Origin of the sequence: uncultured Pelagibacterium sp. (genome assembly GCF_963972885.1) — a bacterium.
GTDB classification, from domain to species: Bacteria; Pseudomonadota; Alphaproteobacteria; order Rhizobiales; family Devosiaceae; genus Pelagibacterium; species Pelagibacterium nitratireducens.
In genome coordinates, this window is the sequence record NZ_CAXAXY010000003.1 from 1 (window position 1) to 55,034 (window position 55,034).

At 61.7% G+C, this 55,034-nt stretch carries 61 protein-coding genes and 2 tRNA genes (1 of these 63 running past the window's edge); 43 read left to right on the forward strand and 20 right to left on the reverse strand.

What is annotated here, in order from left to right:
* The coding region (locus tag AACZ55_RS00815; RefSeq protein ID WP_339641991.1) for a thiamine pyrophosphate-dependent enzyme at positions 1-662 on the forward strand (662 nt) is incomplete at its 5' end.
* 315 nt (positions 663-977) lie between these two features.
* On the opposite strand, the gene AACZ55_RS00820 is transcribed toward AACZ55_RS00815, so the two are convergent.
* Positions 978-1,053: transfer RNA gene (locus AACZ55_RS00820), tRNA-Ala, on the reverse strand.
* Between the two features lie 54 nt (positions 1,054-1,107).
* Positions 1,108-1,743, reverse strand: coding sequence for a hypothetical protein (locus tag AACZ55_RS00825; RefSeq protein WP_339641994.1), 636 nt, complete (start codon positions 1,741-1,743; stop codon positions 1,108-1,110).
* A gap of 396 nt (positions 1,744-2,139) precedes the next feature.
* On the opposite strand from AACZ55_RS00825, the gene AACZ55_RS00830 reads away from it, so the two are divergent.
* The 3 genes from AACZ55_RS00830 (at position 2,140) to AACZ55_RS00840 (ending at position 5,411) form a co-directional block, all read left to right on the forward strand.
* Complete coding sequence (locus AACZ55_RS00830; protein WP_339641997.1) at positions 2,140-3,342, forward strand: porin; 1,203 nt, start codon at positions 2,140-2,142, stop codon at positions 3,340-3,342.
* Positions 3,343-3,542: 200 nt separating this feature from the next.
* On the forward strand, positions 3,543-4,742 hold the full coding sequence (locus AACZ55_RS00835; protein ID WP_339642000.1) for an OmpA family protein: 1,200 nt from the start codon (positions 3,543-3,545) through the stop codon (positions 4,740-4,742).
* Between the two features lie 240 nt (positions 4,743-4,982).
* Positions 4,983-5,411 (forward strand): hypothetical protein, encoded by a 429-nt coding sequence (locus AACZ55_RS00840; protein WP_339642003.1) that lies wholly within the window; start codon positions 4,983-4,985, stop codon positions 5,409-5,411.
* 24 nt (positions 5,412-5,435) lie between these two features.
* Here the strand turns inward: AACZ55_RS00840 and AACZ55_RS00845 are convergent, their stop codons facing one another.
* A complete protein-coding gene (locus AACZ55_RS00845; RefSeq protein WP_339642005.1) occupies positions 5,436-6,395 on the reverse strand; it encodes an alpha/beta hydrolase in 960 nt (319 codons plus the stop codon).
* 378 nt (positions 6,396-6,773) lie between these two features.
* On the opposite strand from AACZ55_RS00845, the gene dapA reads away from it, so the two are divergent.
* Positions 6,774-7,652: a 4-hydroxy-tetrahydrodipicolinate synthase gene (dapA, locus tag AACZ55_RS00850; RefSeq protein ID WP_339642008.1), complete on the forward strand. Its 879-nt coding sequence runs from the start codon at positions 6,774-6,776 to the stop codon at positions 7,650-7,652.
* Between the two features lie 10 nt (positions 7,653-7,662).
* Positions 7,663-8,142 (forward strand): SsrA-binding protein SmpB, encoded by a 480-nt coding sequence (smpB, locus tag AACZ55_RS00855; protein WP_338607094.1) that lies wholly within the window; start codon positions 7,663-7,665, stop codon positions 8,140-8,142.
* Positions 8,143-8,349: 207 nt separating this feature from the next.
* Here the strand turns inward: smpB and AACZ55_RS00860 are convergent, their stop codons facing one another.
* Together AACZ55_RS00860 and AACZ55_RS00865 are read right to left on the reverse strand one after the other, a co-directional pair.
* Positions 8,350-9,030: a uracil-DNA glycosylase gene (locus tag AACZ55_RS00860; RefSeq protein WP_339642012.1), complete on the reverse strand. Its 681-nt coding sequence runs from the start codon at positions 9,028-9,030 to the stop codon at positions 8,350-8,352.
* Entirely contained in the window at positions 9,017-9,583 is a 567-nt protein-coding gene (locus tag AACZ55_RS00865; RefSeq protein WP_339642015.1) for an NYN domain-containing protein, read from the reverse strand. The genes AACZ55_RS00860 and AACZ55_RS00865 overlap by 14 nt, the downstream gene beginning before the upstream one ends.
* Before the next feature lie 190 nt (positions 9,584-9,773).
* Between AACZ55_RS00865 and rpoZ the strand changes: the two genes are divergently transcribed.
* From rpoZ to parC, 10 genes are all read left to right on the forward strand, one after another.
* Entirely contained in the window at positions 9,774-10,142 is a 369-nt protein-coding gene (gene rpoZ / locus AACZ55_RS00870; RefSeq protein ID WP_338607091.1) for a DNA-directed RNA polymerase subunit omega, read from the forward strand.
* Between the two features lie 100 nt (positions 10,143-10,242).
* Entirely contained in the window at positions 10,243-12,534 is a 2,292-nt protein-coding gene (locus tag AACZ55_RS00875) for a bifunctional (p)ppGpp synthetase/guanosine-3',5'-bis(diphosphate) 3'-pyrophosphohydrolase (protein WP_339642019.1), read from the forward strand.
* Positions 12,531-13,115: an orotate phosphoribosyltransferase gene (gene pyrE, locus AACZ55_RS00880; RefSeq protein ID WP_339642022.1), complete on the forward strand. Its 585-nt coding sequence runs from the start codon at positions 12,531-12,533 to the stop codon at positions 13,113-13,115. Before AACZ55_RS00875 ends, pyrE begins: the two co-directional genes overlap by 4 nt.
* Complete coding sequence (gene acpS, locus AACZ55_RS00885) at positions 13,112-13,531, forward strand: holo-ACP synthase (protein WP_339642025.1); 420 nt, start codon at positions 13,112-13,114, stop codon at positions 13,529-13,531. Before pyrE ends, acpS begins: the two co-directional genes overlap by 4 nt.
* 35 nt (positions 13,532-13,566) lie before the next feature.
* Complete coding sequence (lepB, locus tag AACZ55_RS00890; protein ID WP_339642168.1) at positions 13,567-14,325, forward strand: signal peptidase I; 759 nt, start codon at positions 13,567-13,569, stop codon at positions 14,323-14,325.
* Complete coding sequence (gene rnc / locus AACZ55_RS00895; protein ID WP_338607087.1) at positions 14,322-15,029, forward strand: ribonuclease III; 708 nt, start codon at positions 14,322-14,324, stop codon at positions 15,027-15,029. The genes lepB and rnc overlap by 4 nt, the downstream gene beginning before the upstream one ends.
* Entirely contained in the window at positions 15,026-15,937 is a 912-nt protein-coding gene (gene era / locus AACZ55_RS00900) for a GTPase Era (protein ID WP_339642029.1), read from the forward strand. The genes rnc and era overlap by 4 nt, the downstream gene beginning before the upstream one ends.
* Positions 15,938-16,158: 221 nt before the next feature.
* On the forward strand, positions 16,159-16,872 hold the full coding sequence (recO, locus tag AACZ55_RS00905; RefSeq protein ID WP_339642032.1) for a DNA repair protein RecO: 714 nt from the start codon (positions 16,159-16,161) through the stop codon (positions 16,870-16,872).
* Positions 16,873-16,973: 101 nt separating this feature from the next.
* Entirely contained in the window at positions 16,974-17,303 is a 330-nt protein-coding gene (locus AACZ55_RS00910; protein WP_338607084.1) for a hypothetical protein, read from the forward strand.
* Between the two features lie 148 nt (positions 17,304-17,451).
* On the forward strand, positions 17,452-19,704 hold the full coding sequence (gene parC, locus AACZ55_RS00915; protein ID WP_339642036.1) for a DNA topoisomerase IV subunit A: 2,253 nt from the start codon (positions 17,452-17,454) through the stop codon (positions 19,702-19,704).
* Between the two features lie 217 nt (positions 19,705-19,921).
* On the opposite strand, the gene AACZ55_RS00920 is transcribed toward parC, so the two are convergent.
* The 5 genes from AACZ55_RS00920 to AACZ55_RS00940 all read right to left on the reverse strand — a co-directional run bounded on the left by AACZ55_RS00920 (position 19,922) and on the right by AACZ55_RS00940 (position 23,921).
* Complete coding sequence (locus AACZ55_RS00920; protein WP_339642038.1) at positions 19,922-20,944, reverse strand: endonuclease/exonuclease/phosphatase family protein; 1,023 nt, start codon at positions 20,942-20,944, stop codon at positions 19,922-19,924.
* Complete coding sequence (locus tag AACZ55_RS00925) at positions 20,945-21,703, reverse strand: arginyltransferase (RefSeq protein WP_339642041.1); 759 nt, start codon at positions 21,701-21,703, stop codon at positions 20,945-20,947.
* Positions 21,704-21,920: 217 nt separating this feature from the next.
* Positions 21,921-22,448 (reverse strand): RDD family protein, encoded by a 528-nt coding sequence (locus AACZ55_RS00930; RefSeq protein WP_339642044.1) that lies wholly within the window; start codon positions 22,446-22,448, stop codon positions 21,921-21,923.
* A 78-nt stretch (positions 22,449-22,526) separates the two neighbouring features.
* A complete protein-coding gene (locus AACZ55_RS00935) occupies positions 22,527-23,219 on the reverse strand; it encodes an SDR family NAD(P)-dependent oxidoreductase (RefSeq protein WP_339642047.1) in 693 nt (230 codons plus the stop codon).
* A gap of 57 nt (positions 23,220-23,276) precedes the next feature.
* Complete coding sequence (locus AACZ55_RS00940) at positions 23,277-23,921, reverse strand: cation transporter (RefSeq protein WP_339642050.1); 645 nt, start codon at positions 23,919-23,921, stop codon at positions 23,277-23,279.
* Positions 23,922-23,988: 67 nt separating this feature from the next.
* On the opposite strand from AACZ55_RS00940, the gene AACZ55_RS00945 reads away from it, so the two are divergent.
* A complete protein-coding gene (locus AACZ55_RS00945; RefSeq protein WP_339642052.1) occupies positions 23,989-24,393 on the forward strand; it encodes a helix-turn-helix domain-containing protein in 405 nt (134 codons plus the stop codon).
* A 226-nt stretch (positions 24,394-24,619) separates the two neighbouring features.
* Positions 24,620-25,456, forward strand: coding sequence for an alpha/beta hydrolase (locus AACZ55_RS00950; RefSeq protein ID WP_339642054.1), 837 nt, complete (start codon positions 24,620-24,622; stop codon positions 25,454-25,456).
* Between the two features lie 76 nt (positions 25,457-25,532).
* On the opposite strand, the gene hemB is transcribed toward AACZ55_RS00950, so the two are convergent.
* Complete coding sequence (gene hemB / locus AACZ55_RS00955) at positions 25,533-26,540, reverse strand: porphobilinogen synthase (RefSeq protein ID WP_339642057.1); 1,008 nt, start codon at positions 26,538-26,540, stop codon at positions 25,533-25,535.
* Positions 26,541-26,685: 145 nt separating this feature from the next.
* Here hemB and AACZ55_RS00960 point away from each other — a divergent pair, with 145 nt between their 5' ends.
* From AACZ55_RS00960 to AACZ55_RS01010, 11 genes are all read left to right on the forward strand, one after another.
* Positions 26,686-27,075: a hypothetical protein gene (locus AACZ55_RS00960; protein ID WP_338607074.1), complete on the forward strand. Its 390-nt coding sequence runs from the start codon at positions 26,686-26,688 to the stop codon at positions 27,073-27,075.
* Between the two features lie 260 nt (positions 27,076-27,335).
* A complete protein-coding gene (locus tag AACZ55_RS00965) occupies positions 27,336-27,836 on the forward strand; it encodes a winged helix DNA-binding protein (RefSeq protein ID WP_338607073.1) in 501 nt (166 codons plus the stop codon).
* A 251-nt stretch (positions 27,837-28,087) separates the two neighbouring features.
* Positions 28,088-29,353, forward strand: coding sequence for a L,D-transpeptidase family protein (locus AACZ55_RS00970; RefSeq protein WP_338607072.1), 1,266 nt, complete (start codon positions 28,088-28,090; stop codon positions 29,351-29,353).
* A gap of 25 nt (positions 29,354-29,378) precedes the next feature.
* Positions 29,379-29,573 (forward strand): serine hydroxymethyltransferase, encoded by a 195-nt coding sequence (locus tag AACZ55_RS00975; protein WP_339642062.1) that lies wholly within the window; start codon positions 29,379-29,381, stop codon positions 29,571-29,573.
* Between the two features lie 96 nt (positions 29,574-29,669).
* On the forward strand, positions 29,670-30,968 hold the full coding sequence (gene glyA, locus AACZ55_RS00980; RefSeq protein ID WP_339642065.1) for a serine hydroxymethyltransferase: 1,299 nt from the start codon (positions 29,670-29,672) through the stop codon (positions 30,966-30,968).
* 4 nt (positions 30,969-30,972) lie between these two features.
* Positions 30,973-31,443, forward strand: a complete 471-nt coding sequence (gene nrdR / locus AACZ55_RS00985; protein WP_339642067.1) for a transcriptional regulator NrdR — start codon at positions 30,973-30,975, stop codon at positions 31,441-31,443.
* A gap of 82 nt (positions 31,444-31,525) precedes the next feature.
* Positions 31,526-32,698 carry a bifunctional diaminohydroxyphosphoribosylaminopyrimidine deaminase/5-amino-6-(5-phosphoribosylamino)uracil reductase RibD gene (gene ribD / locus AACZ55_RS00990; protein WP_339642070.1) on the forward strand — a complete coding sequence of 391 codons (1,173 nt, stop codon included), beginning with the start codon at positions 31,526-31,528 and terminating at the stop codon, positions 32,696-32,698.
* Positions 32,640-33,245, forward strand: coding sequence for a riboflavin synthase (locus AACZ55_RS00995; RefSeq protein ID WP_339642072.1), 606 nt, complete (start codon positions 32,640-32,642; stop codon positions 33,243-33,245). Before ribD ends, AACZ55_RS00995 begins: the two co-directional genes overlap by 59 nt.
* 62 nt (positions 33,246-33,307) lie before the next feature.
* A complete protein-coding gene (gene ribH / locus AACZ55_RS01000) occupies positions 33,308-33,790 on the forward strand; it encodes a 6,7-dimethyl-8-ribityllumazine synthase (protein WP_339642171.1) in 483 nt (160 codons plus the stop codon).
* Between the two features lie 3 nt (positions 33,791-33,793).
* A complete protein-coding gene (gene nusB / locus AACZ55_RS01005; RefSeq protein WP_338607066.1) occupies positions 33,794-34,285 on the forward strand; it encodes a transcription antitermination factor NusB in 492 nt (163 codons plus the stop codon).
* A gap of 17 nt (positions 34,286-34,302) precedes the next feature.
* Positions 34,303-35,502 carry an MFS transporter gene (locus AACZ55_RS01010; RefSeq protein WP_339642075.1) on the forward strand — a complete coding sequence of 400 codons (1,200 nt, stop codon included), beginning with the start codon at positions 34,303-34,305 and terminating at the stop codon, positions 35,500-35,502.
* Here AACZ55_RS01010 and bamE read toward each other — a convergent pair.
* Positions 35,494-35,940: an outer membrane protein assembly factor BamE gene (bamE, locus tag AACZ55_RS01015; RefSeq protein WP_338607064.1), complete on the reverse strand. Its 447-nt coding sequence runs from the start codon at positions 35,938-35,940 to the stop codon at positions 35,494-35,496. The genes AACZ55_RS01010 and bamE overlap by 9 nt on opposite strands.
* Positions 35,941-36,092: 152 nt before the next feature.
* Between bamE and AACZ55_RS01020 the strand changes: the two genes are divergently transcribed.
* From AACZ55_RS01020 to AACZ55_RS01065, 10 genes are all read left to right on the forward strand, one after another.
* The gene (locus AACZ55_RS01020; RefSeq protein WP_338607063.1) at positions 36,093-36,620 is read left to right on the forward strand and encodes a ubiquinol-cytochrome C chaperone family protein; all 528 of its coding nucleotides are present in this window, start codon (positions 36,093-36,095) and stop codon (positions 36,618-36,620) included.
* A complete protein-coding gene (locus tag AACZ55_RS01025) occupies positions 36,617-37,156 on the forward strand; it encodes a DUF177 domain-containing protein (protein WP_338607062.1) in 540 nt (179 codons plus the stop codon). The genes AACZ55_RS01020 and AACZ55_RS01025 overlap by 4 nt, the downstream gene beginning before the upstream one ends.
* A gap of 68 nt (positions 37,157-37,224) precedes the next feature.
* Positions 37,225-38,292 (forward strand): phosphate acyltransferase PlsX, encoded by a 1,068-nt coding sequence (gene plsX, locus AACZ55_RS01030; protein ID WP_338607061.1) that lies wholly within the window; start codon positions 37,225-37,227, stop codon positions 38,290-38,292.
* Complete coding sequence (locus AACZ55_RS01035) at positions 38,289-39,266, forward strand: beta-ketoacyl-ACP synthase III (protein ID WP_339642080.1); 978 nt, start codon at positions 38,289-38,291, stop codon at positions 39,264-39,266. The genes plsX and AACZ55_RS01035 overlap by 4 nt, the downstream gene beginning before the upstream one ends.
* An 84-nt stretch (positions 39,267-39,350) precedes the next feature.
* Positions 39,351-39,662: an integration host factor subunit alpha gene (locus AACZ55_RS01040; protein ID WP_014130317.1), complete on the forward strand. Its 312-nt coding sequence runs from the start codon at positions 39,351-39,353 to the stop codon at positions 39,660-39,662.
* A 23-nt stretch (positions 39,663-39,685) separates the two neighbouring features.
* A complete protein-coding gene (locus tag AACZ55_RS01045; RefSeq protein WP_339642083.1) occupies positions 39,686-40,186 on the forward strand; it encodes a MerR family transcriptional regulator in 501 nt (166 codons plus the stop codon).
* A 133-nt stretch (positions 40,187-40,319) separates the two neighbouring features.
* Positions 40,320-41,252 carry a siderophore ABC transporter substrate-binding protein gene (locus AACZ55_RS01050; protein ID WP_338607059.1) on the forward strand — a complete coding sequence of 311 codons (933 nt, stop codon included), beginning with the start codon at positions 40,320-40,322 and terminating at the stop codon, positions 41,250-41,252.
* Between the two features lie 81 nt (positions 41,253-41,333).
* Positions 41,334-42,296: an ABC transporter permease gene (locus AACZ55_RS01055; RefSeq protein WP_338607058.1), complete on the forward strand. Its 963-nt coding sequence runs from the start codon at positions 41,334-41,336 to the stop codon at positions 42,294-42,296.
* A gap of 10 nt (positions 42,297-42,306) precedes the next feature.
* Positions 42,307-43,269, forward strand: a complete 963-nt coding sequence (locus tag AACZ55_RS01060) for an iron chelate uptake ABC transporter family permease subunit (RefSeq protein WP_339642174.1) — start codon at positions 42,307-42,309, stop codon at positions 43,267-43,269.
* Positions 43,266-44,024 (forward strand): ABC transporter ATP-binding protein, encoded by a 759-nt coding sequence (locus AACZ55_RS01065; RefSeq protein ID WP_338607057.1) that lies wholly within the window; start codon positions 43,266-43,268, stop codon positions 44,022-44,024. Before AACZ55_RS01060 ends, AACZ55_RS01065 begins: the two co-directional genes overlap by 4 nt.
* Before the next feature lie 3 nt (positions 44,025-44,027).
* On the opposite strand, the gene AACZ55_RS01070 is transcribed toward AACZ55_RS01065, so the two are convergent.
* From AACZ55_RS01070 to AACZ55_RS01080, 3 genes are all read right to left on the reverse strand, one after another.
* Positions 44,028-45,002, reverse strand: a complete 975-nt coding sequence (locus AACZ55_RS01070) for a phosphotransferase (protein WP_339642087.1) — start codon at positions 45,000-45,002, stop codon at positions 44,028-44,030.
* A 105-nt stretch (positions 45,003-45,107) separates the two neighbouring features.
* Positions 45,108-46,160: an SH3 domain-containing protein gene (locus AACZ55_RS01075; protein ID WP_339642089.1), complete on the reverse strand. Its 1,053-nt coding sequence runs from the start codon at positions 46,158-46,160 to the stop codon at positions 45,108-45,110.
* A gap of 236 nt (positions 46,161-46,396) precedes the next feature.
* Positions 46,397-46,473 (reverse strand) — tRNA-Pro (locus tag AACZ55_RS01080).
* Positions 46,474-46,592: 119 nt separating this feature from the next.
* On the opposite strand from AACZ55_RS01080, the gene AACZ55_RS01085 reads away from it, so the two are divergent.
* Entirely contained in the window at positions 46,593-46,763 is a 171-nt protein-coding gene (locus tag AACZ55_RS01085) for a hypothetical protein (RefSeq protein ID WP_338607054.1), read from the forward strand.
* Here the strand turns inward: AACZ55_RS01085 and AACZ55_RS01090 are convergent.
* The 4 genes from AACZ55_RS01090 to AACZ55_RS01105 all read right to left on the reverse strand — a co-directional run bounded on the left by AACZ55_RS01090 (position 46,760) and on the right by AACZ55_RS01105 (position 51,314).
* Positions 46,760-48,025: an O-antigen ligase family protein gene (locus tag AACZ55_RS01090; RefSeq protein WP_339642091.1), complete on the reverse strand. Its 1,266-nt coding sequence runs from the start codon at positions 48,023-48,025 to the stop codon at positions 46,760-46,762. The genes AACZ55_RS01085 and AACZ55_RS01090 overlap by 4 nt on opposite strands.
* Complete coding sequence (locus AACZ55_RS01095) at positions 48,022-49,539, reverse strand: undecaprenyl-phosphate glucose phosphotransferase (RefSeq protein WP_339642093.1); 1,518 nt, start codon at positions 49,537-49,539, stop codon at positions 48,022-48,024. The genes AACZ55_RS01090 and AACZ55_RS01095 overlap by 4 nt, the downstream gene beginning before the upstream one ends.
* 92 nt (positions 49,540-49,631) lie before the next feature.
* Positions 49,632-50,753 carry a glycosyltransferase family 4 protein gene (locus tag AACZ55_RS01100; RefSeq protein ID WP_339642095.1) on the reverse strand — a complete coding sequence of 374 codons (1,122 nt, stop codon included), beginning with the start codon at positions 50,751-50,753 and terminating at the stop codon, positions 49,632-49,634.
* Positions 50,754-50,756: 3 nt separating this feature from the next.
* Positions 50,757-51,314: a polysaccharide biosynthesis/export family protein gene (locus AACZ55_RS01105; protein WP_339642098.1), complete on the reverse strand. Its 558-nt coding sequence runs from the start codon at positions 51,312-51,314 to the stop codon at positions 50,757-50,759.
* Between the two features lie 139 nt (positions 51,315-51,453).
* Between AACZ55_RS01105 and AACZ55_RS01110 the strand changes: the two genes are divergently transcribed.
* Both AACZ55_RS01110 and AACZ55_RS01115 read left to right on the forward strand, forming a co-directional pair.
* Positions 51,454-53,469, forward strand: a complete 2,016-nt coding sequence (locus tag AACZ55_RS01110; RefSeq protein ID WP_339642100.1) for a GumC family protein — start codon at positions 51,454-51,456, stop codon at positions 53,467-53,469.
* 11 nt (positions 53,470-53,480) lie between these two features.
* A complete protein-coding gene (locus AACZ55_RS01115; protein WP_339642103.1) occupies positions 53,481-54,527 on the forward strand; it encodes a polysaccharide deacetylase family protein in 1,047 nt (348 codons plus the stop codon).
* A 3-nt stretch (positions 54,528-54,530) separates the two neighbouring features.
* On the opposite strand, the gene AACZ55_RS01120 is transcribed toward AACZ55_RS01115, so the two are convergent.
* Complete coding sequence (locus AACZ55_RS01120) at positions 54,531-54,737, reverse strand: DUF2842 domain-containing protein (RefSeq protein WP_338607047.1); 207 nt, start codon at positions 54,735-54,737, stop codon at positions 54,531-54,533.
* A gap of 94 nt (positions 54,738-54,831) precedes the next feature.
* Here AACZ55_RS01120 and AACZ55_RS01125 point away from each other — a divergent pair, with 94 nt between their 5' ends.
* Positions 54,832-55,034, forward strand: partial view of a COX15/CtaA family protein gene (locus AACZ55_RS01125; protein ID WP_339642107.1) — the start only. The gene runs 853 nt beyond the window's last position; only the first 203 of its 1,056 coding nucleotides appear in the window; the start codon lies at positions 54,832-54,834; the stop codon falls past the right edge of the window.

Below are 55,034 nucleotides of genomic sequence, written 5' to 3' on the forward strand. Positions count from 1 at the left end.
CGCCGGCCTGGGCCGGGTCCGGCGAGGCCGCCCATGCGGCCTATGCCCAATGGCAGGTCTGTCCGTCCAATCCCGGCGATATCCAGCTTGGCGCGGTGATGGAATGGCTCGAGGCCAATATGCCGGCTGAAACGATATACACCAATGGCGCGGGCAATTTCTCGGTCTGGCTGCACCGCTTCCATCGCTATCGCCGCCTTGGCACACAACTGGCCCCGACCTCGGGGTCAATGGGCTATGGGTTTCCCGCCGCCATCGCCGCCGCGATCGTCCAGCCCGAAACGCCGGTGGTCTGCTTTGCCGGGGACGGCGATTTCCTGATGAGCGCACAGGATCTCGCCACGGCCATGGCGGCCGGTGCCAAACCGGTCACCATCGTCTTCAACAATGGCATTCTGGGCACCATCCGCATGCACCAGGAAAACCATTACCCGGGGCGCGTTTCGGCCACCGATCTGGTCAACCCCGACTTCGCGGCCTACGCAAAAGCCTTCGGCGCGCACGGCGAAACGGTGCGCACCACCGCTGAGTTTGCCCCGGCAATGGAGCGTGCCCTGGCATCGGGCAAGGCGGCGGTGATCGACCTCAAACTCGATCCAGAGGCGATCACACCCCGAACCACTCTCACCAAGCTGCGACAGGCGGCCCAGGACAAGGCTTGAGGCCTTGGTCCCGTCATGCCGTCGAGCGGCCTTGAGACGGACGGACGAGGCGGAGCCGAGGACCCCGGCGAACGTTTTCGCCGCGCCGTCGCAGGGCCAGTGAAAGCCATAGGGCGGTTTCAGCCCGTCATGGCTTTCGCGGTGCGGCCCGTGAGGCAGAATGTGGACGAGGCGGAGCCGAGGACCCCGGCGAACGTTTTCGCCGCGCCGTCGCAGGCGCAGCGGAGGGCATAGGCGCGGTTTCAGCGCCGTCATGCCCGCAGTGGTGCGCGCCGTGAGACAAAATGGACGCGGTGCGGCCCGTGAGAGAAAAAATGGTGGAGCTGATCGGGATCGAACCGACGACCTCGTCATTGCGAACGACGCGCTCTCCCAACTGAGCTACAGCCCCATTCGGGGATCGGTTTAGCGCAATATCGCGCAGGCTGGAAGGGGTGAATGGCGACTATTGTGTGGGCAGTGCCAGGGCGATCTGGCCCGGCAAGGTCTCCACCGGCTCAAAGCCGAGATTGGCGCAATTGGTGGCAAAAATTTCGGCCCAGGCCGCGCCGCGCTGCTCGATATAGGTGACGCGGTTGGCCTGGCCCTCGATCGTTGCCTGCTCCGCAGCCGTGGTGGCCCGTTCGGCGGCGCGCATGAAATCGTCATCGGCGAAATAGTTGCAGCCCGGAACGTCGATCGACCGCCAGGCGAACAGCGCGATATCGATGACGTCGCGCGCGGTCTGCCGCCCGAAATCCATATAGGGCGTGAGGTCGGGATCGCCGCAGGCTATCGCTGCCGCCTCGGCCCGCATCCGGGCAATGCGGTCCGGCGCGTCCTCGATCGCCTCTGCGGCCGCGGTGGCGATTTCGCCGAGCCGGATCTGGGCGGCCACCTGTTCGAGTGGCGTGAGGTAGACGATGGAATCATCGAAAAGGGCGCACCGCGTGGTGACATCGGTGCTCACGACCAGAGCATCTGCATCGGCCAACATCTGGTCGACGTCCGCCGCGCCACTCTGCGCCGATGCCTGGCCGGCCACCGAGACGGCCAGCAGCACAACGAATGCGCCTGACAACAATGATGTTCGGTCGGACAAGAGAAATCCTGCGATTATACGAAGTGGCGCTTGAAACCCAAGCACATCACCAATGTGGCTGTTTTGCGAAACCGGTTCGTCCCAGTCTGTCGCAGGCGATAGATAAAGGACTCGTAAACAATGATTGCCTCAAGTGTTAACGAGTGGTTTCCGTATGTGTGGACATTTTGCAACATTGGTCCCGCAACCCTCCCGAATGGCCGTTGAACAGGGCGAACGGCTGTTGCGAACCCAACCGGCATCGCTAGAGTGGGTCTTGCGAATCCATGCATGGGATCGTTTGTCGGTCGCAACGCGACGGCAACACACGACACCAACAATAATGTGGTCGCGTTTCGACAAACTGCCGGATAGCCCGGCACAAACAAACTGAATGACTGACTTTGGAGGTCAATTATGAAACTTAAGAGCCTTCTTCTGGGTTCTGCAGCTGTTCTGGCCCTGTCGACGGGTGCCCAGGCTGCTGATCCGATTCCGGCGACTTTCGTGTCGCTCGGCGTCTGCGATGCCTACGGCATCTCGGGCCTGACCATCGAATCCGACGACACCTGCCTGTCGATCTCGGGTGAAGTGGCTTACGAATATATCCTTCAGGAAGACGTTGATCGGGCTGGCTGGTCTATTGAGTCGAATGTCGATTGGGAACTGGCTTTCGAAGCCACCACCCAGACCGATGCCGGCGCTGCAGTTGCGTTCATCTCGCTCGTTGATGATGACAGCCTGACGAGTGGCGTTGCTCCTATTAGGACGCGTTCGGAAGATCCCGTTATCGATCAAGCCTATGTCCAGTTCGGTGACACCACCGTTCTCTCCGCTGGTCTGAAGGATTCGATCTTCGATACCGAAGTTCTCGACCGGACTTATGGTGGCGACGAGCACGGCGATTTCGATTGGGACTTCGATGAAAACGACCTGACGAATGAAGTCGCTCAGGGCGGTCACGTCATCACCATCGAGTCGCTGGTTGCAGATGGGTTCACCGTCATCGCAGGTCTTGAAGACCTGAATGACGCCGGAGCCGGCTCGCCCGGCGACGGCGGCACTGCACTGCTCGGCGTCGAATATGACGGCGGCATGTTCTCAGCTGAAGCTGCCGTTCTCCTTGGCGACCTTTATGGTGCCACTGATCCGGTCAACTTCTACGCTGCTGTTGCTGCAGAGTTCGACTCGTTCGAAGCCCGCGCTAGCGTGATCTTCGATGACACCGGCGATTACATCGCTTCGCTCGGTGCCACGGCAACCCTCGACATGTTCACTCTCGACGCTGATGCCTACTTCCGCGACAACAGCGACTGGGGCATTGCCGGCGAAGGTTCGTTCGACGCCACTGATACCGTTGCCGTATACATCGGCGCCGGCTACCAGGAAGTCGCAGCCGTTGACATCTTCACCGTTTACGGTGGTGTTGACGCTGACGTCACCGAAACCATCACTGCCAACGCTGAACTCGGCTACACCGACAACGGCGGCGCTGACTACATCTATGGCGCTGCTGGTGTGACCTACGCACCGGGCGGCGGTTTCGAAACCAGCCTGAACGTGTTCGCCGACACCGACGACCACTACAAGCTGACCTTCGAAGCTTCCAAAGAGTTCTAAGAACTCTTCGCCTCGAGGCGATTGTTTGGAAAGGCCCGGCGTTTGCCGGGCCTTTTCTTTTGCGTTGAGCGGGAAATGATCGCCTGGACCGGCTTCGTCGGCGGCCAAAATGCTTTACACTGAACGCCGAAATCCCGAGTCGACCGACATTGCCGCGGCACGCGGCGTAAACCTATTGGCTTTGAATGACTTTTCCCCGCTTGCTCTTTTTTGTCCTGCCCGCCGTCATCGTATTGACCCCGATCCAGGCGGCGCATGCGCAGTATCAATCACTCGATGAGACAGCGGAGATTGGGTCCGGCGATGCCTTTGGCTGGGCCGTGCAGATCGATGCCGGCGACATCACGCTGAATGGCAATGTGCCATACCAATCCGTCGCGACGATTCTTTCGGGGCGGGCAGGGATCGACGATGACGGCATGACGATTGCCGACGGCGCGCCGCTGGGATTCCTGCGTGATGCGATGAAAGCCATAGCGGCCAGCGAGATGCTGGAAGACGGATCGATTGCCTATGGCGCGGGGCAATGGACGGTGACGGGCACATTGCGGCCCGATGCGAGTCGCGATGCGCTGATCGAAGCTCTTGGGTCGGCCGGCGACGGTGCGGAATGGGTACTGGCCATCGAAGCGCCGGGAGGTGGCGATGCGGAAGACATCCAGGCCCCCGGACCGATTGGCGAGGATGTCATGGAGTCGGTTGAAGGCCTGCTTGAGGAAAGCGAGCCAGCACGCGAAGATGTAACGGAGATTATCGAAACCGCGGATGCCGAGGCGTCCACGCAATCTACAGCCGATACGGTGCTCGAGCCCGAGGTCGAGGCCGACGATGCGACCGGCGAACAGCCGCTGTCCGACGACATCGTCGATGCCGTCCCCACGGAAGGAACGACCGAACGGCAAGCGCCGGTCGATGAGGACAGCCCACAAGATCAGGCGATCGTCCAGGAACAGCAGGACATTGCTCCCACCGATCCGATCGTTCCGGATGGGGACGCTGCCGCGAATGCGAATCTCGAGGCGGAAGCCACACAGTGCCGTGAGCAGGTTGCCGCGCTCACGCAAGACAACGCAATTTCCTTCGCCTCGGGCCGCACGACCCCGACGATGTCGTCAGAGAGCCTTATTGCCGATATCGCCGCAGTACTGGCCATTTGCCCTGCGCAGCCGGTTTATGTAGAAGGACATACCGACGCCGATGGGCGCGACGAAACCAATCTGGTTTTGTCCCTCAGCCGTGCCGAGGCGGTTGTCGACCGGTTGGTGGCGCAGGGGATCGACCCCCAGCGCCTTTTCGCCGTCGGCTATGGGGCAAGTCTTCCCGTCGCGTCCAACGAAACGGCGGCGGGCAAGGCGCAAAATCGGCGCATCGTCTTCAGCTTCGAAGACATTGCGCAATAGCAATGCCGGATGTGAGCCGCCGCAAAGGCAGGGCTCCGACCGGAAAGAGGGGGGCTTGGGCAGTGAGTGACATAGCATATCTGATCGCCATCAACTGGCCGTTTCTGGTTCTGGCCGTGCTGATCGGCATTGCGACCGGATGGTACGGCGCACCCGAAGAGGGGCGTTGAATGCTTCCAGGAAAAGCTGCAGACTTTTCCGGTCCGGAAGCGCGGCAAACAAGAGTTTGAAAGCAAGTCCATGGATCCCACGCCGCACATCCTTCCCAGCGCGCTGCTGCTGCTCGCCGCCTTTTTCATCGGCTGTCTTGTCGGATATCTGCTCAAGCGGATGTTCGGGCCCAGCCGGCGTGCCGAACCGGTCGCCCAGCCCGATCAAGCTCAAACGCCGGTTGTGCCCGAACGACCCGACCTCGGCGACCCAGCGCTTGGCCTGCTCAATGAACCGATTGGCGGACAACCTGACGATCTCAAGAAAATCAAGGGGATAGGCCCCAAACTTGAATCGGTTCTGCACCACAATGGTGTGTATCATTTCAGCCAGATTGCCGCCTGGAACGCCAAATCCATCGCCATGATGAACGCCCGACTGTCCTTCAAGGGCCGCATCGAGCGGGAAAAATGGGTCTCACAGGCCAAGGCGCTGGCCAAGGCCGCCAGCCGGAAGTGAGCGTGCGCCGTTGGCGCGTCGATGTCAGGCAGACGCGGCCCTGTCGCCGACATCAGGCTCATCTGCCCGGCATATGTCGCGCAAGAATGCCGCCATGGCCTGATGTTCCTCGGCATCTTCGAGAAGGGCAGGCGATCCCTGATCGGATATGACCAGCGTTGCCGCGTCGCGGCGCCGGCGCACCATCTCGTCAAAACTTGCCCGCCGCACCTGATCGGTCAGTTGCGAGCGCACGATCATCAGCGGGACGTGGGAAAGCGTATCGAACAATTGCCATTGCGGTTCGAGAACGTCGTCGAATTCGAACTGTTCGAGCTGGGCGATCAACTGGCTGTCGAAAAGTGAGCGCAGCTTTCCGCGCCCGTCCTCGGCATAAATGCGCTGGGCGAACCCGTCGAGCCGCGCCGCGGACTCGCCCGGATAATCGGTGCTCAGGATCTTGCGCAGCGCAGCCCGGCAAGCCGGCGCCGATCTGAGCGCCGTCAAATGGCGGAAATTGTTGCGCGTGCGCACCAGCCCGCGCGGGTCGGTCACCGGCCCGGCATCGATCAGGATGGTTCCGGCAACGGCCAGGGGACGGCGCGCGGCAATGATCATGGCGACCTGGCCGCCATGGCCTTCGCCGGCCAGAACGGCGCGCGGCACGTCGAGCGCCGCCATCACATCAAGCACGCAATCGGCATCGGCGAGCGTGGAATAGCGCGCACCCTTGCCCATGTACGACGACCGGCCCCGACCGGGCAGATCGATCAGGATGAAGCTAAAGCCGGTACCGGGCAGCCGGTTGATCGCGGCGGGCAGTCCGGCGAAATCGGACATATTGCGCACATAGCCCGGCAGGCAGACGATCGGGACCACATCATCGGAAATCTCGCCATGAACATGCACGGCAATCTGTGTACTGGCACTGCCGCAGGTGATCGTCCTGACCGGAAGGTCGGAAAAAAGCTGTGTTTGGGGCAGGGGAGTTGCGCGCTTGAACATGATGCTTCATACCACGCCCGGCGGCGCAGGCAATCGCGGTGAGCGTGAGGCCGTGGCCCTCCTTGTCGCGCCATGCAAGTGCCATTATGGTGCGCCAGTTCTGGGGTGACAAAACCGTCATCCCGCGCCATCAAGAAACATCCCCTTAGGGATCGAGGGCGATACTGGAGTGCTTCCAGCAAAAGTGGGCACCACTTTTGCGGTTCGGAAGCGCGACAAAACAAAATGTTGGAGTGCTTCCAGCAGAAGTGGGAACCACTTTGGGGTTCGGAAGCGCGACAAAAATGGAAAGTTGAAGCGCTTTCTTGGGAAGCGCGATAATCTCGTTAAAGGCGGCTGCCAGGCGCGCCTACTGTCGAAAATCAAGGACTGTCTCACATGTTTTCCGGGTCGATCACGGCGTTGGTAACGCCGTTCCATAAGGGTGCTGTTGATGAAGACGCCATGGCGCGCTTCGTCAAATGGCAGATCGAGGAAGGCACCAACGGTCTGGTGCCGGTGGGAACCACGGGCGAAAGTCCCACGGTCAGCCACGAGGAACATCGCCGCGTTATCGAGATCGCCATCGAAGTGGCCGACAAGCGCGTTCCCGTCATCGCCGGGGCCGGCTCCAATTCGACGCGTGAAGCCATCCATCTCGCCCAGTTTGCCGAAAAGGCCGGCGCCGATGGCATTCTGACCATCGTGCCCTATTACAACAAGCCCAACCAGGAGGGCCTGTTCCAGCATTTTTCAGCGATTGCAAAGGCGACCAGCCTGCCCGTCATTCTCTATTCGGTGCCCGGCCGCACGGTGGTCGATATCAGCGTCGACACCATGAAGCGCCTGCGCGATGCGTGCCCCAATATCGTCGGCGTCAAGGACGCGACCGCCGACATGAGCAAGGCGACAATGACGCGCGCTGCGCTGGGCTCGGAGTTCGTCATGCTCTCGGGCGAGGACATTACCGCGCTGGGGTACAACGCCCATGGGGGCAGGGGGTGCATTTCGGTCACCTCCAATGTTGCGCCAAGGCTGTGCTCGGCGTTTCAGGCCGCCTGTCAGGCCGGAGATTTCAGCACCGCGCTCACCATTCAGGATCGGCTGGCACCGCTCCACAAGGCACTGTTTATCGAGCCCAACCCGCAGGGCGTCAAATATGCCGCGTCCAGGCTCGGCCTGTTCGGCGACGAAATCCGGCTTCCGCTGGTTCCGGTGACAGAAACCACCCGCGCGGCCATCGACGCCGCACTGGTCCACGCCGGGCTCATCAACTGATCGATAAGTAATGGCACCGAAGAAAGAAAAAGGTTTGCTCGAAACCGGCATGGTGGCCGAAAACCGCCGGGCCCGGTTCGATTATGAGGTTCTCGACACCATCGAGGCCGGCATCGTGCTGCGCGGGACAGAAGTGAAATCCCTCCGTAACGGCAAGGCCCAGATCGCCGAATCCTACGTGTCGCCCGAGGGCGGGGAACTTTGGCTGATCAATGCCAACATTCCCGAATATGTGCAGGCCAACCGCTTCAACCACGACGAAAAGCGCCGCCGCAAGCTTCTGGTCTCGCACCGCGAACTCGACAAGCTCGCCAAGGGCGTCGAGCGGCAGGGCAACACCATCGTGCCGCTCAAACTCTATTTCAACGATCGCGGCATGGCCAAACTGCTGATCGGTCTCGCCAAGGGCCGAAAATCCCACGACAAACGCGACGTCCAGAAGGATCGCGATTGGGCCCGGGATAAACAGCGGATCTTGAAGCAGGGCTGATCTGGCCTCGGACGGTCGGGCCTGCTCGAATGCCGAGTGTACTGGATCCCGGATCAAGTCCGGGATGACCAAGGGGGTAGGGATGCTCCTGTGCCAAACAGAAGCGGCCCCTCGCAGAGCCGCCGCCTTTCCTTGCACCATGTTCCACACGACCGTCATTCCGGCCTTGAGCCGGAATCCAGTACCCCCAGCGCCGGAGGTGGATGCTCAGCCTTCAGCCGTTATCGCAGCCTTCGCCTTGCTCATCGCGTCCTCGAACATCTCGGTCGTCAGCCGCCCGGTATTGGTGTTGTAGCGCGAGCAGTGGAAGCTATCGATCAGCGTGCGTCCGTCGCTCAGCCGGTGCGCGCGGCCGTGGCCGAACGGGAAGGCGGCGCGGCGTTCTCCCAGGGCGCTGAGCAGCGATTCGTGGGCGATGCGGCCAAGGGCAAAGAACGCCTTTGCCTGACGATTGGCCTCGATCGTCGCGATAAGAAACCGTCTGCAGGTGGCGATTTCCGGCCCGGTCGGCTTGTTTTGCGGCGGGACGCAGCGCACGGAATTGACGATCAGCGTATCGACGAGCTGCAGGCTGTCATTGGGATCGGCTTCGAACTCGCCGGTCGCCAGCCCGAATTTCTTGAGCGTTGCATAGAGCAGATCGCCAGCGTAATCGCCGGTAAACGGGCGCCCGGTGCGGTTCGCCCCGCGCAGCCCCGGCGCCAGCCCGACGATCAGCAGGCGGGGGGCGGCATCGCCCCAATTGTCCACCGGCGCGTTGTGCCAATCTGGAAACTGGTGCTGATTGACGTGCCGAAACTCGGCCAGTCGCGGACAGAGCGGACAATCTGGTGGTGGATTGGTCGGGAGCGCCAAGGACAGTCTCGCACAAGAATCAGGGCGAAACATCCTCTCTGGCGACCTGCTGGCGGTCAACCTGCGGGCGGCCCACCGTCTTGATCAGGGTGGCGATTTCGAGAAAGTAGTCGGCCTGGCGCCGCAGATCGTCCGAAATCATCGGCGTGGGCGTGGTCAGCGTCGAAGCGACGGTCACCTTTTTGCCGCGCCGCTGCAATGCGGCGACCAGCGCGGTAAAATCTCCATCGCCTGAAAACAGGACGAGGTGATCGTAATGGGCGGACATCTCGAGCGCATCGATGGCCAACTCGATATCCATATTGCCCTTGATCTTGCGCCGCCCCTGCGCGTCGACAAATTCCTTGGCGGGCTTGGTCACCACCGCGTAGCCATTGTAGTCCAGCCAATCGATCAGCGGCCGGATCGAGGAATATTCCTGATCCTCGACGAGCGCGGTGTAATAGTAAGCGCGCAGCAGGTAGGCCGTGTCCTGAAACTCACCGAGCAACCGCTTGTAGTCGATATCGACACCAAGCGCTCGGGACGTCGCGTAAAGGTTGGCGCCGTCGATGAACAGCACGACCTTTTCCCGGGAATCGAACATATGGACAAAAGCTCCAAACAAAAATCGGTAGAAAAATTGCAATCGTTCACATGGCTCAACGCGGCAAACCCGACAGAAGTTCATTCCGGGCGTCAAATTAAGATGATCGGGCGGGGCAAACCCCCGCTTGTCATCGCCAAGGCCCTCGTGTAAGAGAACGGCAACTCCCCTAAAGCAATGGAGACCGGCTGTGGCACGCGTCACCGTAGAAGATTGCATTGAAAAGATTCCGAACCGCTTCGAGCTGGTTCTTGCGGCCGCCCATCGCGCCCGCATGATCTCCTCGGGCGGCCAGATCACCGTGGATCGCGACAACGACAAGAACCCCGTCGTCGCCCTGCGTGAAATCGGCGATGGCACCATTTCGCCCGACGATCTGCAGGAAGATCTGATCCACTCGCTCCAGAAGTATGTGGAAGTCGACGAGCCGGAAATGGACACCGCGCCGCGCATCGAAACCTCTTCGGACGAAGAAGGTCCGGTGTTCGACACCATTTCCGAAGAAGAGCTGCTCCGCGGCATCGAGTCGCTGGCGCCCCCCGAGCGTCGCGACGATTGATCGGCGCAAGCCTTTCCCTATAGTGTTTGTGAAGGCGTCAGGCTCCGGCCCGGCGCCTTTGCAGTTTGTGAACTTGAATTTGCCTGGAGTACCCCGGCGCATGATGCGTCAGTACGAACTCGTCGAACGCGTTCTGGCCTACAATCCCAATGCCGACGAAGCCCTGCTCAACAAGGCTTACGTTTACGGCATGCAAAAGCATGGCAGCCAGACCCGCGCTTCGGGTGACCCTTACTTCGCCCACCCGCTCGAAGTCGCCGCCATCCTCACCGATCTCAAGCTCGACGATGCCACCATCGCCGTGGCGCTTCTGCACGACACCATCGAGGACACTGACGCCACCCGCGCCGAGATCGACGAGATGTTCGGCACCGAGATCGGTCAGATCGTCGACGGGCTGACCAAGATCGAGCGCCTCAACCTCGTCTCCCGCGAAGAAGCCCAGGCCGAAAACCTGCGCAAGCTGCTGCTGGCCATTTCCCAGGACGTGCGCGTGCTGCTGGTCAAGCTGGCCGATCGCCTGCACAACATGCGCACGCTCGAGTTCATGCCGGTCCACAAGCGCGGCCGCATCGCGCAGGAGACCATGGATATCTATGCCCCGCTCGCCGGACGCATGGGTATGCAGGACATGCGCAACGAGCTTGAGGATCTGGCGTTCAAGTCGCTCTACCCCGAGCACTACAATGCCATCACCTCGCGCCTGTCGCAGATGGAGATTTCCAGCCGCGAGATCGTCGCGGAAATCCGTAGCGAGCTCGAAGAGCATCTGGCCGGGCAGGGGATCAAGGCCAAGGTGTCCTGGCGGCTGAAATCGGCCTGGTCGATCTATTCAAAGATAGAGCGCAAGGCGATTGCCCTCGAACAGCTTTCCGACATGATCGGCTTTAGGGTGATCGTCGACACGATCGACGAATGCTACCGTACGCTCGGCGTCATCCACACGAGCTGGAAGGTCGTGCCGGGCCGGTTCAAGGATTACATTTCGGTCCCCAAGGCCAACGATTACCGCTCGATCCACACCACCATCGTCGGTCCCGGCCGCCAGCGCGTCGAACTGCAGATCCGCACCCAGGAAATGCACGCCATCGCCGAATTCGGCATCGCCGCACACCAGCTCTACAAGGAAGCCATTTCCGGCGACATGCACAGGCTGGAAGAGGAAAGCCAGGCCTATAACTGGCTGCGCTCGACAATTGCCCGGCTCACCGAGGGCGATAACCCCGAAGAGTTCGTCGAACACACAAAGCTCGAACTGTTCCAGGACCAGGTGTTCTGCTTTACCCCGCGCGGACGGCTGATTGCCCTGCCGCGCGGTGCCACGCCGATCGATTTCGCCTATGCCGTGCACACCGATGTCGGCGATACCTGCGTGGGGTGCAAGATCAACGGCACGGTGATGCCGCTCATCACCCAGCTTCATTCGGGTGATGAAGTCGAAATCCTGCGCGATGCGGCCCATACCCCGCCGCCCAATTGGGAAAACATCGCCATGACCGGCAAGGCGCGCTCGGCGGTTCGTCGCGCCGTGCGCCAGGGTGCTTTTGCGCGGGCGATTGCGCTGGGCGAGCAGGTGCTGATGGCGGTGATCGAGCGCGAGTCGCTCGAGCTCAACGAGGACGAGATCGTCGCGCTGGCCAATCGTTTCTCGATCGCTGACCGCAATTCCATGCTCGCCGCCATCGGCGAGGGGCGCATCACGGCCGAGGATCTGGCACGCGAAACCACCGCGCTCAAGGGCAAGCGGCGGCGCAAGGGGCGGCTGGTGCTGCCGGTGGCCAATGACGCCGAGGGATGGTTCGCGCTGCGCAACGCGCAATATTTCAAGTTCCGCATGCCCGGTGGACAGCACACCGCCATCAAGAAATTCGCCACGATGGTCGGGTTCGATTTCAACATGCCCGTCGATATCTCGCGCGAAGGCGTCGTGCCCGGAGACCGCATCATCGGCATCTTCCACCAGTCCGGCCACATGGAAGTCTATCCCATGGAATCCGAGGCACTGGCCGCCTTCCATGACAAGGATGTGGGCTGGATCGACGTGCGCTGGGACATGGCCGGAAAGCCCGAGGCGCGGTTCAAGGTCGTGGTTTCGATGTATTCACAGAACCGCCCCGGATCGCTCGCCCAGATCACCGGCGCCATTGCCGCCTGCGATGCCAATATCTCCAATCTGGCCATGCGGGCGCTTGCCGCCGATTCCCACGAGCTCATCTTCGAGCTCGAAGTGCACGATCTGACGCAGTTGACAGACGTCCTGGCAACGCTCAAACGCACACCGGGCCTGTCGCGGGTCCAGCGCGCCACAATGGTTCAGGCCAATGCCATTTCGGGCATGGAAGGCGCGCTCGAAGCGGGAACCCAAGAGACAATGGAGACCGAACCCCAATGACCCAGGACGAAGTCCTCGATATTTTCCGCTCCTGCGATGCGTTGCTCGAAGGCCATTTCATCCTGTCCTCGGGCCTGCGCTCGCCGGTGTTCCTGCAAAAGAACCGCGTGTTCATGTTTGCCGACAAAGCCGAAAAGCTCTGCAAGGCGCTGGCCGAAAAGATCAGGGCCGAAGGGTTCGGCGACGTCTCACAGATCGTCTCGCCTGCGGTCGGCGGCATCATTCCCGGTTACGAAACCTCGCGCCATCTGGGTGTGCCGGCCATCTTCACCGAGCGCGTCAACGGCGTGTTCGAATTGCGCCGCAGCTTTTCGGTTGCGCCGGGCGAAAAGGTGATCATCGTCGAGGATATCGTTTCGACGGGCCTCTCGATCCGCGAATGCATCGATGCGATCAAGGCACTGGGCGCCGACGTGATCGCGGCGGCCTGTATCGTTGACCGCTCGGGCGGGGAGGCCGATGTCGGCGTGCCGCTGGTGTCGCTGACCCAATACAAGGTGCCCGCCTATTCGCCCGACAACCTGCCGCCCGAATTGGCCGCTATGCCGGCGGTGAAACCGGGGAGCAGGGGCCTGCAATGATTATCGGGCTGGGCAACGACATCTGCGAGATCGCCCATGTCGAGCGCACGCTCGAACGGTTCGGTGAGCGGTTTACCCGGCGTTGCTTTACCGAAATCGAGCGAACCAAATCGGACAGGCGGCGGCTGCGCGCCGCGTCCTACGCCAAACGGTTCGCCGCCAAGGAAGCCTGCGCCAAGGCGCTGGGCACGGGGCTGTCACGCGGTGTTTATTGGCGGGACATGGGCGTGGTCAATCTGCCCAGCGGCAAGCCCACGATGAAGCTGACCGGCGGGGCCGCGGCAATGCTGGCAAGGCTTGTTCCCGCAGGGCACGAACCCCATATCCATGTCTCGATCACCGACGATAACGGCATGGCGCAAGCCTTCGTGATCATCGAGGCGCTCCCGGTTGACCCGGCCCGGCCGCTCCCGTAACAAACTCCCGAGTTTTCCAACCCATGAGCACCCCTATGTCGGACGCCGCCAAGAAGAAAACCGGCAAGGGCGAACTTCGCGAAACCATCGTCATCATCGTTCAGGCGCTGCTGATTGCTCTGGTGTTCCGCACCTTCGCCTTCGAGCCGTTTTCCATCCCCACTGCGTCGATGCAGTCCAATCTGATGATTGGCGACTACATTCTGGCGTCCAAATACAGCTATGGCTATTCGCGCTATTCGCTGCCCTATTCCGAGGTGCCCTGGAACGGGCGCATCCTGGGCAACGCGCCCCCCCAGCGCGGCGATATCGCGGTGATCCGGCCCGTGCCCCAGAGCGAAAACTACGTCAAGCGCGTCATCGGCCTGCCCGGTGACGAAATCCAGATGATCGACGGACGGCTGACCATCAATGGCGAAACCGTGCCGCGTGAAGAGGTCGGCACCACGGTTGACCGCGACAGCACCGGCGTCGATATCCCGGTCACCGAGTATCGTGAAACCCTGCCCAATGGCGTAAGCTACGTCACCCAGGAGATTTCCGACAACGCACAGTTCGACAACACCGGCGTTTATACAGTGCCGCCGGGACATTATTTCATGATGGGCGACAACCGCGACCGTTCGCTCGACTCCCGCTCGCTGTCTTCGGTCGGTTACGTGCCGTTCGAAAATTTCGTGGGCAAGGCCCAATGGCGCTTCTTCTCGATTCAGGACAATATTCCGCCCTGGCAGATCTGGCGCTGGCCGGGCAATGTCCGGTTCGACCGTATGTTCACTTCGGTTTATCAATGAGCTTGAGGGCGCGCGATCGCGAGACGCTCGAGGCAAGGCTGGGCTATGTTTTCAACGACCCCGCCCTGCTGTTGCGCGCCCTGACCCATTCGAGCGCCGTATCGCCCTCAAAGCGCACCGCCGATTCCTATCAGCGCTTCGAGTTCCTTGGCGACAGGGTGCTCGGGCTGGTGGTGGCCGACATGCTGTGCAAGCGGCTGCCCAAGGCCAATGAAGGGGAGCTCTCGCGAACCCTCAATTCGCTGGTTCGCAAGGAAACCTGCGCAAGGGTGGCCCGCAAGCTCGATATGGGCTCATACGTGCGGCTCGGTGAGAGCGAGGCGCGCACCGGCGGCGCCGACAAGGACGCCATTCTGGGCGATGTGTGCGAAGCGGTGATCGGCGCAATTTATGCCGATGGCGGCATCGATCCCGCCTATACCTTCGTTGACCGCATGTTCGGTGATAATCTGGACGTGGCCCAGGCGCGCCGTGCGGACTCCAAGACCGCACTGCAGGAATGGGCGCAGGCCAAGGGGCTCGAGCCGCCCGCCTATGTCGAAACGGCGCGGTCGGGACCCGATCACGCGCCGGTCTTTACCATCTCGGTTTCCGTGCGTGGCTTTGAAGCGATCGCGGCGACCGGCACCTCGAAAAAACTGGCCGAGCATCAGGCGGCCGAAAAGTTCCTGCTGCGCGAAGGCGTGTGGAAGGCCGACCAATGAGTGAAGCTAAAGATATGGCGACCAAATGCGGTTTCGTCGCCCTGGTCGGTGCCCCCAACGCGGGCAAATCGACCCTGCTCAATTCGCTTGTGGGCACCAAGGTGTCCATCGTCACCCACAAGGCCCAGACCACCCGAGCCCAGGTGCGCGGCGTTCTGACCATCGAGGAATCCCAGCTTGTCTTTATCGACACGCCGGGCATTTTCGCGCCCAAGCGCCGGCTCGATCGCGCCATGGTGCAATCGGCCTGGACCGGGGCAGGGGATGCCGACATGGTGGCCCTGATCATCGATGCACAAAAGGGGCTCAACAGCGAATTCGAAGCGCTGCTCGACGGACTCGACAATATCCGCCAGCCCAAGGTTCTGGTGCTCAACAAGATCGACAAGGTCAAGCACGAGGAATTGCTGGGGCTTTCCCAAAAGATCAACGAGAAGGTCAATTTCGAGACCACCTTCATGATCTCGGCCCTGCGCAGACACGGGGTCGGCGATTTCGTGCAATGGTGCCGGGACAAGGCGCCCCTCGAAGAATGGCACTTCCCCGAAGAGCATCTGACCGATCTGACCATGGCGCTGACTGCCGCCGAAGTGACGCGCGAAAAGCTGTTCCTGCGCATCCACGACGAAATTCCCTATCAGGCGACCGTCGAGACCGAGAGCTTCAAGATCCAGAAGGATGGCTCCTACCGCGTCGAGCAGGTGATCTATGTCACCCGCGACACCCACAAGATGATCGTGCTGGGCGCCAAGGGGCAGACCATCAAGACCATCGGCGCCGAAGCGCGCAAGGAACTGATCGAGATGTTCGAAACCGACGTGCATCTGTTCCTGTTCGTCAAAGTCCGCGCCAACTGGGCCGACGATCCCGAACGCTACCGCGAAATGGGGCTCGACTGGACGAAATAGGGCTTGGTCTGACACGGTGGACACCGTGCCCGCCAAATCAACCACCGTCATCCCGGGCCCGACCCGGGATCCAGTAACCGGGAGCGCTTGTGGCTTACGCTGGGCGCTGAGCGTACTGGACCCCGGCTCGGTGGCCGGGGTGACGCTGAGATTTTGGTCGGCGGCCGGGGTTGCCGAGGGTGAGGGGCGTCGAAGGTCGATTTCCGCCATGGAAAATGCGTATGGAATGGTCCTCTGAAGGTCTTATCATCGGCGTCAGGCGGCATGGCGAGTCCGCGCTCATCCTCGAAGCCATGGTGCCCGGTCACGGGCGTTGTCTCGGCCTTGTGCGCGGCGGGCGCTCGCCAAAGCACGCCGCGTTCCTGCAGGCCGGCAACTCAGCCCAGCTGACATGGCGGGCCCGCCTCGAAGACCATCTTGGCACCTTCACCGCCGAAGCGACCCGCCTGCGCGCCGCCGAAATCCTTGCCGACCGTCAAAAGCTCTATCTTCTCCAACTGCTCGCCGACCATCTGCGCCTTTTGCCCGAACGCGATCCGCATGACGAATTGCTGCGCGGTGTCGTTTCGCTGATCGATGACGAACGGGCCGCGATCGATCTCGGCGCCGAACTGGCGCGGTTCGAGATGTACCTTCTCGAAGAGTTGGGCTTCGGGCTGGATCTTCAAACCTGCGCGGTGACCGGCGTGCACGAGAACCTGACCCATGTTTCGCCAAAAACGGGCAGGGCAGTCTGTGCCGAGGCCGCAGCGCCCTATACCGACCGCCTTTTCGCGCTGCCGGCCTTTCTCTCCGGCTCCGCAGATCCCACGTCCGGCGACGTCGCCGCAGCCTTCACGCTCACCGGCTATTTCCTCGACCGCCACGTCTGGGCACCGCGCCAGATCGAGCACCCCTCCACCCGCGACTGGCTGGTGCGGCACCTTACGGAATGACAAGACGCTCGATCGTTGCGGATTGATTCAAAGTCCACTGGCGCGGATCTTGAAGGCAGGCTACCCAAGCCTCGCTGCAACACGCAGCTTTTGAGGACGAAATGAAAAAGACCATCCTTTCAATCCTGGCCGCCACGGCCCTCGTTTCCACGCCGGCGCTTGCCCAGAACGTCGAGTTCACGCTCACCAACGATTCGGGCTACACGCTGACCTATTTTTATGCCTCCCCCTCCAACGAGGAAAACTGGGGCAACGATCTCCTCGAAGAGATCGGCGTTCTCGAATCCGGCTACAACGGCACCGTATTCATCGGCGACGGTTCGGACCAATGCCTTTACGATTTCCGTTTCGAGACCGCAGAAGGCCCTGAACTCGAAGAATTCGAAATCGATATCTGCGAACTCGGCAGCTACACGCTGGTCGCTCAATAATCGAACGCTGCCACCGCGCCGGTCACGCCGGCGCGGATTTCGGTTCGATGCCGGCTGGTTTTCCACAAAAGCCCCACGCAATCCGGCAATTTCGAGCACCTTTGACTATACTGCCCATCTGATTCGCTTGCCCTGAAAAGGATGGCCAATGGCCGATGTTATCGATCCGCCCCGTGATGACAGAAAAAAGGACGGCATAGTCGATCTGAGGAGTGCGCTCGAAGAGCGCTATCTCTCCTATGCCATCTCCACCATCACACAGCGCGCGCTCCCCGATGCCCGCGATGGGCTCAAGCCCGTCCACCGCCGCATCCTGCACGCCATGCGGCTTTTGAAGCTCGACCCGGCCCAGGGCTACAAGAAATCGGCGCGTATCGTCGGTGACGTGATCGGTAAGTTTCACCCCCATGGCGACCAGTCGGTCTATGACGCGCTGGTGCGCATGGCACAGGATTTTTCCGTTCGCTACCCGATGGTCGACGGGCAGGGCAATTTCGGCTCGATCGACGGCGATAGCGCGGCGGCCATGCGCTATACCGAAAGCCGGATGACCGAGGTCGCTCAACGTCTGCTCGAAGCGATCACCGAGGACGCCGTCGAGTTCCGCCCCAATTACGATGGCGAGGACGAAGAGCCCGTTGTCCTGCCGTCCAACTTTCCCAACCTGCTGGCCAACGGCTCGAGCGGCATCGCCGTGGGCATGGCAACCAATATTCCCCCCCACAACGTCGCCGAATTGTGCGACGCCTGCCTGCACATCCTCTCCAATCCCGAAGCGACGGCCAAAGACCTGATCCGCTTCGTTCCCGGTCCCGATTTTCCCACCGGCGGCATTCTCGTGGACGATCCGGCGGCGACCGAACAGGCCTACACCACCGGCCGCGGCGGGTTCCGCGTGCGCGCCAAATGGGAGGTCGAGGACAGCGGGCGGGGCACCTACAACATCGTCATCACCGAAATCCCCTATGGCGTGCAGAAGTCCCGGCTGGTCGAAAAGATCGCAGAACTGCTGCTGGCCCGCCGCCTGCCGCTGCTCAAGGACGTGCGCGACGAAAGCGCCGAGGACATAAGGCTGGTGCTCGAGCCGCGCGCCCGCACCGTCGATTCCGTGTTGCTCATGGAGTCGATGTTCAAGCTGACCGAGCTCGAAAGCCGGTTCTCGCTGAACATGAACGTTTTGGACATGGGCCAGATTCCGCGCGTGATGAATCTTGCGCAGGTGCTCAAGGCGTGGCTCAATCACCGCAAGGACGTGCTGGTCCGCCGCTCGCGCTACCGCCTCGGTCAGATCGAGCACCGCCTCGAAGTGCTGGGCGGCTATCTCGTTGCCTATCTCAACCTCGACGAGGTGATCCGAATCATCCGCGAGGAGGATGAGCCCAAGGCCACGATGATGGCCAAATGGGACCTCTCGGACGTCCAGGCCGACGCCATCCTCAATATGCGCCTGCGCAGCCTGCACAAGCTCGAGGAAATCGAGATCCGTTCCGAGTTCGACAAGCTCAGCGAGGAAAAGACCCACATCGAGACAATTCTGGCGTCCGAGAAAAAGCAGTGGGGCGTCATCACCACCGAGATCGGTGAGCTGAAAAAATCCTACGGTCCCGATACAAAGCTCGGCCGTCGCCGCACCCAGTTCGCCGCCGCGCCCGAGACCGATCTTGCCGACATCGAAACCGCGATGATCGAGCGTGAGCCGATCACCGTGATCCTGTCGCAGAAGGGCTGGATTCGCGCGCTCAAGGGCCACAATAACGATGCCTCGGCCCAGACCTTCAAGTCCGACGACAGGCTCAAGCTGGCGCTGACGTGTGAGACGACCGACAAATTGCTCATGCTGACCACCGGCGGCAAGGTCTATACCCTGGGCGCCGACAGACTGCCCGGCGGGCGCGGCCATGGCGAGCCGGTCCGCATCATGGTCGATATCGAAGAGGGCCAGGATATCGTCGATCTGTTCGTTTACAAGCCCGGCACCAAACGCCTGATCGCTTCCGATATCGGCAACGGTTTCGTCGTCGCCGAGGACGATCTGATCGCCAACACCCGCAAGGGCAAGCAAGTGCTGAACGTCTCGGGCAAGGGCGAGGCCAAGCTTTGCGTGCGCGCCGAGGGCGATACGGTGGCCGTCATCGGCCAGAACCGCAAGCTTTTGGTCTTCCCTGCCGCCCAACTCCCCGAAATGAGCCGCGGCAAGGGCGTCAGGCTCCAGAAATACAAGGATGGCGGCATTTCAGATGCCAAGCTGTTCAATTCCGCCGATGGGCTGACCTGGACCGATTCCTCGGGCCGGAACTATTCGAAATCGATGGAAGAACTGCTCGACTGGATCGGCGACCGCGCCCAGGCCGGCCGTCAGCCCCCCACGGGCTTTCCGCGCAACAACAGGTTTGTGGGGTAGGGGATTGTAATTGTGCCTCACGGCAACCCCAGGCTGTCATCCCGGCCTTGAGCCGGGATCCAGTACACGCGGCACTTGCGGTTCTGCCTTCAGCGACACCCTTGGGGCTCTGAGCCTACTGGGTCCGGGGTCTTTGCCCGGGATGACGGGTGGGTGTGTGTTGGCGCTGCAGATGGACACGCAGCACAGGCCCTTGTGGAGAGGGGCTCGGCTGCTTCTACAACGCCCCCTCACCCTCAACCGAAAAATCCACGATGATCGGCAGGTGGTCGCTGCCGCTCGGTTCGCCGGTGCGCAGGTCGTGGATGGCGATGGCGCCGCGCGTCATCACATGGTCGATGGGCAGGATGGGGAACATCGCCCGCCAGTCGCGCAGATAGTACCAGAGCGTTGGGAAGGTCGGCAGATTGTAGGTGTGGCGCATCATCCCCGCAGCGCTTACGAACCCGCGCAGGGCATAGGACCAGGGCGTCGAGTTGAAATCCCCCACAAGGATCAGCGGCGGCTCGACCGTCGAAAGCGCCTCGCGCAGCGTTGCGAACTGCTCGGCCTGCCGGGTGACGGGGGCCGGCCAGTCATTATGGGTCGTGGCCAGCGAAAAGGCCGGACCGGCCTCGGTCTGGAAACGCACGATGATCCGCGCCGTGCGGTCGGTGCTCATGATCGAGGATGAGCAGGCATCCGCATCGAGCGGCTCGAACGGCAGCCGTGAATAGAGGCCCACAAACGCCCGCTCGCCGCCGGCGCAGTACTGGAAATGGGGATAGCGCTCGGTCAGGAGCGGATGAACCACGCTGCGCAGGCCGGGGCTGTATTCCTGCAGCGCCACGATGTCGGGATCGACCCCGGTGATGTTGGCAACGATCGCTTCCGGTTCCTCATTGCGCCCGAACACGTTGAAGGTCATCAGCCTGTAGGTCTGCTCTGCCTGCGCAACAGTGGTGCGGGTAACAAGGCCGGTGACCAGTTCGGGAATGTAGATGGCGCTCGAAGCCACGAACCCTGTCGCCGCGATACTCAGCGCCAGGGCGCGCAGGGCGCGGAAGCGCACAAAGACCGGACTGGCAACGAGCAGCGCCAGAAGTCCGAAAAACAGAACCGGCTGGATGTGGTTGAACAGATCCATGGCCGGGTAGATAAAGCCCAGCACCGCAACGATCGCCATGCCCGCCACAAGGCAGCACACCAACAGATAGCCTGCGGCAACCAGCGCGGCCAGTATCTTGCCTATGGAGCCCACCTATTCGGGTTCCGCGCCGGTCTCTGGGTCGAGGTCCACCCAGCCGCGCGAGCCGCGCTGCACCTCAAGGGGCTGGAAGGCGGCCTTGTAGGCCATTTTCGGGGAATCCTTGACCCAATATCCCAGATAGAGATAGCCACCGGCGACGCGGGCGCGGGCGATATGGTCGAGAATCATCATGGTGCCCAGGCCCCGCCGCGACAGCGCCGGATCGAAAAAGCTGTAGACCATGGAAAGCCCGTCGGGCAGGGGGTCGGTCAGCGCCACGGCGACAAGCTGGCCCGCCACCCCGTCCGGCCCGTCCTCGGCCAGCCGGTATTCGATGAGCACGGACTGGACGGGCGTGTCCTCGACCATGAACTCATAATCGAGATAGCTCATCTGGGTCATGCCGCCGCCATCGTGCCGCGCATCGAGATAGCGCTTGAACAGCCCGTATTGCTCGGCTGAAACGATGGGCGCCACCATTTCGGCCACGATATCGGAATTTTGCTTGAGATTGCGCCGGTGGCGGGTGGCCGGGAAAAAATCGACTGCGCGCACACGCACCGACTGGCAGGCGTCGCAATCGAGACATGCCGGGCGGTAGATCAGGTTTTGCGAGCGCCGGAACCCGTGATCGGACAACAAATGATGCATCGCCGCGGCGCGCCGGCCGGACAGGTGCGTAAAGAGCTTACGTTCCTGCCTGCCCTCGAGATAGGGGCAGGGCGAAGGGGCTGTCAGAAAGAACTGCGCGCTTTCCGGCGTATGGTCCATGAGGGTACTCGCTTGGCCCGCAGGGGTGTCCGACGCCACTCGATGAGCAGCGGCAAACCGAAAATTTCAAGCCGTTCAACCCTTTTTCAGAAAAACGAACGGCTCGGATTCAATAGTAATCGCACCGAACCCGCTGTGCAACGCGACAAATCTCAAAAGCGGTGCCGGCGGGAGCCGGACACCGCTTTTTGCGGATCGAAAGCGCGATGAAAGAGCCCTATTGGGCGGCGTCGCCCGCACGGGCGTAGGCCTGCCAGTGCCGCACCATGGGCGAGCGACGGACCATCATGGTGCCCAGCACCAGATCGTGCAGCAATTGGCGGCGCGGTGTGAACAGCCCGATCAGAACGATAAACGGGGTCAGGATGGAACACGAAATCCAGAAAAGCACGACATGGATCATCGCCATCCACCCGTCCAGCGTCGTCTCCCGCGTCGGGGTGAGCACGATATCGGTGGCCCGCATGCCCAGCGTGGCCCGAGAAGCCGAACCCAGCGTCACCGCGTAATAGACAACAAAGGTCAACGGAACGATCAGCGGAATGGACAGCCAGGTCAGCCCGAACGTGAAAATGCCCAGAATGCCGGCAACCAGAGTGACGATAAGGATCGCCGCGCCCATGATGACGCAGTCGATCAGAAACGCCATAACCCGACGCGTCAGAATCCCGTCGAACAATTCGGGCGACGTGTTGGGATTGGGAAGGTCGTGGCGCAGCATGCGCCCCAGAAAATCGGTTGCCAACGGTCAGTGCTCCTCAAGTTGAGAATTATGTTGGTACAATCGGCGTCGATGACAAGACCACGGCCACGATTTCCCGGATCAATAGGGCAATCGTTCGCCGGTCCGGTCGAAAAATTGCCCGGACTCCGATGGGGTCAATGTATCGAGGCCCGCAAGGATCGCTCCGGCGGCGTCCTCGGGCTGTTGCACGTCGAGGCCCGACCGGGAGAACGGCCGCGAAAGCGGCGTATCGACGGTTCCCGGATGCATGGCGACCAGAACGGCGTCTCGATGGGTTCGCGCCAATTCGATGGCACAGGTGCGCACGATCTGGTTGAGCGCGGCCTTGGATGCCCGATAGCTGTGCCAGCCCCCCAGCCTGTTGTCAGAAATGCTGCCCACCCTGGCCGAAAGCGCCATGACCACCGAACGCCCCGAACGGGGCAGGAGCGGCAGGACGTGCTTTAGGACAAGGGCCGGGCCGATGGTGTTGACGGCGAACGCCTGCGCAAGCGCCTCGCCGCTCAAGTGCCTGTTGGCCTTTTCGGGCCCGATGGCGCCGTGATGCAGAAAGCCGGTTGCAAGGATCACCAGCCGCAGCACGCCACGGCCGGCAACCGCGTCCATGGCCGATACGATCGAGGCCTCATCGGTGATGTCGATGGCCGGGCTGCTGGACCGCGACAGGCCGGTGACCAGATCGTAGCGTCCCGAGGCGCGAACCTGTTCGACGAGCGCGCGCCCGATCCCGCCTGTCGAACCGATGATGAGGGCTTGCGTGGCTTCGGTCATGGCGTTTTATACGCGCCCGGACGCCAGCCCGATCACCGGCCGTGCTTTCAGCGCGCGCTACTCAGCGGGCCGCACACTGAACGGCCGCAACTCGGCAAGCGCCTGCCGGGTGACCACCGTCGCCCCCTGAAGTGCCAGAATGCCCATGATCGAGGCGACCAGAACGTCCGGCCAGCCCGTGCCGGTCCCGAACACGCCAAGCGCGGCCAGCAGCACGGCGATATTGCTCACCACGTCATTGCGCGTGCAGATCCACGCCGAGCGCATATTGCTGTCACCCTCGCGAAAGCGCCACAGCAGGCCAAAGCTCGCTCCATTGGCCACAAGCGCGCTGAACCCTACGATGCCCATCGTATAGGCATGGGGCGTTGCCCCGGTCACCATGTTCCACCCGGCAACCCCCAGCACCCAAATCCCGAATGCGCCCATGGTCAACGCCTTGGCCAGCGATGCCCGGGCGCGGATGTGCAGGGCGTGCCCCACCACGAAAAGGCTGATGCCGTAATTGGCCGCATCGCCGAGGAAATCGACCGCGTCGGCCTGCAACGATGCCGAGCGCGAGGCGATGCCGGCGCCGATTTCGACAACGAACATCACGGCATTGATCGCCAGCACGGCCCACAGGACGCGGCGATAAATTGTGTCGGCCTGTGCTCTCGCCGCTTGATCCGCATCGTTATGGTTGCAGCACGATCCGCTCATGGGAGCCCCTTTCAATTGATCTCGCGCCGATGCTAAAATCTCCAGCGACTAGAGGAGCAAGCGTGAAATGAAAGATTTCCCGATTGGCGAAGCGGCCCGGCGCAGCGGGGTCAAGGTCCCCACCATCCGCTATTACGAGCAGATTGGCCTGCTGCCCGAGCCGGTCCGCACGGCGGGCAATCGGCGCCTTTACGACGAGGAGAGCGTGCGCCGGCTGTTCTTCATCCTCCATGCCCGCCAGCTCGGCTTCGAGATCGAGGCCATCCGCGCCATGCTGGGCCTGCAGGACAACCCCGACCAATCCTGCGCCCAGGTCGACGCCATCGCCTCGGGCCGCCTTGCCGAAATCGAACTGCGCATTTCGCGGCTGACAGCGCTGAAGGCCGAACTGTCCACCATGCTCGACCAATGCCGGCAGGGCCGGATCGCCCAGTGCCGCGTTATTGAGACACTGTCGGCACCGCCGGGTTAGGGGAGAGGGGCGTGATGGTGGTGATGCGGCCGGTTGTGGAAATAGGAGGCTTGGGGGCGGCATGGACGGGCAGGGCGCGACCGATGCGGTCATTGCGAGACAAATGGCGTGGTTTCTCGTCCGAGGGCAATCAACTGTCGCACTCGGCAGCTAGGACTGAGAGTGTTTCTTGTTGCGACGCGATATAGCACGTTGCAGCATCATCAATTCAACACAGGGCATGACCATGATATTTCTTAAAGCTGCGGGCCTGGGGGTGCTGCTCTTTCTATCGTCGGCTGCGGCCCCTTTATCGAACGAGATTGAAAGCCGAATGATCTCCAATGGCGACCACAGGCTCGCCTTCAACATCATTCCAGGCGCAGATCCGGTAATTGTCCTCGATGCTGGTGGCGGCAACGATTCGTCTTATTGGACGGGCTTTGCGCTCGATCTGGCAGAGCGCACCGGGTCAAAAGTGATTACCTATGATCGGGCCGGCATGGGCGCGAGCGATGAAGTGCCGGGACCTTGGGACCTCGACGCTGCAACCGACGATCTGGAGACTGGGCTCCGCGAGCTTGGGGCGACCCGGGACGTGGTTCTGGTTTCCCACTCGATCGCCGGTGAAATCGCCACATTCCTGACCATTCAGCAGCCGTCCTGGTTCAAGGGTGTCGTCATGGTGGACGCCAATGTGCCTGACTTCTACACCGTTGACATGGTCGCGGCCCTATCCGCTGAATACACTCCAATGATCGCCGAGCTTGAGGATGCCCCGTCTACCCCAGCAAATCGGCAACTGATTGCTGTGGCTCAATCTTTTGAGGAGGTCTCGCGCGCCTTCCACAGGGCAGTTTGGCCAGTTTCGGTCCCGGTCGTCGTCATTGGGGCGGAGGAGACTCCGTTCGGCGAAGCGGGTCCCGTGGCCGATGCATGGCGAGCTGCCCACCAGAGTTTTACAACTGGCGCGCCGAACCGCAAATATGTGCTCGCGGAGCAGAGCGCTCACGAGACGATTGTTATCGACAGCCCAGACATTATTCGCCAGGCGATCTCCGACATAGTCGAAGGCGGGCATTGAGCCTGCCAAGGGCGGCGACCGCGTTTTTCTGGCGCGGTTGATCGGGAGGCGGACGGTCCGCGACCCACCCCGGGTCCTACCGGTTGATCTTCCGGGCCATGTCCAGCGCGAAATAGGTGAGGATGCCCGAGCAGCCGGCGCGTTTGAAGGCCATAAGGCTTTCGGCCATCGCGGCCTCGCGGTCCAGAATGCCGGCCTGCGCCGCGTGGGCGATCATCGCGTATTCGCCTGAGATCTGGTAGGCGAACACCGGCACGTCGAAGCGGTCCTTGAGCATGCGGCAGATGTCGAGATAGAGCATGCCGGGCTTGACCATGATCCAGTCGGCGCCTTCGGCCAGATCCTGCTCGACCTCGCGGATGGCGTCTTCGGCATTGGCCGGGTCCATCTGGTAGGAGAGCTTAGTGCCCTTGAGCCGGGCGCCCGACCCCACAGCGTCGCGGAACGGGCCATAGAACGCCGAGGCGTATTTGGCGGCATAGGAAAGGACTATGGTCTTTTCGAAACCCTCATCGTCGAGCGCTGCGCGGATCGCCCCGATGCGCCCGTCCATCATGTCGGAGGGCGCGATCACGTCGGCCCCGGACTGCGCCTGAACCAGCGCCTGCTTGACGAGGATGGAAACGGTCTCGTCGTTGAGGATTTCCTCGCCCGCCATCACCCCGTCATGGCCGTGGCTGGTGTAAGGATCGAGCGCCACATCGGCCACCAGCCCGATGTCGGGCACCGCGTCCTTGATGGCTGAAAGCGTGCGGCACACCAGATTGTCGCGATTGGTCGCTTCGATGCCGTCCTCGGTGCGTTTGGAAGGATCGGTGTTGGGAAACAGCGCCATGGCCGGAATGCCTTCGGCATGCGCAGCCCTGGCCGCCTCGACCGCCAGATCGATGCTCAAGCGCTCCACCCCCGGCATGGTCGCAACCGGCTGGCGCTCGTTTTGCCCTTCAATCACAAAGATCGGCCAGATCAGATCGGCAGGGGTCAGCACGTTCTCGGCCACAAGGCTGCGGCTCCAGCCCGCCATGCGCGGCCTGCGCAACCGCCGGCCGCCGAGAAAGTCCATGTCGTGCTTTTCAAAACTCATCGATCCGTCCAGTCTTCATAGTGTCGATCCGCTCAATATCAGCCTGCAATCGCCGCGCAAAGGGACCAGACGACGCGGGAGGGTCAATCATAACTTGTCCCGTCCGCCCAAATCACGTTAGCTCAGGCTGACCGGGGAATGTTCCATGGATTTCAGAAACGAACCGCTCGGGCTGGTTGCCCGCATACTGGCGCTGCTCAGCCTGTTCATCGGGCTCGGCGACGCGGCGCGTCTGCTCGGTCTGGGGAGCGGATCGGCAAGTCCCGTCGTCCTCATGGGAACCATGGGCTTCGTGCTGCTCTCGGCGCTGACGCTGATGCGCCTGTTCGCCTCAGTCGGCTTGTGGATACAATCGTCATGGGGCGCCATCGTGCTCGCCGCCTCGCTGGTCATCGAGATCGGCTTTTATCTGGCGGGCAGCAATTGGGTTAGTTTGGGTTTGTGGAGTTTTATCTTCAAACTTGGGGTCATGCTGGCAACTTTTGCCCTTTTGGCGCTCGCCCAGCTTTGGGTGCAAAGACAGCTGGCCGATTAGGAACGGGCGTTGCCCGTCGGGCGATGGACAGCCGTCCGGGTGTCCGGTGGGCGTCACGCCATCCGGGGCTTTGCCTTCGTAACGAGCCGTAAAGGTTACAGTTTTCGATACGGGTGTAAGGAACTGAAAACCAAAAAAACTCAAGTTTCCCCGTAAGATAACATTAAGGCTGTCTCTTAAACCGATCTTATCGGCAGCCCGCTAGATTGCCCTCACAGACGCGAAAAATCGCGCTAAAAAATTACAGTGAGGCAGAACCAATGGCTAACAATCTTTCCGCTGCAAAGGCCGATGAACCCAGGAGCCTGAAACCGCTCTATCTCGAGGCCGTATCCCGCGTCGAACGCCTGCACCGCCGGCTCCTCGACCTGGTCAAGGACGAGTTCGACCGCATGGGATGGGACGACATCAACCCGGTCCAGGCTCTCTTGATGTTCAACATCGGCGACAGCGAATTGACAGCCGGCGAACTTCGCACCCGGGGCTATTATCTGGGCTCGAATGTCTCGTACAACCTCAAGAAACTGGTCGATACCGGCTATATCTTCCAGGAACGCTCCAAGACCGACCGCCGCTCGGTGCGCATCCGCCTCACGCCCAAGGGGGAAGAGGTCGCCGAGGTGATCGACGAACTCTACGACCGCCACCTCAACTCGATCGAAAAGGTCGGTGGACTGGGCGAATCGGACTTTTCCGGGCTCAACACCGCCCTCTCGCGCCTCGAGCGTTTCTGGGTCGATCAGATCCTCTACAAGCTCTAGACATCCTTTATTGTGGCTTTGCCGCCACACTGACATGGCAAACGCCGGCTCCAGGGCCGGCGTTTCTCATTTGCGCCGCAAACTCTTTCTAGCTGGCGGTTGTCGATATATGACGCTTTCCGGATTTTCCGTTGGACAGCTTAGCCAGCTGCAAGGTGGTCAAAGTCCGGTGAGCGGCGTTGTGGTCTTGCGCGCCATCGGGCAAAAGGACCGCTCGGCTTCCCGGCTCTCTCGATAGGTGAACTTACGCGATGCGCGACTTAAAAGGAAAACTCAATCGGCGTTCGGTCGTGACGGGTCTGTCCGCCCTTGCGGCGACGGCGGCTTTTCCGATGCCCGCTCTGTCTCAATCGCTCTTCGGCGGCGGCCGCAAGGTGGTGACGCAGGAACAGCTGGAGCTCAATTCCAGCACGGCCATGAACGCCATTGGCGGAACCGATCCGATCATTTCGGTCGATACCGAATACAATCTGCAGCGTGTTGCCGAGTATTACGAGCGCCTCAACGCCATCGGCGGCTGGCCCGACATGCCTGAATCGATTTTCCGGCTCGGTCTGGGATCGGATCGCGCTCCGGTGCGCGATCTACGGACCTATCTGGCACACACCGGCGACCTGCCGCGCGACACGCCTTTGTCGGACGAGTTCGACGCCCAACTGGACGGCGCGGTTCGCGGCTTTCAGGCACGGCACGGCCTGCAGATCAACGGCATGGTCGACGAATACACCTATTGGGCCATGAAGGTTCCGGCCTCGACCCGCCTCAACCAGATCAAGCTCAACATCGAGCGCGTGCGCGGCCTGGAAGGCAAGCTCGAGGACCGTTACGTCAACGTCAACATTCCCGCTGCCGCCATCGAGGCCACCGAGGGCGGGCAGGTGGCGCGCCGGCATACGGCCGTGGTCGGCAAGATCGACCGCCAGACCCCGATCCTGCGCAGCCGCATCCACCAGATCAATTTCAATCCTTTCTGGACGGTGCCGGTCTCGATCATTCGCCGCGACATCATCGGGCTGGTCAACGACAACCCCAATTACCTCGACGAGTACTCGATCCGCATCCTCGATGGCAGCGGCAACGAGGTGCCCCAGAGCGCGATCGACTGGTCGACCGAAGAGGCCACGAACTATACGTTCCGGCAGGATCCGGGGGCCCAGAACTCGATGGGCCACGTCAAGATCAACTTCCACAACCCGCACGCCGTCTATCTTCACGATACGCCCCAGCAGGGCTTGTTCGCGGAAAATGCACGGTTCCATTCCTCGGGCTGCGTTCGCGTCGCCAACGTCGCCGAGTTCGTTGCCTGGATCCTGCGCGATTCCGGGTACGACATCATTGATGTGAACGCCAACTTCGCCTCCGGTGAGCGGATCGATGCCGCCGTGTCCAATCCCGTGCCGATCTTCATGACCTATTTTACCGCTTGGGCGAACCGGAACGGCGTCGTAAGCTTCCGCGACGACGTTTACGAGTACGACGCTCAGGGCAAGGTCGATTTCCCCGAAATCAGTGCCTGACCGGGCAACAGCGGGGATTTTTGATATGGGGGCAGGCCGCGAGGTGCTTTTCGAGTTCCGTCAGGCCGGTCCCCAGATCCGCGTCGCCGCCATCGATGTCGAGACCGGCATCGAGGTCGTGGCCATAGCGCCAACCACGGCCACCGAAGCTCAGATGAAGAACCTCGCGCTCGCCAAGCTGCGCCGCCGGATCGAACGAGAGGACCCGCAGGCGCGTTAGGCCCGATCTGTGCTTGGAATCGCAGGAGCCTCCGTGCTATGCGGATCGCGCTTGCTTGCCACCAGCATCTTTCCGCAACAGGTCGAGGGCCCGCCCATGAGCGCCACCGCAACAGCACCGCTTTTTCCCGATTTCTTCACGCGCACCATTGCCGATCACGATCCGGTGGTTGCCAAGGCGATTGCCGACGAACTCGGCCGCCAGCAGCACGAGATCGAGTTGATCGCGTCGGAAAACATCGTGTCCAGGGCCGTGCTCGAGGCGCAGGGCTCGGTGATGACCAACAAATATGCAGAAGGCTATCCGGGGCGGCGCTATTATGGCGGCTGCCAGTTTGTCGATGTGGTCGAGCAACTCGCCATCGACCGCGCCAAGGAACTGTTCGGCTGCGAATTCGCAAACGTTCAGCCCAATTCAGGCTCGCAGGCCAATCAGGGTGTCTATCAGGCATTGCTCCAGCCCGGCGATACCATTTTGGGCATGAGCCTCGACGCTGGCGGGCACCTGACCCACGGCGCCAAGCCCAACCAGTCGGGAAAATGGTTCAACGCCATCCAGTACGGCGTGCGCCAGCAGGACGGGCGCGTGGACATGGACCAGGTGCGCCAGCTGGCCCATGAACATCAGCCCAAGATGATCGTGGCGGGCTTTTCGGCCTATTCGCGCATTCTCGACTGGGCGGCATTCCGCGCGATTGCCGATGAGGTGGGCGCATATCTGTTCGTCGATATGGCGCATGTGGCAGGCCTTGTCGCGGCCGGCGTCTATCCCAACCCGTTCCCGCACGCCCATGTGGCGACGACAACGACCCACAAGACGCTGCGCGGGCCGCGCGGCGGGCTGATCCTCACCAATGACGAAGCCATTGCCAAGAAGGTCAATTCGGCCATCTTCCCCGGTATCCAGGGCGGGCCGCTGATGCATGTCATCGCCGGCAAGGCCGTGGCCTTTGGCGAAGCGCTGACACCGGAATTTGCGGCCTACGCCCGCCAGGTCGTGGACAATGCGCAGGTGCTGGCCGAAACGCTGGTCAAGGGCGGTCTGGAAATCGCCACGGGCGGCACCGACAACCATCTGATGCTGGTCGATCTGCGGCCCAAATCGGTGACCGGCAAGGCGACGGAAGCGGCTCTCGAGCGCGCCAACATCACCTGCAACAAGAATGCCGTGCCCTTCGACCCTGAAAAACCCGCGATCACCTCGGGCGTCCGCGTCGGCACCCCGGCGGCGACCTCGCGCGGCTTTGGCGTCGAGGAATTCCGGCTGGTCGGCGCGTTCATGGTCGAAGTGGTTGATGGCCTTGCCGCCAACGGCGAGGAAAACAACGGGGCCGTCGAAGCCCAGGTCAAGGAAAAGGTCCTTGAGCTGACCGCCAGATTCCCCATTTACGGATAAGCCCATGCGCTGCCCCTATTGCGGGAACGATGACACGCAGGTCAAGGATTCCCGGCCGACCGAGGACTCCAACGCCATCCGCCGCCGCCGCGTCTGCAACGGCTGCGGCGGCCGGTTCACCACATTCGAGCGCGTGCAGTTGCGCGATCTGATCGTGGTCAAGAAATCGGGCCGCAAGGTTCCTTTCGACCGCGAAAAGCTGGCGCGTTCGGTCAACACCGCTTTACGCAAACGTCAGGTCGACCCGGAGACCGCCGAGCGGATGATTTCGGGCATCGTGCGCCAGCTCGAAAGCGTGGGCGACGTCGAAGTGACCTCCGATCAGATTGGCGAATACGTCATGGAAGGGCTCAAGGGCCTGGACGACGTGGCCTTTGTGCGCTTCGCCTCGGTCTACAAGAATTTCTCCAGCGCCGACGATTTCCAGTCTTTTCTGACCGAAATGGGCGGTGACGATCCCGAGGATCGGGGGTGAGTGACCAGGAGCGCTTTGGGCAAAAGGGGACACCACTTTTGCGGTTCGAAAGCGCGACCAGACCAAAATTGAGATCATTGTCGTGGACGTGACTCGTCGCAATGAGATCATGCCGGCCGATCTGCGCTGGCTCGAAGCCGCCGCCCGCATCGCGATGCCGTATCGCGGAACCACGGCGGAAAATCCCACAGTCGGGGCCATCGTGGTTTCTCCTGACGGCAGGGTGCTGGGGCGCGGTGTGACCGCCACCGGCGGCAGACCGCACGCCGAACCCCCCGCGCTTGCCATGGCCGGGCAGGGGGCAAGGGGCGCGACGCTCTACGTCACACTCGAACCCTGCAATCACTGGGGCAAGACCCCGCCCTGCGTCGATGCCGTGCTCGAATCCGGCGTCGTCCGGGTTGTATGCGGCGCATCCGACCCCGATCCCCGCACCGGGGGCCAGAGTATCGCCAAAATGCGCGGCGCCGGGATCGAGGTCGTTTTCGGGGACAATTTGCGATCCATCGAAAGGCTGCACGAGGGCTTTTTCTCGCGTGTCCGGCGTGGGCGGCCATTCGTTGCCGCCAAGCTGGCCGTGTCGCGCGACGGCATGATCGGGCGCACCGAACGCGGCAATGTGGCGATAACCGGCGAAGAGGCACGGCGCTGGGCGCATATGCAAAGGGCGGTGTCCGACGCGATAATGGTCGGCGCGGCAACGGCGCGGCTGGACGATCCAAGGCTCAATGTCCGGCTGGCCGGGTTGGAGGGCAGGGCGCCGCTGCGGGTCTTGGTCGCGGGGCGATCCCAATTGCCCCAAAGCCTGAATCAGTTTGCCGTCTCTACGGCCCAACAAACTGTAATCATTGCAGAAAAGACGCGCCTTGAATCATTTTCTCAACATGCGGAAATGCTTGGCGTTGCCGGCAAGGCGGGCAGGCCGGACCTTGATGAAGGCTTGCAGGCACTGGCCAGAAGAGGCATCGGCAGCGTGCTTGTCGAAGGCGGGGCCGGGCTCAACGATGCTCTGCTCGATGCCGGGCTGATCGACCGGTTTCATTTGCTCCAAAGCGATGTGGAGATCGGTGCGAACGGTGTCGGGGCCACTGTTCACTCATCTCTGCCGGAGCGTTTGGCCGAACTGGGCTTTAGCGTGGTTGAAAGCCGGCCGCTGGGGTGCGATATGCTCACCACATTCGAGAAAGTCTGGTCCCATGTTTACCGGCATTATCACCGACATCGGCACGCTTTTGGCGGTCGAAGACCGCAATGACGGGCGCAAGCTGCGTATCGGCACGCGCTATGACCCCCAGACCATAGATCTGGGGGCCTCGATCATGTGCGAAGGCATCTGCCTGACCGTGACCGACAAAGGGAGCGAAGCCGGCCAGAACTGGTTTGACGTGTTCGCGGCCCGTGAGACGCTCGATGTGACGCGTTTGGGCGGCTGGGCCGAGGGACGGCGCATCAACCTCGAACGGTCGCTCAAGGTCGGGGACGAGCTTGGCGGACATATCGTTTCCGGTCATGTGGACGGGCTGGCGACGATCGTGGAGCGTAGGGATACCGGCGACCAGATCACCTTTACCTTGCAGGCGCCGGACGATCTGTCCCATTTCATCGCCAAAAAGGGCGGTGTGGCGCTCAACGGCACCTCGCTGACCGTCAATTGGGTGGACGGCAACCGTTTTTCGGTCCATCTGATCCCGCACACCCTTTCCGCGACAAACTGGCCCGACTATGGCGAGGGCGACGCGGTAAATCTTGAAGTTGACCTGATGGCGCGCTATGCCGCGCGCCTCATGGAGAAATCCCAATAAAATTGGCGTAGCGCCGGACGACCGATGGCGCAGCGCATTTTTGAACCCGACAGGATTAGATGATGGCCAGTTCTGGCGACATTTTCGCGATTGCGCCCGGCTCGGCCGAAGGCCAGCATTACCTCATCATTGAGGCCCGCTTTTATACCGAACTCGCCGACGCACTGCTTGAAGGCGCGACGACGGCCTTTGAGAAGGCCGGCGCGACCTACGAGGTGCTGACCGTTCCCGGCGCGCTGGAAATCCCCGCTGCGATTGCCATGGCGTCTGAACTCAAGGGCGACGAATATGATGGCTATGTGGCGCTCGGCTGCGTCATCCGGGGCGAGACAACCCATTACGAGATCGTCTCGGGAGAAAGCGCGCGGGCGCTGATGGATCTCTCGGTCGCCGACGGGATCGCGCTGGGCAATGGCATTCTGACCGTCGAAAATGAAGCGCAGGCCTGGGCACGCGCCAGGGTCTCCGATCAGAACAAGGGCGGCGGCGCGGCTGTTGCCGCCATGACCATGGCGGCGCTGCGTGCGCTGCTGATGGAGGATTGATCGATGGCCGACCAGAACGAGCCTAGGCCTGCAAATCAGCGCGGATCGGCCCGCCTCGCCGCCGTTCAGGCCCTCTATCAGATGGATGTGGGCGAACAGACGCTGGAAGAGACGCTCAGTCAGTTCGAAAGCTTCCGGCTGGGGCGCGAACTGGAGGGCGAGCAGTATCTGCCCGCCGATGCCGATTATTTCCGCCACATCGTGCGCGGGGTCGTCGCCAATCAGGTCAAACTCGATCCGGTCATCAACACGGCCCTGCAGAGGGGCTGGCCCATGACCCGCATCGACGCGACGCTTCGGGCGCTTCTGCGCGCCGGGGTGTTCGAACTCACCATGCGCAAGGACATCCCCTTCAAGGTGGTGATCCGCGAATATGTGGACGTCGCCAACGCCTTTTACGAGGACGAAGTGCCCGGCATGGTCAATGGCGTGCTCGACGCCGTGGCGCGAAAATATTCCGAGGGCTATGGTGGCGGCGAAAACCCCAACGCCTGAGTCCTGAAAGCATCGCCATGGCCAGTATGCGCAACATCTTCCTTCTTTCCGGTGCGCAGGCCATCGCGGGGTCTTCACAGGGCATGGTAATGGCGGTCGGTGCTCTGGCCGGCGCCTATCTCGCCTTCGATCCCGCCTTTGCAACACTGCCGACCACGGCGATGATTCTCGGCGTTGCACTGATGGCCGGGCCGGCGGCCCTCGCACTGCATCGGCTGGGCCGCACGCGCGGCTTCCTGCTCGGGGCCGCAATTGCCGGGTGTGGTGGCCTTTTGGCCGCCCTTGGCATCTATCTCGACAGCTTCCCGATCTTTTCGGCCTCGATGCTGCTGATTGGCGCTGCGGGAGCCTTCGGCCAGCAATATCGCTTCGCGGCCGCCGACAGCGTTCCTGAAAGCGCCAAGGCGCGTGCCGTGTCCTGGGTGCTCTTCGGCGGGGTGCTGGCGGGTTTCCTCGGCCCACGGCTGGCTTCAATAACCTCCGAAGCCATACCTGACGCCCTTTATGCCGGCTCGTTCATTGCGCTGGCGGGCCTGTCGCTCGTATCCATGCTGCTTCTCAGCTTTACGCGCTTGCCGAAAGGCGAGGCCAAACGGCCCGTATCCGAGCAGGGGCGCCCGCTCAAAGCCATGATCCGGACCCCGGCGGTGTTCGTGCCGGTGCTGACGGGCATGGCGAGTTTTTCGCTCATGACCTTTGTCATGGTCGCCGCGCCGCTCGCCATGGTGCATCTGTGCGGGCACGCGCCCGCCGATGCGGCCAACGCCATTCAGTGGCATATCGTGGCCATGTTTGCGCCCAGCTTTGTCACCGGCGAAATCATCAAGCGCATCGGGACCCACCTGACAGTAGCAATCGGCATGCTGCTGATTATTTTCAGCGTGGGCACCGCGCTCATGGGCACCACCACGTTCCATTTCGATCTCGGACTGGTGTTGCTCGGGATGGGCTGGAATTTCGGTTTTATAGGCTCGACGGTGCTGCTGACCAAAAGCTACCGGCCTGAAGAGGGGGCCAAGGTTCAGGCGCTCAACGAACAACTGGTGTTCGGCTCGAACGCCATAGGCTCGATCGGCGCCGGGCTGGCGCTGAACTTTTTCGGCTGGGAAGCGGTCAACCTGATAGCGCTGCCGATCGCGGTTTCGGCCATTCTGCTTTTGGGCTGGGACGATCTGCGCACCCGCCGCATCGGCCGGCAGGCGCTGGCCTCAGATTGAGGCCAGCAGCGATTCCACGAAGTTGCGGTCTTCGCCGAACGATCCGGTGCGGCGCTGCTCGATGGCAAAGGCCCGACCGTCCTCAAGCGAATAGAGCGCGCGGTCGGTAACCCGCCCGTCGGCACCGAAATAGACGGCCAGCACCGTGCGCTCCTGAATGCTGGTCAGGCCGAACGCCGTCTGGGTGACTTTCGTCTCGACGTAATACCAGGCCGTTTCGCCACCAAAGGTGCTGGTCGTCTGTGGCGATCCGAGAACGATGCGGACGAAGTCCTGGCTCGAGCCCGGTCGGACCTGGGTGATGGCATCGTCGGGCAGCACATAGCCCTGGGTACGTTGGGAAACCAATCCGGTTCCCGAACAGGCCGACAGGGTCAGGCCAAGGGCAATTGCCGCGGCAATAGGGGACAGGCGGACAAGGGCGGGACGCAGGGTCATGAATTGACTTTCCTCAGCTCTCTCGACTATAGCCTCGCGACAAAGCGCCAGGGATTTTGGTGTTGTTTAGCCGTCCGGGCACGACTCTGGCAAGCCGCCAATCGAATTGAGCATGCGACCGGCCAGCTTTTCTCGTTGTGAGACCCCAAGAAATGATCCTGTCCTTATTTCGCAAGCCCAAGCTCTCCGAGCCCGTCTATGCCGTCTATAATGCCATTGTGGCGCAATCCCGGCGCGAGATTTTCTATGCACAATGGGGCGTGGCCGACACGCTGACCGGCCGGTTCGACATGATCAGCCTGCACGCGGCCCTCGTTTTCCGGCGTTTGCGCTCGAGCGAACGGCAAAGCAGGGATTTTTCCCAGAACGTGTTCGACTGCTTTTTCCATGACATGGATCGTTCGCTGCGTGAAATGGGGGTGGGCGATCTTTCCGTCGGCAAGCGGATCGAAAAGATGGGGAGCCTGTTTTACGGCATGCTGTCCAATCTCTCCTCGATTCTGGATTCGGGGGATCGGGCGCGGCTCATCGATTTTGTGTCCCGGAATTTTCACGACGGTGCAACCCATCCGCAGACCGAGCGGTTTGCCGATTATATTCTGGAGTGCGACCAGACGCTCAAATCCCAACCTGTCGGGCAGATCATGGCCGGCAGCGTGACGTTCGGAGACCCCAAATGAGCCAACGCCCCGATGAATTCGATCTCGACGCCAAGGTCAGGATCGACAAGATCCCGGCAGCCGGCCGGATCGTTTCCATCCAGACCGATGCCGAACAGCGGGCGGTGCTGGCCGACCGACTCAAGGTGAGCGAGGTCACGGCATTTTCCGCCGAGGTCACAGCGACCCGGTTTCGCGGCGGCATCCAGGCCAAGGGCCATGTCAATGGCACTGTGGTCCAGCCTTGCGTTGTGAGCGGCGATCCGGTGACCCAACAGATCAGCGAGCCGATCGATCGGGTTTTTCTGCCCGGTCACGATGAGGCGAGCGAAGCGACCGCCGGTGCCGAAATCTTCGTCAATCTCGAGGACGACGATCTCCCCGATTATTTCGAGGGCGATGAAATCGATCTGGCCGATCTGGTTCTTGAAGTCTTCGCGCTCGCTATCGATCTTTACCCGCGCAAGCCCGGCGCCGAACTGACCGACGATCTGACGGGCGACGATCCGGCCGAACTCTCTCCGTTTGCCGCGCTCAAGGCGCTCAAGAAGGATTGACGGGCTTGCATGGCGGGCTCCAATGACTATGGTGAGCGCCGATTTTCGGGAACGTTTCAAGGCAGGCAATGACTGAAACCATAACGATCTCCGTCGACGCAATGGGCGGGGACAACGCGCCGCGTGCTCCGCTGCATGGCGCCAAATTGCTGCTTCGCGAACATCCCGATGCACGGTTTATTTTTCACGGGCGCGAGGAGGTTCTGACCCCTCTGCTCGAAGAATTTTCAGAACTCAAAGCCGTCTCGCAGATCCGGCACAGCGAAAACGTCATCACCATGGATGACAAGCCCAGCCAGGCGCTGCGCAAGGGCAGGGGCACCTCCTCGATGTGGGCGACCATCCAGTCGGTCAAGGACGGAGAGGCCGACGTGGCGATCTCGGGCGGCAATACCGGCGCGCTGATGGCCATGGCGACCTTCTGTCTGCGCACCATGGAAGGCATTTCCCGCCCGGCGATTTCGGCGATCTGGCCGACACTTCGCTCCGACATCGTCGTGCTCGACGTGGGCGCGACCATCGGGGCCGACGCCCAGCAACTGGTCGATTTCTCGATCCTGGGCTCGGCGCTGGCCCGCGCCCTGTTCGATATCGAAAGCCCCACCATCGGGCTTCTGAACGTCGGCGTCGAGGAGGCCAAGGGCAATGAATGGGTCAAGGATGCCGGCAAGATCCTTGCCGAGACCTCGGGTGCAGGATTTACCTACAAGGGGTTCGTCGAGGGCGACGATCTGGGCAAGGGCACCGTCGATGTGGTGGTCACCGAAGGGTTCACCGGCAATATCGCGCTCAAGACGGCCGAAGGCACCGCCCGGCAGGTCGGCACCTATCTGCGCAACGCCATGACCTCTTCGCTGATGAGCAAGATCGGCGCGGTGTTCGCGCGCGGCGCGCTCAATGCCATCCGCTCAAAGATGGACCCGCGCACCGTAAACGGGGGGGTTTTTCTCGGCCTCAATGGTGTCGTTATCAAGAGCCATGGTGGAACTGACGAGATCGGCTACAAAAGCGCACTCAGCGTCGCCTATGAAATGGCCCGCAACGATCTCCTCGCAAAGATCGGGGAAGGCATGAAACGCTTCCCTGCGCTGGCCCTGCCGGCAGAACCGTCCAATCTGGAGGCACCTTCCGCGTGACCAAAATCCAATCTGTTGTGCGTGGCGTTGGTGGCTATCTGCCGCAACGCGTTATGTCCAATGACGACCTGGCCAAAATCGTCGATACCTCGGACGAGTGGATCGTGCAGCGCACTGGCATCCGGCAGCGCCACATCGCCGCGGAAGGCGAATACACCTCCGATCTTGCCCTGGTTGCCGCGCAGCGTGCGCTCGAAAATGCCGGGATGGACGCCAGCGAGATCGATCTGATCGTCGTGGGCACAACGACCCCCGATCGCACCTTTCCGGCGACGGCGGCCATTCTGCAGCAAAAACTCGGCATTACCAAAGGCTCGGCCTTCGACGTGCAAGCCGTGTGCTCGGGCTTCGTGTTCGGCGTGGCGACGGCCGACAGTTATCTCAAGACAGGCATGGCCAAGCGGGCGCTGGTGATCGGCGCCGAAACCGCCTCGCGCATCCTCGACTGGAACGACCGAACCACCTGCGTGCTGTTCGGCGACGGGGCCGGGGCCATAATTCTCGAAGCGCAGGAGGCGGCCGATGACGCCCCGGAAAACGGCATCCTGGCCTCGAGCCTGCGCACCGATGGCAGTCACTGGGACAAGCTTTATGTCGATGGCGGTGTTTCGACCACCCAGTCGATCGGGCATCTGCGCATGGAGGGCCGCGAAGTGTTCAAGCACGCCGTGGGCATGATTTCCGACGTTATAGAAGAGGTTCTGGCCAAGACCGGCAAGACGACCGAAGATCTCGACTGGTTTGTTCCCCATCAGGCCAACAAGCGCATTATCGATGGCGCGGGCCGCAAGCTCGGCATTCCCGAAGCCAAGACCATCGTGACCGTGGACAAGCACGCCAACACCTCGGCTGCCTCCGTGCCACTGGCTCTGTGGGTGGCCAGCGAGGACGGACGAATCAAGAAAGGCGATCTGGTGATGATCGAAGCGATGGGCGGCGGGTTCACCTGGGGCGCCGCGCTCATTGTGTGGTAGGCGTTGACCCCGATCCAATTTGGGCGTTAAGTGGTTGAAATCTTGGGGGCTGTTGCGGGTCTCAATGAGATTGAGGGGAACACCATGTCGGGAAAAACAGTGACTCGCGCCGATCTGGCCGAGTCAGTCTATCAGTCCGTCGGCTTGTCGCGCACCGAATCGGCGGAACTTGTAGAGCGCGTCCTTCAGATCGTCAGCGACGCTCTGGCGTCGGGCGATAATGTGAAATTGTCGTCCTTTGGATCGTTTCAGGTCCGCTCGAAAAACGAGCGAATTGGCCGGAATCCCAAGACTGGCGAGGAGGTTCCGATCCTGCCCCGGCAGGTTCTTGTGTTCAAACCATCCAATGTCTTGAAATCCAAGATCAACAAATCTATGGTTCGATCTGGAAAATAACAACTTTTACCGGGGCACTTGCGTTGGACAAATCGCCAGACGCCTTCCGGACGATATCCGAAGCGGCAGACGAACTCGACCTACCTCAGCATGTGCTGCGTTTCTGGGAAACGCGGTTCACGCAGATCAAGCCACTCAAGCGTGGCGGTGGGCGGCGCTATTATCGCCCTGATGACGTTCAGCTGCTCAAGGGTATCCGCCACCTTCTCTATGACCAGGGTTTCACGATAAAGGGCGTCCAGCGCATCCTCAAGGAGCAGGGCGCCAGACATGTCGTGGCCATCGGCGAGACAGGGTCCATCCGTCCCATCGCACCCCAGCCTCATGTGGAACCGGCCGAAGCCGCCGACGCCGTCGAGTTCGTGGAAATCGAGGCCGGCCATACCCTGGCGGCACCGGTCGACAACGGAGAACAGCGAGGCCCCCAGGCGACAGGGTTATCCGACACGCAGCGCGAAGCCCTTGCCTCGGCGCTTGAATCTCTTGAGCAATGCCGCGTTCTGCTCGACAAGGCGCGCACTTAACGTTCCGAAAAATCAAAACCTGATTATAGCGATCAACTATGTTGACGCGGGTCGGCATGCTGGCTAATAACCTGATGTTTGCAGTCAGCATTGGCTGCACAACCGACCCTTAGCCAACGATTGGACTGTGATCGTGCATTCTTCAAACCATTTCCGGACCGCCACCGCGGCCCTTGCCCTTGCGGCTTCGCTCGCCCTCACCGCTGGAGCGTCCGCACAGGAAATCACGGCGCAACACGCCCAGGGCGAAACGGTCCTGCCGGGCATTCCCGAAAAAATCTTTGCCTATGACCTTGGGACCATCGACACACTTGCCGCCATCGGCGTTGAAGTCGACGGCGTACCCGATGCCAGCTTTCCCGACCATCTGAGCCAGTATCGCGACGCGCTCAAGATCGGCTCGCTGTTCGAGCCTGATTACGAACTCGTCAATGCCGAACAGCCCGACGCGATCTTTGTCGCCGGCCGCTCCTCGGCGGTCTATCCCCAGCTTTCCGAAATCGCGCCCACCCTGGACCTGTCGGTCGACTGGACCGATTTCCCGGCCACAATCAAGCAGCGCTCCGAAACGCTCGGGGAAATCTTTGGCAAACAGGCCGAAGTGGCCGAACTGATCGCCCAGGTCGATGCCAATATGGCAGCCGTGCAGGAAACCGCGCCCACCGTCGGCAACGCGCTGTTCATCAGCGTCAGCGGCGGCCGCATTTCCGCGTTCGGACCGGGATCGCGCTTTGGCTGGATCCATGACGATCTTGGCGTCGTGCCGGTCATCGAGGACGTCGAAGAAGCCACCCATGGTGAGGCTGTCTCCTTCGAATTCCTGCTCGAAACCGATCCCGACTGGCTGTTCGTGCTCGACCGTGACGCCGCTGTCGGTGCCGCCGATGGGGGCCAGCCGGCCCAGCAGGTGCTCGACAACGATCTGGTCCATCAGATGAAGGCCTGGCAGAACGACCGGGTGGTCTATGTCAATCCGGTGAACTTCTACATCGTCAATGGCGGTCTCTATACGCTCAATCAGATGGTCGTCGAAGTCGGCGAAGCCATCGGCGCTGACGTCCAATAACAGCAAAAACCCGCTGAACTGATCGGCGCACACCCCTTCGCCTGGGGTGTGCGCCGCACGATATCGGAGACCACACCGCCGGTGACACGCCTATTCCTCGCTGCAGCCTTCGTTCTGGCCCTCGCCGTCGTCAGCCTGTTCATCGGTGTCTCGAACGTCTCGCTCGCCACCCTGATGTCGGGAAGCGAGGATGGCCGGGCGCTGATGATCCTTCTCGTCAGCCGCATTCCGCGCACGCTGGCCCTCATCCTTTCGGGAATGGGGCTGGCCATTGCCGGCATGATCATGCAGATGCTGGCGCGAAACCGGTTTGTCGAGCCCTCGACCGCCGGCACCACAGAGTCGGCCGGATTGGGCATGCTGGTCGTCCTGCTGTTTTTTCCCAACATTCCTTTGATCGGCAAGATGCTCATCGCCTCGGTGTTCGCGCTGGCCGGGACGGCGCTGTTCCTGCGTATCCTGCGCGAAATTCCGCTGCGCTCGGTGCTGCTGGTTCCGCTTGTCGGCATCATGCTCGGCGGCATCATCTCCTCGATCACCACCTTTTTCGCCTATCGCTTCGAGCTGCTGCAATCGCTCGGCAACTGGCAGTCGGGAGATTTCTCGACTGTTCTGAGCGGACGCTATGAGCTGCTGTGGATTGCCGCCGCCCTGACGCTCATCGCCTGGCTCGCGGCAGACCGGTTTACGGTGGCAGGGATGGGGGAGGACTTTACGACCAATCTCGGCCTCAACCATCGCAACGTCATGACCCTGGGGCTCGTGATCATTTCGCTCATCAGTGCAACGGTGGTGGTGACGGTCGGGGCCATCCCCTTTTTGGGGCTGATCGTGCCCAATCTGGTCTCGATGATGATGGGTGACAATCTGCGACGCTCGGTTCCATGGATTGCGCTGTTCGGCGCGGGTTTCGTTCTGGCCTGCGACATCGTGGGGCGTCTCGTGCGCTACCCCTATGAGATACCGGTCGGTGTCGTCGTCGGCATCGTCGGGGCCGTGCTGTTCCTGTATCTTCTGTTGCGCCGGGAGGCCCGCCTTGGCTGATGTCATCATGATGGCGCGCCGCCGCATAGCGCCCGAATACATTCTCGCCGGTCTCGCAGTCCTGACGGTGATCACCATCGTGTTGTTCATGACCGTCGGGGCGCGTGGAAGCTGGGGATTCGTTCTCAGTTTCAGGGGCACCAAGGTACTCACAATGGTGCTGGTCGCCTACGCGATCGGGCTTTCCACGGTCATGTTCCAGACCGTGATGCAGAACCGCATCCTCACCCCATCGATCATGGGATTCGATTCCCTTTACGTGCTCATCCAGACCGGAACGGTCTTTCTGTTCGGCGGGCTCGCCGCGGCGACGGTTCACCCCTACATCAAGTTCTCCGTCGAACTGGGCGCCATGCTCGTGTTCTCGGGGCTGCTGTGTCTGTGGATGTTTTCCGGTCGCCACCGCAGCCTGCATCTGATGGTGCTGGTGGGGATTGTCATCGGCACGCTGTTTCGCTCCATGTCCAATTTCATGGTGCGGATCATCGACCCCAATGAATTCGCCCGCATCCAGGACAGCCTGTTTGCCAGTTTCAATTCGCTCAACACCGATCTGCTTACGGTTTCCATGGTGATAATCGGGTTGGCGACCGTGGTCGCCTGGCGGATAGGGCATACATTCGACGTCCTCTCGCTCGGCAGGGAAACGGCGATAAATCTGGGCGTCCCCTACAAGCGGACGGTCCTGATCATTCTTCTGCTGGTGACGCTGCTTGTTTCGGTGTCCACGGCGCTGGTTGGGCCCGTGACGTTCTTCGGGCTGCTGGTGGCCAATCTCGGTTACCTGATGATAGGAACCTCCAAGCATCGCTACGTGCTGCCGGCGACCATCATGCTCGGCGTCATCTGTTTGCTGGGCGGGCAGTTGATTCTCGAGCGTGTCTTCAATTTCACCACCGCAATATCGGTGATCATCGAATTTGCCGGCGGCCTCGTCTTCATCATTCTCATTCTACGGGGAGCGGCGCGATGATCATCACGTCCGGCATCAAGAAATATTACGGCGAAACCGCCGTGGTCGACGACGTGTCGATCGAACTGCCCTCCCGTGGCATCACCTCGATCATCGGGCCGAACGGCGCGGGCAAATCCACTATGCTTTCCATCATTTCACGCCTTCTGGGCATGGATGCGGGCTCGGTGACCGTCGATGGTCTCGATGTGTCCGATACGCCCAGCGACGTTCTGGCCCGGCGCATGTCGATCCTGCGCCAGGACAACCACATGACGGCACGCCTGACGGTGGCAGATCTGGTGGCCTTTGGCCGCTATCCCTATTCCAAGGGGCGGCTGACCATCGAGGACAAGGGCCACATCGACCAGTCCATCGCCTATCTCAATCTCGAGGATTTGCGGGACAGGTTTCTCGACGAGCTCTCGGGTGGGCAGCGCCAACGGGCCTTTGTCGCCATGGTGCTCTGTCAGGATACAGATTATGTCCTGCTCGACGAACCGCTCAACAATCTCGACATGAAGCACGCTATGGGCATGATGAAACTCATGCAGCGCGCCTGTCACGAGCTGGGCAAGACGGTCGTTCTGGTCCTGCACGACATCAACTTCGCGTCCTGGTATTCAGACTACATCATTGCCATGAAAAACGGCCGGGTGATCCGCCACGGCGGAAGGGACGACATCATCACCCCCGAGGCGCTCAAGGACATCTACGATATGGACATCAATGTCCACGAGATCGGCGGGCACCGGGTCTCGCTGTTCTACGATTGAGCCCTATCGGTCGATGGTACCGGTGGTGAGATAGCGCTCCGCCATCTCAGCGGTTCCCTTTGCGAAACTGGCGTGCAGGCTCTGGGCCAGCTCGGTTTCGGCGTGCGATCCTGTCCACGCCAGAAGCGCCATGCGGCGCAGCATGACCATGGCGTCCAGCATCACCTCATGCTCGGCCCCATAAGGGCGATATTGGCGGTAACCTTCGAGCCATGCGGCGCGCAGGGCAGGGACCGTGTCGCTGTCCTCGAAAAACGAGACCGCCGCCCCAAAGTCGTAGCCGAACCAGCAAAACCCGCAATCGTCGAAATCGATCAGTCGCGTGACGCCATCGGACACCAGCAGATTGGCCAACCGCATATCGGCGTGGATGAGCCCGAACCGGTCCCGTCCCATGCCGTAGTCGGCAAGCTGGGAGCGCAGATGGGCGTCGAGGCGATCCAGCGTCGCGCGCACGGTGCCGATAACCCCCGGCGCGGCCCGCCAGTCGCCCCAGATGGCGTCGGGATCGAGAATTGCGCTATCAGTCCAGACCTGTCGCGCAAATTGGCGCGGCGGCGTCCACCCCATCACATGGGAATGGCATTGCGCCGCAAGCGAGCCGAGCTGTCGGAACACCGCAGACAGGTCTTCGTCGGCCTGCGGTTCTGTACCCGCTTCGAAAGCGAAGGCCACCATGTGCCTTGTGCCGCCAAGGAATGGTGCCTCCTGAACCAGCCCGCCGTCCTTCCCGGGGAGGGGTTGCGGGGTGAAAAGCCCGGCATCGCGCCGCAGCGCCTGCATCCACGCCAATTCGCTCTCGATGGCAAGGCGGGAATGGTATCCGGGCCGGTGTACCCGCACAATGGCCTTGCCGCCATCGGGACAATCGATGCGAAAGGTATGGTTTTCCGAAAGGTTGATGAGCGTTGCCGCGCCCTGCTCAAAACCGGGCCAGAGCAAAAGGGCTTCGGCGAGCCCTATCCAGTCGTCAGTCATGCATATCCCCCTGCTTGACCGCCTTATCGGCCACGGTGAGGGGAATTGTCCACGCAAGAATGAGAAAAAAGCCCGGCAGGGCAAATGCTGCCGGGCTTTGCGAGGTCAGTGCGACCAGGTCGTGTACCCGATCGAGAGCGAGGACGGCGCTATGGCGTTGATACGGAACTGGCTGATGCGGCCCGCACCGGTCTTGGCGCAGACATAGGTGCCAACCGAAACCGCTTCGAGCGGCACTGGATCGGAGTCAAAGCTCTCCGTAAAGCATCCGGCAAAGCCGCGGTTGCTGCCATCGCCAAGCGCGAGGCTGGCGCCGTTGACAGGCGTGATGAACCGGCTCGAGGGCGTTGCGGCACGGAACCAGATGTCGGTTCCCGAGCCGCCAACCGCACCGGAATCGAGATCGGCCCGGAACGTCTGGGGCAGCTCGATCGGGCCGGTCGAATAGGTCGAGAACGAGGGAACCGGTGTCGGCAGGGGAATCGGCAAAGGCAACGGAACGGGAAGCAGTCCGGTATAGACCCGCAATGACGATGCCTGATTGGCAATCGCCGGTTCGAGAATCGGCGCGTTGGCCGTCACGTTGACGCAAGAGCCGGTCAGATTGACATTGGTGCACAACCGGGCTTTTGCCGCGCCGAACAGCCGGACCGATGAGATTTCGTCGTTGAAGGTCGCGTTCAGCGTGTTGCGGGTGCCGACGCCATAGCAGAACTCGTCTCCGCCATAATTGATGCCGGTGTAAAAGCAGGCTTCATCCCCAGCTGGCGGAGTGGGAGTGGGCGGCGTCGGAGTTGGCGTTGGTGTCCCGCCGCAATTGATCGAAAAATCGGGGCCGGACGGGCCGATGGTGATCCCGAAGCTGCAATCGGGGCTTGGCGGCGTCGGCGGAGGGGCAACGGGCGCCAGATAGCTGCCGCTGACCCAGCCATTGGGGCCGGAGTGGGTCACATGGCACCAGCCGCTGGGCACGCATTCGGTGACGTCGACGACCTCTCCGGGTGCGAGCGTGTCGAGGACGCCAAAACCGGTCCCGGGGCCGGAGCGAACGTTGAGCGTGGTGGTGGATGCCGCTGGCGCGGCCAATACTGCAGTCGCCGACGAAACAATACCCGTCAGACCGATTGCCACTGAGATAATCGTCTTGAAAGTCGTCACGGTAGCCTCCTGAGTGCGGTGAGCGCCACTTTGGCGCCACATTCCTCATCGGTATCGCTTGACGGCTGAACGCCCTCTGAACCGCCTTGTTATGGGGCTTTCAGGAACAAGGGGCCCGATTTCCGGGCTGAAAGCGCCCTCCAGTCGAACAGGCGGCGCCTTACTTTGCCACACATGGGGCAGGGCAGGTAACAAAAAGGGCCCGCGCAACACCAGTGCACGGGCCCTTGAAAAAATGGTCGGAGCGGCCGGATTTGAACCGACGACCCTTTGTCCCCCAGACAAATGCGCTACCAGGCTGCGCTACGCCCCGATTGGCCTCTCACCTATATAATAGCGCTCCATAGCGCAAGGGGTTCGATGGCCAAAAAGCGGTGATGCGGGAACATGTTCCCGCTTGTCCCGTTTCTGCTCAGTTCATTGAAGGGTTGTATGATGCCGATACTTTTGATCGTTCTGGTTGCCCTGCTGATCGGGGCCATCGGTTTCTGGGATGCGCTGGGTGCATTGCTTGGCGCCGTGGCGCTTCTGGCCCTGTTCTGGGCGCTCGTGGCCATAACCGCGGTGATCGCGGTCCTCTGGCTCATCCGGAAGGTCTTTTAGGGGAGCAGGCGGCCCTGCACCTTGGCCGGACGCGGCGCGGCGCAGACGCCCCAGACAAGCCCCGTTACCAGAAACCAGTGGCGCCAGTGATCGGTGTCGATGATGGCCGAAAGGGCGATCATGGGCACGAAGGTGGCAAAAACCGGAATCAGCAACGGACGGCTCGAGGCGCGGATCAGGGCCCTGCCGCCCGCGGCCAATGTCGAACCGACAAGCAGATAATAAACAAGCGCACCGCCCCAGCCATAAGTGAGCGCGACATTGAGGTACGTGTTGTGGGGCTGTTCGGTGATGCGCAGAAAGCCATATTCCAGCGGCCCGATGCCCCAGGGGTGGGTCAACACCACGTCGAGCGTGTACCAGATGCGACCGAAGCGGCCCAATTCGCCAGTGTCATAGCTCTGGGTGAGGGAAAAGCGCTGGGTGAACAGCTCGGCGACAACGGGAATCGACAAAAGAACCGCCATGGCGGCCGCCAGTAGCATCAGCCCACCCAGCGCGATCAGCAGCAGGCGCACCTTTTCCCGCGCCGATGCCTCGAGAAAAAACACCATGACAAGGACCAGTAGTGACGACGCGGCCAGATGGCCCCAGGCACCGCGCGAAAAACTCACGAAAACGCCCACGAATATCACCAGATAGGCAATACCGTTCCAAAGCGCCGAACGTCCCTTTCCCAAAAGAACGCGCTGCAGGGCAAACATGGCCGGCAGGATAAGAAAAGGCCCGTAAACATTGGGATCGTTGAAAAAGGCCTTGGCGCGGCCAAACCGCAGGAAAACGTCTTCGCCCGGCAGAAAACCCATATAGGCCAGCGTGCCGACCACGGACGTTATAATGGCGATGGCGATATAGGCGCGGGCGATCACGCGCATATGGGTGTGGGGTGCCTGCGCCACGAAATTGGCGGCAAAATAGCTGGTAACGAGCAAAAAGATCGTGACGAGGTTAAAGATCAGCCCGTCAATCACGGGCTGATACTGCATGAAAAACGGCGATATCAGCGCAAAGGGCGTAAACGCGATGACGATCAGCAACAGCGGCAGCGTCTCGCGCCGCAATTGCAGGCCGCCGGCCAGCGCCACGGCGAAGGCCAAAAGGAACATCACCTCATAGGGCGATGGCTCGACGATGACGAACCCGCCCGAAAAAATCCAGATGCCAACGATCAGGCCGAGCGCCTGTTTGGCGCTCGCGCCGAACCACGCCCTGCCGCGGTCGGACGGCGCAAGACCTCTCGAAGCGGGCAGGGTGAGGGTCAAAACGCGTTCTCGCTCTTGGTGAACAGAGAAACGGGCGTCATGACCAGAATGTAGAGATCGAGCAGGATCGACCAGTTCTCGATGTAGTAAAGATCGTGATCGACCCGGGCCATCAGTTTCTCGACGGTGTCGGTCTCGCCACGCCAGCCATTGATCTGTGCCCACCCGGTGATACCCGGCTTGACCTTGTGGCGGGCAAAATATCCATCGACGGCATCGTGATAAAGCCGATTGGCCGCTTTGGCTTCCAGCGCGTGCGGGCGCGGTCCCACGATAGACAATTCGCCCTTGAGCACATTGAAGAGCTGCGGCAATTCGTCGATCGACGTCCTGCGGATGAAGCGCCCGACAGGGGTTACGCGCGGATCGTCGCGTGTGACGAGCCGTGCGGCCCTGGCATCGCTCATGTCGGTATACATGGAACGGAATTTATAGACAGCGATCAGCTTGTTGTTGAAACCATGCCGGTCCTGCTTGAACAGGATCGGCCCCTTGCTCGTTGCCTTGACCGCAATGGCCGTCGCCAGCATCACCGGCGAGAGCGCGATGAGCGCAAACACGGCCACCAGTTTGTCGAACACCCATTTGAAAACGAGATTCCAGTCCGATATGGGCCGGTCGGCCATCTCGAACACCGGCAGGTCTCCGACATAGGAATAGGTCTTGTCGGTAAAACGCAGCTTGCTCATATGCGCGCTCAGCCGGATATCGACCGGCAGCACCCAGAGCTGGCGCAACATTTCGAGCAGGCGCGATTCGGCCGAAAGCGGCATCGAGACGATAACCAGGTCGATTCGCGCCCGGCGGGCGAACTCGACAAGATCGGCCACCTTGCCGAGTTTTTTCAGCCCGGCGACGGCCTCGGGGGAGCGCTCGTCGTCCCTGTCGTCAAAAAGGCCGATCAGTTCGATGTCGCTGGTTGCGCTTTTTTCGATGGCCGTCACGAGCGCTTCGGCGCCCGCTCCACCACCGACGATCACCGTGCGCCGCCGCAGCCGGCCCCTCGCCGACCAGTCCAGCACCAGGGCCCGCAGCGCCAGCCGGTAGGCGATGAGCACGGCACCGCCCGACAGCGCCCAACTGCCCAGCCAGACACGCGACACCAGATCGCCCGCCTTGAACAGAAACAGCCCGGCGACGACCACGAGGAGGACCGCGATCCAGCCCCCGAGAACCTGAAGGATCTGCTTGAAAAGCGTCCTGTAGGCCGCGATCCTGTGGGTGCGGGCGATATTGAAGGCGATATTTGCCGCCGCTACGATGCCGAGCGAAAGCGGCACATAAAGCACCGCATCGACGCCGCCCAGATAGAAAAGATAAATGCCCAGCCCGAGGGCCACAAGCAGCACCGCTTCGATCAGTTGCGCAAAGCCCGAGATCAGTTTGTGCGATAGCGTCGGGGCAATGGGCGCCCGGGCGGCTGTTTCCGCATCCACGCCAAGGGTGGCACCTGCCCCCTCTGCGTTTGCGGAAATGTGGGTGAGCACGGCTTGTTTGGGATCGACCCTGAACACGGGCTGGCCTCGCACTGATCGTCATGGATTTCGTGCGCGGGACTATGGGGTGTTCAGGGTGAAGAGGGGTTAAATCTATCCCCTTCAATTGGTCAAATGGTTAGCGACTGGTAGAGAGCCTCGATCTCATCGACCATGTGGACGAGCGAGAAGCGCGACTGGACGAAATCGCGCCGTGCTTCGGCCTCTCTCTGCAGCAACTCCGGTGCGGCGAGAAACGCCGCCATCGCCTCACCAAGCGGGCTCACGTCGTTGGGCGCGATAAGGCTTTGGGCGGTCGGTCCGAAGATTTCTCCAATTCCCCCGACATTGGTGGCGATGATCGGCCGGCCGGCGGCGGCGGCTTCCATGACCACATAGGGCAGGGACTCGGCGCGGGAAGGCACCAGAACGCACCGGCCGCTGGCAAAAATGTCCCGCGCGGGCCGTATGCCGGCCAGGGTGATGCGCTCACCAAGCCCCAACTGCGCGATCCGCTCACGCAGGGCAGCCGCATCCGGGCCATCTCCGGCCATGATGATGGTGGCAGGTCGACCGTCGGGCGCGCGCAGCGGGGCCAGCGCCTCGACGATCAGATCGATCCCCTTGAGCGTCCGCAATTCGCCCACAAAGGCGAAGTCGGCGGCGTCGGGGCCGGGGCTTATGGGAACGAACTCGGCCGCGGCCAACCCGTTGTGAATAACCTCCTGGCGGCCCTGAGGCTGGGCGACATGGGAAGCAAATGTCTTCTGGGCGTAGCGGCTTTCAAAGATCAGCGCATCGGTCAGCCGCAAGAGCGAGCGCTCGATGGTCATGAAGAGCCCGCCCGACAGCGACCGGGGATCGAAATGCAGCGCGCCGCCATGGGGCGTATAAACCGCGCCCGCACGCTTTCGCCCGATGCGCGCCAGCCGTGCTCCGAACCCGCCCTTCGCCCCGTGTCCATGGAGGATATCGGCACCGGTCGACTTCGCCAGTGCACGAATCCTGGCCGGTGTGGTGATATCGTCGGGACCCAGAAGGCGCGGGATCGGAAACCGGTGGATGCCCAGCGCGGCGAACGGCTCCAACCCAGCGAGTTTTAAATCGGATTGCGCGTCGCCGCTCTCATCGACGACGATCCCCACCTCATGGCCGCGTTCGGCGAGCGTTCGCGTTAGGTCGGCGACATGGCGGAACAGCCCCCCGACGGGTGCCCGCATGACCTGGAGAACCCGGAGTTTGTCCCTGGCCACAGGTCAGATCCAGCGCTCTGCGATGACGATGGTATCGCCAGGCAGAATGGGGAAGTCGAGTTCCACGCTGCCCTTGACCATTTCATTGCCCTGCCGCCGATAGATTGTTGCCGTGTTGCGGTTGGCGGTATCGCTAAAGCCGCCAGCAGCGCTGATCGCCGCACGCACCGTCATGCCGTAGGAATAGGGATATTGCCCTGAAGACCCTATAGCGCCCTGGATGAAAAAGGGCCTGTATTCAGCAACTTCGACGGCGACGTTCGGGTTCCGCATGTACCCGGCGGCCAGCGCCGATGCCACTTTGCGCGACAGTGCGTCGGTGGTTCCGCCGCGCGCCGCCACGGCACCGACGAGCGGCATCGAAATCGCGCCGGAATCGTCGACTCTGTAGGTGTTGGTGAGGTTGGGATCCCCATAGACACTGATGCGCAAGACATCGCCGCTGTCCAGAAGATAGGGACCGCTCTGTTCCACCAGATAGGTGGCGGGGCGTCCGCTGTGCGCGCATGCTCCCAAAAAGAGCGGCAACAATAGCAAGGCAAGGCGCAGCCGACCCATCATATTCGTCCCGTTTCATGCAGTGACGTTAGGTCTCCCACGTCATGGTTAAAAAGCCCTTATCGGGAGCAGAACCGTGCGCGCTTAACCGAATGCTTACCATGACGGGGCGATAAGCGCTTGACGACGAAGAGGCGACGAAATGAACCAATCCGCATCCGGGGCAGAAAAGTCCGAGGAAAGCATCGACGCCAGCGTCATTTTGAGAGCCGTGGTTTCCAGGCTGTTCCGCATCGGTCTGGTGACGGTCCTGCTGCTGGCGGCGGCCTATGCGGTTCTGCTCTTTGTCCCCCGGCTTTACGAATCTCGGGCCGAATTGCTCGTCGAGCCGCGCAGCACCGCCTATACAAGCGCGGCAAGCAACCAGAACGCCGAAACCTATTATATCGACATCGCGACTGTTTCGAGCCAGATCGAACTCATCAAGTCGCGTGACACCATCCTGGCGGCCATCGAAACCGCGGCGCTGCGCGACGAGCCCGCGTTCGAGGGCTGGAGCGACAGCGAAATCGTCGGCGAAATCGGTGACAATCTTGTGGTGACCCAGGAGCGCGCCTCGCGGTTGATTTCGGTGGCCTATCGCCATACCGATCCCGATCTGGCGGCAAAAGTTGCCAACGCAGTCGTTCAGGCCCATGTCCAGCGTCGGGCCGGCCAGCAGATTTCCGATACAGTCGATGCCACGGCCTGGCTGCAGCAGGAAATAACCCGGCTGCGCCAGGACGTTGTCGGTGCAGAGCGCGCCATTGCCGATTTTCGTGTCCAGAACGACCTGTTTACCGGCTCCAACAACGAGAGCCTGACCAATCAGCAGCTCTCGAATTTCTCGGCCCAGATCACAGCCGCCAATGAGCGGCGCAACGCTGCCCAGTCGCGCGCGCAGCTGATCCGCAGCCTGCTCGAATCGGGGCAGTCGGTCGGTGGCGTTTCCGACGTCCAGTCATCGGCGATCGTCCAGCAATTGAGCCAGGAAATGGCGCGGCTGCAGGGTGAACGTGCCCAGCAGGCAGCAACCTTCCTGCCCAGCCACCCCACGATCCGGGCACTCGATGCCCAGATTGCCGAAATCGACACCCAGATCTCCAATGAAGGCCGCCGTGTCGCCCAGGCCCTCGAGGCGCAGGCCCAGATCGAAGCCGACCTTGAGCAATCCCTGCAGGCCGAGCTTGAACGGGTCAAGGTGACGGCGGGGTCCGATACCATCGAGGGGGTAACCCTTGCCGAACTCGAGCGCGAGGCGGCGGCCCAGCGCGAATTGCTCAATGCCTATCTCTTGCGGTTCACTGAAGCCTCGGCGCGCTCGGACATGGGCTCTGCGCTGCCCGACGTGCGTGTCGTGAGCGAAGCTGTGCCCTCCAGTTCTCCAGCTTCGCCCAAGACAAGCCTTGTCCTGCTCGCTGTCGGCATCGCCGCGGTGCTTTTGCAGGTCGGCGCCGTCATTTTTTCCGAGCTGTTGTCGGGCCGTGCTCTCGTTGAACGTCCCGCCCGTCGGGAGCGGCCCGATCTCGATCAGGAAGACCCCGGTGCTGCGGCGCTCGATGATGCCGGGGTCACCGAGGCACCAGAAGCGCCTCAACCCCTTGCGATCACCGGTCACCGGCCCCCGGCCACCCCGATCGATACCGAAATCGAGGCCCTCGCTGCCAGCGTGCTGGCGCGGCTCGATCGGGTGATCCTGGTTGCGTCTGACCACAACGCGCAGGAAAGCCTCGATTTTGCCGAGCGCCTCACGGCTGCATTCGTCGATAACGGCCAGAGCGTGGCCGAAATCGACGCGGCCAGCGGCCAGCAGGGCATCGAGTTGGGTCTCACCGATCTTTGCGCGGAAGGTGCCGAATTCGGCGACGTCGTGCACAGGGGCGCCGACGACCGGTTTGCTTTCGTGCCGTGGGGGCAGGGCACGCGCCTCAACCGCAACACCGAGCGCGTGGCGACGCTGGTCGAAGCGCTCTCCGATATCTACGAGGCCATTGTTATCGTGACCGGCCGGGTCGGCATGACCTCGAGCCTGCCTCTCTTTACCGGCATTGAGGGCAAGTGCGTTCTTCTCTCGTCGGCGGGCACGAGCAACAGCGCCGAAGCCAGAGAAATCGCCGCACTCGGATTCTCCGATATCCGTGTCATTGCGACCGCCGAACCGCAGTCCGAAGTCGCCTGAGGGGCGATCCGATGCCGCCTTACTCAGTTTACAGGGCCGCCTTCGAAGCACTGGCGCTACCAGGGGTGACGGCCGGTCTGCGCAGGTTCTCCGCAGCGCGCGGTCTCATTTTTACGCTGCACAGGGTTGTCCCTGACGCTCCGGCAGAGTTCTCGCCCAATTCAATCCTTCAGGTCCGGCCCGATTTCCTCGAAGCGGTGATTGTGCGGGCGCGTGAGGCCGGGTTCGATATCGTCGATCTCGATGAAGCCATAAGCCGGATCGACGCAGAGGACGCCAAGCCCTTTATCGTTTTGACCTTCGATGACGGCTATCGCGACAATCTCGTTCACGCCTTGCCCATCCTGCGCAGGCACGCCGCACCCTTCACGCTCTATATCCCGACCGGCCTGATTGACGGAGTGGGGATTGTCTGGTGGCAGGCGCTCGAGGATATCATCGCCGCCAATGACGTGGTGGCCTTCGACATGCCCGAGGGCCCGCACTACGGTGACGCCGGGACGCTGGACCAGAAAAACGCGACCTTCGCTCTTGTCTATGAGCGTTACCGCAAAATGGCCGAGCCCGAACGCGAGGCGTCGATCAGGACACTGGCCCAACGCTATGGGTTTGACCTTGCCGCGCACTGTCGCGAGCTGATCATGGACTGGTCCGAACTCAAGACTTTTGCCGGCGAGCCGCTGTGCACCATCGGCGCACACACGGTCTATCACTACGAACTGTCAAAACTGCCTCAAGACCAGATGCGGGCCGAGATCGAACAATCGGCCAATGTGCTTGGAGCCCAGTTCGGCAAGCGCCCGCGGCATTTGTCCTATCCCATCGGTGGAGTCGCCGCTGCAGGCCCGCGCGAATTTGCCGCCGCGCGGGATCTGGGATTTGCCACCGCCGTGACCACGCGCCCGGGCGGTCTTTATGCCGAACACCGCGCCCATCTCAATGCGCTGCCCCGGGTCTCGCTCAACGGATTGTTCCAGGAAAAGCGCTTTATCGACGTTTTCCTGACCGCCGAAGTGTTCACCCTGATGCGTCGGGGCCAGCGGCTCGACGTGGAGTAAACCTCAGGCGTCGGGCTTCTGCATCCACCTGATCACCACCATGGCCGGAAACACCCAGCCCAGCCCGAACAGCACGAAAAAGGCCAGGTGAACGAGATTGTGCGCTCCTACCAGCCACAACTCGTAGATCCAGAGGCCCAAAGCCGTCCACATCACGAGCGTCAAAAGGGTCAGTCCGATGCCGACGGCCTTGCGCTGGCGCTGGGTCATTGCTGTCTCCATGCTGCGGCGTTTGTTATCATTGCCATTTGCCGGGCATCCCATTAGCACTTCGGTCAATATTGACAACTCCGGTACGCTTACTGTGTCTGCCATCGTCTCCGCTGGTTCCGCATCGCTCGATTACGACCGCATCCGGCCCGTCCGCATCTGGCTCTACTGCCTTGCCGCGTTCGTGTTGCTGATCGTCGTGGTGGGTGGCGGTACGCGGCTGACCGAGTCCGGCCTTTCGATCACCAGCTGGAAGCCGATTTCCGGCATTATCCCGCCGCTGTCCGCCGCCGACTG

What these genes read in the sequence shown, in the direction of transcription:
- AACZ55_RS00830 (WP_339641997.1), top strand. Translation starts at nt 2,140, where the DNA reads ATGAAACTTAAGAGCCTTCTTCTGGGTTCTGCAGCTGTTCTGGCCCTG.
- AACZ55_RS00840 (WP_339642003.1), top strand. Translation starts at nt 4,983, where the DNA reads ATGGATCCCACGCCGCACATCCTTCCCAGCGCGCTGCTGCTGCTCGCC.
- AACZ55_RS00845 (WP_339642005.1), bottom strand. Translation starts at nt 6,395, where the DNA reads ATGTTCAAGCGCGCAACTCCCCTGCCCCAAACACAGCTTTTTTCCGAC.
- dapA (WP_339642008.1), top strand. Translation starts at nt 6,774, where the DNA reads ATGTTTTCCGGGTCGATCACGGCGTTGGTAACGCCGTTCCATAAGGGT.
- smpB (WP_338607094.1), top strand. Translation starts at nt 7,663, where the DNA reads ATGGCACCGAAGAAAGAAAAAGGTTTGCTCGAAACCGGCATGGTGGCC.
- AACZ55_RS00860 (WP_339642012.1), bottom strand. Translation starts at nt 9,030, where the DNA reads ATGTTTCGCCCTGATTCTTGTGCGAGACTGTCCTTGGCGCTCCCGACC.
- AACZ55_RS00865 (WP_339642015.1), bottom strand. Translation starts at nt 9,583, where the DNA reads ATGTTCGATTCCCGGGAAAAGGTCGTGCTGTTCATCGACGGCGCCAAC.
- AACZ55_RS00875 (WP_339642019.1), top strand. Translation starts at nt 10,243, where the DNA reads ATGATGCGTCAGTACGAACTCGTCGAACGCGTTCTGGCCTACAATCCC.
- pyrE (WP_339642022.1), top strand. Translation starts at nt 12,531, where the DNA reads ATGACCCAGGACGAAGTCCTCGATATTTTCCGCTCCTGCGATGCGTTG.
- acpS (WP_339642025.1), top strand. Translation starts at nt 13,112, where the DNA reads ATGATTATCGGGCTGGGCAACGACATCTGCGAGATCGCCCATGTCGAG.
- lepB (WP_339642168.1), top strand. Translation starts at nt 13,567, where the DNA reads ATGTCGGACGCCGCCAAGAAGAAAACCGGCAAGGGCGAACTTCGCGAA.
- rnc (WP_338607087.1), top strand. Translation starts at nt 14,322, where the DNA reads ATGAGCTTGAGGGCGCGCGATCGCGAGACGCTCGAGGCAAGGCTGGGC.
- era (WP_339642029.1), top strand. Translation starts at nt 15,026, where the DNA reads ATGAGTGAAGCTAAAGATATGGCGACCAAATGCGGTTTCGTCGCCCTG.
- recO (WP_339642032.1), top strand. Translation starts at nt 16,159, where the DNA reads ATGGAATGGTCCTCTGAAGGTCTTATCATCGGCGTCAGGCGGCATGGC.
- AACZ55_RS00910 (WP_338607084.1), top strand. Translation starts at nt 16,974, where the DNA reads ATGAAAAAGACCATCCTTTCAATCCTGGCCGCCACGGCCCTCGTTTCC.
- parC (WP_339642036.1), top strand. Translation starts at nt 17,452, where the DNA reads ATGGCCGATGTTATCGATCCGCCCCGTGATGACAGAAAAAAGGACGGC.
- AACZ55_RS00925 (WP_339642041.1), bottom strand. Translation starts at nt 21,703, where the DNA reads ATGGACCATACGCCGGAAAGCGCGCAGTTCTTTCTGACAGCCCCTTCG.
- AACZ55_RS00935 (WP_339642047.1), bottom strand. Translation starts at nt 23,219, where the DNA reads ATGACCGAAGCCACGCAAGCCCTCATCATCGGTTCGACAGGCGGGATC.
- AACZ55_RS00940 (WP_339642050.1), bottom strand. Translation starts at nt 23,921, where the DNA reads ATGAGCGGATCGTGCTGCAACCATAACGATGCGGATCAAGCGGCGAGA.
- AACZ55_RS00945 (WP_339642052.1), top strand. Translation starts at nt 23,989, where the DNA reads ATGAAAGATTTCCCGATTGGCGAAGCGGCCCGGCGCAGCGGGGTCAAG.
- AACZ55_RS00950 (WP_339642054.1), top strand. Translation starts at nt 24,620, where the DNA reads ATGATATTTCTTAAAGCTGCGGGCCTGGGGGTGCTGCTCTTTCTATCG.
- hemB (WP_339642057.1), bottom strand. Translation starts at nt 26,540, where the DNA reads ATGAGTTTTGAAAAGCACGACATGGACTTTCTCGGCGGCCGGCGGTTG.
- AACZ55_RS00960 (WP_338607074.1), top strand. Translation starts at nt 26,686, where the DNA reads ATGGATTTCAGAAACGAACCGCTCGGGCTGGTTGCCCGCATACTGGCG.
- AACZ55_RS00965 (WP_338607073.1), top strand. Translation starts at nt 27,336, where the DNA reads ATGGCTAACAATCTTTCCGCTGCAAAGGCCGATGAACCCAGGAGCCTG.
- AACZ55_RS00970 (WP_338607072.1), top strand. Translation starts at nt 28,088, where the DNA reads ATGCGCGACTTAAAAGGAAAACTCAATCGGCGTTCGGTCGTGACGGGT.
- AACZ55_RS00975 (WP_339642062.1), top strand. Translation starts at nt 29,379, where the DNA reads ATGGGGGCAGGCCGCGAGGTGCTTTTCGAGTTCCGTCAGGCCGGTCCC.
- glyA (WP_339642065.1), top strand. Translation starts at nt 29,670, where the DNA reads ATGAGCGCCACCGCAACAGCACCGCTTTTTCCCGATTTCTTCACGCGC.
- nrdR (WP_339642067.1), top strand. Translation starts at nt 30,973, where the DNA reads ATGCGCTGCCCCTATTGCGGGAACGATGACACGCAGGTCAAGGATTCC.
- AACZ55_RS00995 (WP_339642072.1), top strand. Translation starts at nt 32,640, where the DNA reads ATGTTTACCGGCATTATCACCGACATCGGCACGCTTTTGGCGGTCGAA.
- ribH (WP_339642171.1), top strand. Translation starts at nt 33,308, where the DNA reads ATGGCCAGTTCTGGCGACATTTTCGCGATTGCGCCCGGCTCGGCCGAA.
- nusB (WP_338607066.1), top strand. Translation starts at nt 33,794, where the DNA reads ATGGCCGACCAGAACGAGCCTAGGCCTGCAAATCAGCGCGGATCGGCC.
- AACZ55_RS01010 (WP_339642075.1), top strand. Translation starts at nt 34,303, where the DNA reads ATGGCCAGTATGCGCAACATCTTCCTTCTTTCCGGTGCGCAGGCCATC.
- bamE (WP_338607064.1), bottom strand. Translation starts at nt 35,940, where the DNA reads ATGACCCTGCGTCCCGCCCTTGTCCGCCTGTCCCCTATTGCCGCGGCA.
- AACZ55_RS01020 (WP_338607063.1), top strand. Translation starts at nt 36,093, where the DNA reads ATGATCCTGTCCTTATTTCGCAAGCCCAAGCTCTCCGAGCCCGTCTAT.
- AACZ55_RS01025 (WP_338607062.1), top strand. Translation starts at nt 36,617, where the DNA reads ATGAGCCAACGCCCCGATGAATTCGATCTCGACGCCAAGGTCAGGATC.
- plsX (WP_338607061.1), top strand. Translation starts at nt 37,225, where the DNA reads ATGACTGAAACCATAACGATCTCCGTCGACGCAATGGGCGGGGACAAC.
- AACZ55_RS01040 (WP_014130317.1), top strand. Translation starts at nt 39,351, where the DNA reads ATGTCGGGAAAAACAGTGACTCGCGCCGATCTGGCCGAGTCAGTCTAT.
- AACZ55_RS01060 (WP_339642174.1), top strand. Translation starts at nt 42,307, where the DNA reads ATGGCGCGCCGCCGCATAGCGCCCGAATACATTCTCGCCGGTCTCGCA.
- AACZ55_RS01065 (WP_338607057.1), top strand. Translation starts at nt 43,266, where the DNA reads ATGATCATCACGTCCGGCATCAAGAAATATTACGGCGAAACCGCCGTG.
- AACZ55_RS01070 (WP_339642087.1), bottom strand. Translation starts at nt 45,002, where the DNA reads ATGACTGACGACTGGATAGGGCTCGCCGAAGCCCTTTTGCTCTGGCCC.
- AACZ55_RS01085 (WP_338607054.1), top strand. Translation starts at nt 46,593, where the DNA reads ATGATGCCGATACTTTTGATCGTTCTGGTTGCCCTGCTGATCGGGGCC.
- AACZ55_RS01105 (WP_339642098.1), bottom strand. Translation starts at nt 51,314, where the DNA reads ATGATGGGTCGGCTGCGCCTTGCCTTGCTATTGTTGCCGCTCTTTTTG.
- AACZ55_RS01110 (WP_339642100.1), top strand. Translation starts at nt 51,454, where the DNA reads ATGAACCAATCCGCATCCGGGGCAGAAAAGTCCGAGGAAAGCATCGAC.
- AACZ55_RS01115 (WP_339642103.1), top strand. Translation starts at nt 53,481, where the DNA reads ATGCCGCCTTACTCAGTTTACAGGGCCGCCTTCGAAGCACTGGCGCTA.
- AACZ55_RS01120 (WP_338607047.1), bottom strand. Translation starts at nt 54,737, where the DNA reads ATGACCCAGCGCCAGCGCAAGGCCGTCGGCATCGGACTGACCCTTTTG.